45 protein-coding genes are annotated in these 53,342 nt (G+C 67.3%); 21 read left to right on the top strand and 24 right to left on the bottom strand.

Annotation, left to right across the window (positions count from 1 at the left end):
• From K7W03_RS13045 to putA, 3 genes are all read left to right on the top strand, one after another.
• Positions 1-1,471, top strand: a 1,471-nt coding sequence (locus tag K7W03_RS13045; RefSeq protein WP_222886505.1) for a heavy metal translocating P-type ATPase, incomplete at its 5' end; no start/stop codon positions are given.
• The gene (gene ccoS, locus K7W03_RS13040; protein ID WP_065847767.1) at positions 1,468-1,608 is read left to right on the top strand and encodes a cbb3-type cytochrome oxidase assembly protein CcoS; all 141 of its coding nucleotides are present in this window, start codon (positions 1,468-1,470) and stop codon (positions 1,606-1,608) included. The genes K7W03_RS13045 and ccoS, both read left to right, overlap by 4 nt.
• A gap of 139 nt (positions 1,609-1,747) precedes the next feature.
• Positions 1,748-5,350: a trifunctional transcriptional regulator/proline dehydrogenase/L-glutamate gamma-semialdehyde dehydrogenase gene (putA, locus tag K7W03_RS13035; protein ID WP_222886508.1), complete on the top strand. Its 3,603-nt coding sequence runs from the start codon at positions 1,748-1,750 to the stop codon at positions 5,348-5,350.
• A gap of 36 nt (positions 5,351-5,386) precedes the next feature.
• Here putA and K7W03_RS13030 read toward each other — a convergent pair whose 3' ends face one another.
• Positions 5,387-6,088: an arylesterase gene (locus K7W03_RS13030; RefSeq protein WP_222886504.1), complete on the bottom strand. Its 702-nt coding sequence runs from the start codon at positions 6,086-6,088 to the stop codon at positions 5,387-5,389.
• Between K7W03_RS13030 and K7W03_RS13025 the strand changes: the two genes are divergently transcribed.
• The 4 genes from K7W03_RS13025 (at position 6,087) to K7W03_RS13010 (ending at position 11,134) form a co-directional block, all read left to right on the top strand.
• A complete protein-coding gene (locus K7W03_RS13025) occupies positions 6,087-6,806 on the top strand; it encodes an ABC transporter ATP-binding protein (RefSeq protein ID WP_130030076.1) in 720 nt (239 codons plus the stop codon). The genes K7W03_RS13030 and K7W03_RS13025 overlap by 2 nt on opposite strands.
• Positions 6,803-9,331 carry an ABC transporter permease gene (locus tag K7W03_RS13020; RefSeq protein WP_222886503.1) on the top strand — a complete coding sequence of 843 codons (2,529 nt, stop codon included), beginning with the start codon at positions 6,803-6,805 and terminating at the stop codon, positions 9,329-9,331. The genes K7W03_RS13025 and K7W03_RS13020 overlap by 4 nt, the downstream gene beginning before the upstream one ends.
• 397 nt (positions 9,332-9,728) lie before the next feature.
• The gene (locus K7W03_RS13015; protein WP_025548736.1) at positions 9,729-9,944 is read left to right on the top strand and encodes a 3-keto-5-aminohexanoate cleavage protein; all 216 of its coding nucleotides are present in this window, start codon (positions 9,729-9,731) and stop codon (positions 9,942-9,944) included.
• Between the two features lie 152 nt (positions 9,945-10,096).
• On the top strand, positions 10,097-11,134 hold the full coding sequence (locus K7W03_RS13010; RefSeq protein WP_025548735.1) for a zinc-dependent alcohol dehydrogenase family protein: 1,038 nt from the start codon (positions 10,097-10,099) through the stop codon (positions 11,132-11,134).
• A gap of 290 nt (positions 11,135-11,424) precedes the next feature.
• Here the strand turns inward: K7W03_RS13010 and K7W03_RS13005 are convergent, their stop codons facing one another.
• The 9 genes from K7W03_RS13005 to K7W03_RS12965 form a co-directional block, all read right to left on the bottom strand.
• Entirely contained in the window at positions 11,425-13,143 is a 1,719-nt protein-coding gene (locus K7W03_RS13005) for an ATP-binding protein (protein WP_025548733.1), read from the bottom strand.
• On the bottom strand, positions 13,140-13,721 hold the full coding sequence (locus tag K7W03_RS13000; RefSeq protein ID WP_025548731.1) for a YfiR family protein: 582 nt from the start codon (positions 13,719-13,721) through the stop codon (positions 13,140-13,142). Before K7W03_RS13000 ends, K7W03_RS13005 begins: the two co-directional genes overlap by 4 nt.
• Positions 13,709-15,619 (bottom strand): TonB-dependent receptor plug domain-containing protein, encoded by a 1,911-nt coding sequence (locus K7W03_RS12995; protein WP_025548730.1) that lies wholly within the window; start codon positions 15,617-15,619, stop codon positions 13,709-13,711. Before K7W03_RS12995 ends, K7W03_RS13000 begins: the two co-directional genes overlap by 13 nt.
• A 171-nt stretch (positions 15,620-15,790) precedes the next feature.
• A complete protein-coding gene (locus K7W03_RS12990; protein ID WP_044660948.1) occupies positions 15,791-17,803 on the bottom strand; it encodes an ATP-binding protein in 2,013 nt (670 codons plus the stop codon).
• Complete coding sequence (locus K7W03_RS12985) at positions 17,800-19,290, bottom strand: ATPase domain-containing protein (RefSeq protein WP_044660947.1); 1,491 nt, start codon at positions 19,288-19,290, stop codon at positions 17,800-17,802. Before K7W03_RS12985 ends, K7W03_RS12990 begins: the two co-directional genes overlap by 4 nt.
• A gap of 104 nt (positions 19,291-19,394) precedes the next feature.
• The gene (locus K7W03_RS12980) at positions 19,395-19,592 is read right to left on the bottom strand and encodes a hypothetical protein (protein WP_044660946.1); all 198 of its coding nucleotides are present in this window, start codon (positions 19,590-19,592) and stop codon (positions 19,395-19,397) included.
• A gap of 56 nt (positions 19,593-19,648) precedes the next feature.
• The gene (locus K7W03_RS12975; RefSeq protein WP_025548724.1) at positions 19,649-20,359 is read right to left on the bottom strand and encodes a Crp/Fnr family transcriptional regulator; all 711 of its coding nucleotides are present in this window, start codon (positions 20,357-20,359) and stop codon (positions 19,649-19,651) included.
• A gap of 150 nt (positions 20,360-20,509) precedes the next feature.
• Positions 20,510-21,412 (bottom strand): NAD(P)H-hydrate dehydratase, encoded by a 903-nt coding sequence (locus K7W03_RS12970; protein ID WP_103001108.1) that lies wholly within the window; start codon positions 21,410-21,412, stop codon positions 20,510-20,512.
• A complete protein-coding gene (locus K7W03_RS12965) occupies positions 21,409-22,173 on the bottom strand; it encodes a histidine phosphatase family protein (RefSeq protein ID WP_222886502.1) in 765 nt (254 codons plus the stop codon). The genes K7W03_RS12970 and K7W03_RS12965 overlap by 4 nt, the downstream gene beginning before the upstream one ends.
• 135 nt (positions 22,174-22,308) lie before the next feature.
• Between K7W03_RS12965 and K7W03_RS12960 the strand changes: the two genes are divergently transcribed.
• Entirely contained in the window at positions 22,309-22,788 is a 480-nt protein-coding gene (locus tag K7W03_RS12960; RefSeq protein WP_025548719.1) for a pyridoxamine 5'-phosphate oxidase family protein, read from the top strand.
• Between the two features lie 128 nt (positions 22,789-22,916).
• Entirely contained in the window at positions 22,917-23,570 is a 654-nt protein-coding gene (locus tag K7W03_RS12955) for an HAD-IA family hydrolase (RefSeq protein WP_226870123.1), read from the top strand.
• Between the two features lie 52 nt (positions 23,571-23,622).
• On the opposite strand, the gene K7W03_RS12950 is transcribed toward K7W03_RS12955, so the two are convergent.
• From K7W03_RS12950 to K7W03_RS12935, 4 genes are all read right to left on the bottom strand, one after another.
• A complete protein-coding gene (locus tag K7W03_RS12950; protein ID WP_319024314.1) occupies positions 23,623-25,164 on the bottom strand; it encodes a carboxylesterase/lipase family protein in 1,542 nt (513 codons plus the stop codon).
• Positions 25,165-25,222: 58 nt separating this feature from the next.
• Positions 25,223-28,129 (bottom strand): TonB-dependent receptor domain-containing protein, encoded by a 2,907-nt coding sequence (locus K7W03_RS12945; RefSeq protein ID WP_222886500.1) that lies wholly within the window; start codon positions 28,127-28,129, stop codon positions 25,223-25,225.
• 321 nt (positions 28,130-28,450) lie between these two features.
• The gene (locus tag K7W03_RS12940) at positions 28,451-28,768 is read right to left on the bottom strand and encodes a hypothetical protein (RefSeq protein ID WP_044660941.1); all 318 of its coding nucleotides are present in this window, start codon (positions 28,766-28,768) and stop codon (positions 28,451-28,453) included.
• A gap of 65 nt (positions 28,769-28,833) precedes the next feature.
• Positions 28,834-29,532, bottom strand: a complete 699-nt coding sequence (locus K7W03_RS12935) for a pirin family protein (protein ID WP_140043181.1) — start codon at positions 29,530-29,532, stop codon at positions 28,834-28,836.
• 123 nt (positions 29,533-29,655) lie between these two features.
• On the opposite strand from K7W03_RS12935, the gene K7W03_RS12930 reads away from it, so the two are divergent.
• A complete protein-coding gene (locus K7W03_RS12930) occupies positions 29,656-30,585 on the top strand; it encodes a LysR family transcriptional regulator (protein WP_025548711.1) in 930 nt (309 codons plus the stop codon).
• Here the strand turns inward: K7W03_RS12930 and K7W03_RS12925 are convergent, their stop codons facing one another.
• The 5 genes from K7W03_RS12925 to K7W03_RS12905 form a co-directional block, all read right to left on the bottom strand.
• Entirely contained in the window at positions 30,586-31,281 is a 696-nt protein-coding gene (locus K7W03_RS12925; RefSeq protein WP_044660939.1) for a YoaK family protein, read from the bottom strand.
• Between the two features lie 64 nt (positions 31,282-31,345).
• The gene (locus tag K7W03_RS12920; protein WP_222886499.1) at positions 31,346-33,271 is read right to left on the bottom strand and encodes an amidohydrolase; all 1,926 of its coding nucleotides are present in this window, start codon (positions 33,269-33,271) and stop codon (positions 31,346-31,348) included.
• Positions 33,268-33,498, bottom strand: a complete 231-nt coding sequence (locus K7W03_RS12915) for a DUF1427 family protein (protein WP_083199016.1) — start codon at positions 33,496-33,498, stop codon at positions 33,268-33,270. Before K7W03_RS12915 ends, K7W03_RS12920 begins: the two co-directional genes overlap by 4 nt.
• A gap of 20 nt (positions 33,499-33,518) precedes the next feature.
• Complete coding sequence (locus K7W03_RS12910; protein ID WP_061939141.1) at positions 33,519-34,358, bottom strand: alpha/beta fold hydrolase; 840 nt, start codon at positions 34,356-34,358, stop codon at positions 33,519-33,521.
• 87 nt (positions 34,359-34,445) lie between these two features.
• Positions 34,446-35,105: a hydrolase gene (locus K7W03_RS12905; protein ID WP_222886498.1), complete on the bottom strand. Its 660-nt coding sequence runs from the start codon at positions 35,103-35,105 to the stop codon at positions 34,446-34,448.
• A 284-nt stretch (positions 35,106-35,389) separates the two neighbouring features.
• On the opposite strand from K7W03_RS12905, the gene K7W03_RS12900 reads away from it, so the two are divergent.
• From K7W03_RS12900 to K7W03_RS12865, 8 genes are all read left to right on the top strand, one after another.
• On the top strand, positions 35,390-36,115 hold the full coding sequence (locus tag K7W03_RS12900; protein ID WP_052628168.1) for a GntR family transcriptional regulator: 726 nt from the start codon (positions 35,390-35,392) through the stop codon (positions 36,113-36,115).
• 160 nt (positions 36,116-36,275) lie between these two features.
• Complete coding sequence (locus K7W03_RS12895; RefSeq protein WP_048576761.1) at positions 36,276-37,646, top strand: amidohydrolase family protein; 1,371 nt, start codon at positions 36,276-36,278, stop codon at positions 37,644-37,646.
• Positions 37,643-38,965, top strand: coding sequence for an MFS transporter (locus K7W03_RS12890; RefSeq protein WP_061939135.1), 1,323 nt, complete (start codon positions 37,643-37,645; stop codon positions 38,963-38,965). Before K7W03_RS12895 ends, K7W03_RS12890 begins: the two co-directional genes overlap by 4 nt.
• An 85-nt stretch (positions 38,966-39,050) precedes the next feature.
• Positions 39,051-39,449 carry a c-type cytochrome gene (locus K7W03_RS12885; protein ID WP_044660934.1) on the top strand — a complete coding sequence of 133 codons (399 nt, stop codon included), beginning with the start codon at positions 39,051-39,053 and terminating at the stop codon, positions 39,447-39,449.
• Positions 39,446-40,681: an iron-containing alcohol dehydrogenase gene (locus tag K7W03_RS12880; protein WP_044660933.1), complete on the top strand. Its 1,236-nt coding sequence runs from the start codon at positions 39,446-39,448 to the stop codon at positions 40,679-40,681. Before K7W03_RS12885 ends, K7W03_RS12880 begins: the two co-directional genes overlap by 4 nt.
• 20 nt (positions 40,682-40,701) lie before the next feature.
• Positions 40,702-42,186 carry an NAD-dependent succinate-semialdehyde dehydrogenase gene (locus K7W03_RS12875; RefSeq protein WP_222886497.1) on the top strand — a complete coding sequence of 495 codons (1,485 nt, stop codon included), beginning with the start codon at positions 40,702-40,704 and terminating at the stop codon, positions 42,184-42,186.
• A gap of 53 nt (positions 42,187-42,239) precedes the next feature.
• The gene (locus tag K7W03_RS12870; RefSeq protein ID WP_044660931.1) at positions 42,240-44,309 is read left to right on the top strand and encodes a PQQ-binding-like beta-propeller repeat protein; all 2,070 of its coding nucleotides are present in this window, start codon (positions 42,240-42,242) and stop codon (positions 44,307-44,309) included.
• 33 nt (positions 44,310-44,342) lie between these two features.
• Positions 44,343-44,819 (top strand): c-type cytochrome, encoded by a 477-nt coding sequence (locus tag K7W03_RS12865; RefSeq protein WP_025548698.1) that lies wholly within the window; start codon positions 44,343-44,345, stop codon positions 44,817-44,819.
• A gap of 33 nt (positions 44,820-44,852) precedes the next feature.
• On the opposite strand, the gene K7W03_RS12860 is transcribed toward K7W03_RS12865, so the two are convergent.
• Positions 44,853-45,635, bottom strand: coding sequence for an enoyl-CoA hydratase (locus K7W03_RS12860; protein WP_025548697.1), 783 nt, complete (start codon positions 45,633-45,635; stop codon positions 44,853-44,855).
• Positions 45,632-46,819: a CaiB/BaiF CoA transferase family protein gene (locus K7W03_RS12855; RefSeq protein WP_065846314.1), complete on the bottom strand. Its 1,188-nt coding sequence runs from the start codon at positions 46,817-46,819 to the stop codon at positions 45,632-45,634. Before K7W03_RS12855 ends, K7W03_RS12860 begins: the two co-directional genes overlap by 4 nt.
• Before the next feature lie 147 nt (positions 46,820-46,966).
• Here K7W03_RS12855 and K7W03_RS12850 point away from each other — a divergent pair, with 147 nt between their 5' ends.
• Positions 46,967-48,892, top strand: a complete 1,926-nt coding sequence (locus tag K7W03_RS12850) for a pyrroloquinoline quinone-dependent dehydrogenase (RefSeq protein WP_065846313.1) — start codon at positions 46,967-46,969, stop codon at positions 48,890-48,892.
• Positions 48,893-48,901: 9 nt separating this feature from the next.
• Positions 48,902-49,231, top strand: coding sequence for a c-type cytochrome (locus K7W03_RS12845; protein ID WP_065846312.1), 330 nt, complete (start codon positions 48,902-48,904; stop codon positions 49,229-49,231).
• Positions 49,232-49,276: 45 nt separating this feature from the next.
• On the opposite strand, the gene K7W03_RS12840 is transcribed toward K7W03_RS12845, so the two are convergent.
• Together K7W03_RS12840 and K7W03_RS12835 are read right to left on the bottom strand one after the other, a co-directional pair.
• On the bottom strand, positions 49,277-50,293 hold the full coding sequence (locus K7W03_RS12840) for an SMP-30/gluconolactonase/LRE family protein (protein ID WP_140043192.1): 1,017 nt from the start codon (positions 50,291-50,293) through the stop codon (positions 49,277-49,279).
• Between the two features lie 57 nt (positions 50,294-50,350).
• Positions 50,351-51,271, bottom strand: coding sequence for a cupin domain-containing protein (locus K7W03_RS12835; protein ID WP_222886496.1), 921 nt, complete (start codon positions 51,269-51,271; stop codon positions 50,351-50,353).
• 102 nt (positions 51,272-51,373) lie between these two features.
• On the opposite strand from K7W03_RS12835, the gene K7W03_RS12830 reads away from it, so the two are divergent.
• A complete protein-coding gene (locus K7W03_RS12830; protein WP_226870121.1) occupies positions 51,374-52,699 on the top strand; it encodes an MFS transporter in 1,326 nt (441 codons plus the stop codon).
• Here the strand turns inward: K7W03_RS12830 and K7W03_RS12825 are convergent.
• Complete coding sequence (locus tag K7W03_RS12825) at positions 52,677-53,138, bottom strand: hypothetical protein (RefSeq protein ID WP_048576751.1); 462 nt, start codon at positions 53,136-53,138, stop codon at positions 52,677-52,679. The two genes, K7W03_RS12830 and K7W03_RS12825, sit on opposite strands and share 23 nt — an antisense overlap.
• Positions 53,139-53,342: the final 204 nt, after the last annotated feature.

The following is a 53,342-nucleotide window of genomic DNA, read 5'->3' as shown; positions in this document are numbered from 1 at the left end:
AAGAGACAGGCTGAAGCAGACCGCGCCGGGGGCGCTGGTGCTGGAGGCGAACGGGAGCAGCCGTTGGACGCGGGCCGACGCTCTGCGCCCCGGCATGACGATATTGGTGGCGGCAGGCGAAAGGCTGGCCGCCGACGGGCGTGTCGTGGAGGGCGAAAGCGGGCTCGACATCGCCTTTCTGACCGGGGAAAGCGCGCCGGTGCGGGTGCATCCCGGCGACGATGTGCAGGCGGGCTCGCTCAACATCGACGGGCCGATCCGGGTGGAGGTGACGGCGGCGGGGGCCGACACCGTCATTGCCGACATCGCCCGGCTGATGGAGGAGGCGGGGCAGGGCAAGTCGCGCTATGTGCGGCTGGCCGACCGGGCGGCGCGGCTCTATGCGCCCTGCGTCCATCTGCTGGCGGCGCTGTCCTTCGCGGGGTGGATGATCGCCGGGGCGGGGGTGCATCAGGCGTTGCTGATCGCGGTGGCGGTGTTGCTGATCACCTGTCCTTGCGCCTTGGGGCTGGCGGTGCCCGCGGCGCAGATCGTCGCCTGCGGCGCGTTGATGCGGCGGGGCGTGCTGGTCAAGGACGGGTCGGCGCTGGAACGGCTGGCGGAGGTCAGCGAAGCGGTGTTCGACAAGACCGGCACGCTGACGCTGGGCCGTCCGGTGCCGCAGGGCTTGCGCCGTCTGTGGCGCGACGACCGGTCGATCCTGCTGTCCCTGTCGCGGGCGTCTCGCCATCCGCTGAGCGTCGCCTTGCGGCAGGCGCTGGAGGCGCGGGGGGCGACGCCCGCCGCGCTCGACAATGTACGCGAAGTGGCGGGGGAGGGCGTGTTCGCGGACTATGAAGGCGTGGCCGTGTCGCTGGCGCGTCCGCGCAGCCTGATCAACCTGTTCGGGCTGGCGGCGGAATATCGGCGCGGGGATCAGGCCTTGCTGCTGGGCTTCACCGACGCGTTGCGGCCCGATGCGGCGGAAACGCTGGACGTGCTGCGCGGCATGGGGATGAAGATATTGATCGCCAGCGGCGACCGGCCCGAAGCGCTGGAGGAGATTGCCCGCGAAACCCGCACTACCGCCATCGGCCATCTGCGCCCCGCCGACAAGCTGGCGCTGATCGACCGGCTGAAGGCCAGGGGCGAGAAGGTGCTGATGATCGGGGACGGGCTGAACGACGGCCCGGCGCTGGCGGCGGGTCATGCCAGCATGGCGCCCGCCTCCGCCAGCGATGCGAGCCAGCTTACCGCCGACGCCGTATTCCTGGGCGACAGGCTGGCGCCAGTGGCGCTGACCGTGCATGCGGCGCGGCGGACGGTCGCGGTGGTGAAGCAGAATTTCGCGCTGGCGATCGGCTATAATGTGCTGGCGGTGCCGCTGGCCATAGCGGGGAAGGTGACGCCGCTGGTCGCGGCGGTGGCGATGTCGACATCCTCGCTGATCGTCATCGCCAATGCCCTGCGTCTGAAAGGAGTCGTGAAATGACCGGTCTCAGCCTGTTGATTCCGATTGCGCTTGGGCTGGGGCTGCTGGGGCTGGCGGCCTTTTTCTGGGCGCTGGGCAATGGCCAGTTCGAGGATACGGATGGAGCGGCTGTGCGCATCCTGATCGACGCGGATTGACGGCAGGCGGATTTTCGCCCTTTTGGGGTGGATACGGTGGATGATTTGACTGGATAATCGCAATTAATAAGGCAGATTGCCTTAATATGAGCTGTTTATAAGTCGGATTGCATGCCATGATTTCCCTATCATGGCGCACATGACGAACCCGCCCCCCTTCACCGATTTCGCCCCCGCCATCCGGCCGCAATCGCCGCTCCGCCGGGCCATTACGGCCGCCTATCGCCGCGATGAAGCAGAGTGCATGGCGCCCCTGCTGGAAGCCGCCGCGCTGCCCGACGCCATGCGGCAGGGGGTGCGTGACATGGCGCGCAGGCTGGTGACGACGCTACGCGCCAACGGCAAGGGCAGCGGGGTCGAGGCGCTGGTGCAGGAATATTCGCTCTCCAGCCAGGAGGGCGTGGCGCTGATGTGCCTGGCTGAGGCGTTGCTGCGCATTCCCGACGATGCGACCCGCGACGCGCTGATCCGCGACAAGATCGCTGACGGCGACTGGGGCGGGCATCTGGGCGGCGGCAAGTCGCTGTTCGTCAATGCGGCGACCTGGGGGCTGGTGGTGACGGGCAAGCTGGTCGGCAGCGTGGACGACCGGGGTTTGGGCGCGGCGCTGACCCGGCTGGTGGCGCGGCTGGGCGAGCCGGTGATCCGGCGCGGCGTGGACCTCGCCATGCGGATGATGGGCGAGCAGTTCGTGACCGGCGAGACCATCGGGGAAGCGCTGAAGCGGGCGCGGACGGAGGAGGCAAAGGGTTTCCAGTACAGCTATGACATGCTGGGGGAGGCGGCGGCGACGGCGGCGGACGCGGCCCGCTATCTGGAGGATTACCGGCAGGCGATCCACGCCATCGGGCGGGCGTCGGATGGGCGCGGCGTCTATGCCGGGCCGGGCATCTCGATCAAGCTGTCGGCGCTGCATCCGCGCTATTCCCGCGCCCAGGCGGAGCGGGTCATGGGGGAATTGCTGCCCCGGGTGAAGGAGCTGGCGCTGCTCGCCAAAAGCTATGACATCGGCCTCAATATCGACGCGGAGGAGGCGGATCGGCTGGAATTGTCGCTCGATCTGCTGGAGAGTCTGGCGCTGGACCCGGAGCTTGCGGGGTGGAACGGGCTGGGCTTCGTGGTGCAGGCCTATGGCAAGCGCTGTCCCTTCGTCATCGACTGGATCGTCGATCTGGCCCAGCGCGCCGGGCGGCGGATCATGGTGCGGCTGGTCAAGGGCGCCTATTGGGACGCGGAGATCAAGCGGGCGCAGGTCGATGGGATGGCCGACTTCCCGGTCTATACGCGGAAGGTGCATACGGACGTCGCCTATATCGCCTGCGCGAAGAAGCTGCTGGCGGCGCGTGACCGGGTGTTCCCGCAATTCGCGACGCATAATGCGCAGACTCTGGCTACGGTCCATCATCTGGCGGAGCCGGGTTTCACGCTGGGCGACTATGAGTTTCAGTGCCTGCACGGCATGGGCGAGCCGCTCTATGAGCAGGTGGTGGGGACGGGGAATCTGGACCGTCCCTGCCGCATCTATGCGCCGGTCGGCACGCATGAGACGCTGCTCGCCTATCTGGTGCGGCGGCTGCTGGAAAATGGCGCGAACAGTTCCTTCGTGCACCGTATTGCCGATCCGGCGGTGCCGGTGGAGGAGATGATCGCGGACCCGGTCGAGCAGGTGCTGGCGATGCCGCATCCGGGCGCGCGGCATGCGGAGATCGCGCTGCCATCCGAACTGTATCCGGACCGGCGCAATTCGGACGGGATCGACCTTAGCGACGAGAATGCGCTGGCGATGCTGGCGCAGACGCTGGCGGAAAGCGCGCAAATCAATTGGACGGCGGCGCCGCAGGGCGAGGAAGGCACGGCGCGGCTGGTGCTGAACCCCGCCAATCGGCGCGATGTCGTGGGGACGGTGTTCGAGGCGTCGGCGGACCATGCGCGGGCGGCGGTCCTGCGCGCGGAGGGAAGCGGCTGGGCGCTGGTGCCGGTAGCGGAGCGCGCCGCGATGCTGGAGCGGGCCGCCGACGCGATGCAGGCGCGCATGCCGATCCTGTTGGGGCTGATCGTGCGGGAAGCGGGCAAGTCGCTGCCCAACGCCATAGCCGAAGTGCGGGAGGCGATCGATTTCCTGCGCTATTATGCGGCGCAGGCGCGGGCGGCTTTCGGCCCGGCACAGGTGGCCTTGGGGCCGGTCGTGTGCATTTCGCCCTGGAATTTCCCGCTGGCGATCTTCACCGGGCAGGTCGCGGCGGCGCTGGTCGCGGGCAATGCGGTGCTGGCCAAGCCCGCCGAGGAGACCCCGCTGATCGCGGCGGAGGCGGTGCGGTTGCTGCATGAGGCTGGGGTGCCGGGCGATGCGTTGCAGCTTGTGCCCGGCGCGGGCGAGATCGGCGCGGCGCTGGTGGCGGCGCCGCAGACCGCCGGCCCGCTGTTCACCGGATCGACCGAGGTGGCGCGGCTGATCCAGCGGCAATTGGCTTCGCGCCTCTCTGCTTCGGGCAGGCCCATTCCGCTGATCGCGGAGACGGGCGGGCAGAATGCCATGATCGTCGACAGCTCCGCGTTGGCGGAGCAGGTGGTGGCGGATGTCATCGCCTCCGCCTTCGACAGCGCGGGGCAGCGCTGTTCGGCGCTGCGCATCCTCTGCCTGCAGGAGGATGTGGCGGACCGGACGCTGGCGATGCTGAAGGGGGCGCTCAGGGAATTGCAGATCGGGCGGACCGACCGGCTGGCGGTCGACATCGGGCCGGTCATCACGGACGAGGCGAAGGAAGGGATAGAACGGCATATAGAGGCGATGCGGGCGCTGGGCTGCGCGGTGGAGCAGCAGCCGCTGCCGCAGGAAACCGCGCATGGCAGCTTCGTGCCGCCGACGATCATCGAGATCGACGACATCGCGCAATTGCGGCGCGAGGTGTTCGGGCCGGTGCTGCACGTCATCCGTTTCCCTCGCACCGGGTTGAACGCGCTGGTCGATGCGATCAACGCGACCGGCTATGGCCTGACCTTCGGTTTGCATACGCGGCTGGACGATACCGTCGCGCAGGTGACGGGGCGGGTGAAGGCGGGCAATCTCTATGTGAACCGCAATGTGATCGGCGCCATCGTGGGCGTACAGCCCTTTGGCGGGCGGGGCCTGTCGGGCACCGGGCCGAAGGCGGGCGGGCCGCTTTATCTGGGGCGGCTGGTGGCGGTGCCGCCGGTCTTTGCGGAGCGGGCCGGTTCGCTCCGGTCGCCGCTCAGCGATTTTGCCGACTGGCTGGCGGCGAAGGGCGAGGCGGAGGCTTCGGCCATGGCGCGGCGCTGTGGCGATGCCTCGGCGCTGGGCGTTGAGATGACCCTGCCCGGGCCGGTGGGGGAGCGCAACCTCTATGCGCTGCATCCGCGAGGACTGATCGGGATGCGGCCCGCGACGCGGCAGGGGTTGTTGCAGCAGATGGCGGCGGTACTGGCGACGGGCAATCGCGGGGTGCTGTGGGACATGGAACTGCCGCTGGGGTTGCCCGCGCATATTGCGGCGCATTTCACATCGCAGGCGGATGGGCTGCTTGGGGCGGTGCTGGTCGAGGGCGATGCCGCGCGGATCGGTGCGGTGGTTCGGGACGTGGCCGTCATGCCGGGGCCGGTCGTCAGCGTCCATGCGGCGGGGGCGGATGGGGGGTACCCGCTCGATTGGCTGCTGGAGGAAGTGTCGACCTCCATCAACACGACGGCTGCGGGGGGTAATGCCAGCCTGATGATGATCGGGTAAGAGGCTAAAGCGCGCCTTCGCAGGAGCAAGTCACGCTCAGCTTTTCTTCAGCAAGCCCGTCACGACCGGCGCGATCTTGCCGACGATGATGTTCACCCCGGCCGGATTGGGATGGATGGAATCGGCCTGCATCAGCCTGGGATTCCCGATCACGCCGTCGAGGAAGAAGGGGTAGAGCGGCAGGTCGTAACCCTTCGCCAGTCGGGGATAGATGGCGTCGAACTTCGCGCCATAATCCTTGCCCATATTGGGCGCGGCCATCATGCCGGTGAGCAGCACGGGGATCTGCCGCTGCCTGAGCTGGTCCAATATGGCGCGCAGATTCTTCTCGCTGTCCTCCGGCGGGAGGCCGCGCAGCATGTCGTTGCCGCCCAGGTCGAGCAACAGCAGGTCGGGCTTGCGCGGCAGGCCGTCGAGCGTGAAGGCGAGGCGCTGCATGCCGCCCAGCGAGGTTTCGCCCGAAACCCCGGCATTGCGGACCTGAACCGCCAGCCCCTTTGCCTTCAGCGCCTGTTCGAGGCGGAAGGGGAAGCTTTCATTCTGGGCCACGCCATAGCCGGCATAGAGGCTGTCCCCGAAGGCGAGGACCAGCTTGCCGTCGGCCATCGGGGCTGCGGCGTTCCGGACCTCGGCCGTCGGCGCGGCGCTATTGTTGGCGGCGGGTTCGCCCGAACAGGCGGTGAGCAATTGCACAATCGCCATGGCGCCCACATATATCGACCATCTTCCCGCCTTCATGGGGTTCCTTTCGCTGATGCACGGCTCGTCCTCCCTTGCCCATATTGCGATTGAAGCGCGCAATGTCACCCTTTCGCTTGGCACGCGCGAGGCGCCGACGCTGATTTTGAAGGGCGTCGACCTCTCCATCCCAAAGGGCGAGAGTCTGGCGATCCTCGGGCCGTCGGGATCGGGCAAGTCGTCATTGATGGCGATATTGTCGGGACTGGAGCGCGCCAGCGGCGGGGAGGTTCGGGTTGCCGGGATCGATTATGGGCCGCTGGACGAGGATGCGCTGGCGCGGGCGAGGCGCGGGCGCGTGGGCATCGTGTTGCAGAGCTTCCACCTGCTGCCGACCATGACGGCGGTGGAGAATGTCGCCGTGCCGCTGGAACTGGCGGGCTTCGGGGATGCCTTCGCGCGCGCGGCGAGCGAGCTGGAGGCGGTGGGACTTGGGCACCGGCTGCACCATTATCCGGCCCAGCTTTCGGGCGGCGAGCAGCAGCGCGTGGCCATCGCCCGCGCCGTCGCGCCGGGGCCGGACATCATCTTCGCGGACGAGCCGACGGGCAATCTGGACGGCGCGACCAGCGGGGCGATCGTCGAACTGCTGTTCGCCCGGCGGGAAGCGAATGGCGCGACATTGGTGATCATCACCCATGACCCCGGACTGGCGGAGCGGTGCGACCGCGTCGTGGAGATGCGGGATGGGCTGATTGTCGCGGACCGGAGGCTGTGACGGGGCCCGAAACTGCGCTGGGCTGGCGCGGCTGCTGGCGGATCGCCCAACGCGACCTGCATCGCGGCTTCCGGGGTTTGCGGCTGCTGTTCATCTGCCTGTTCCTGGGCGTGGCGACGCTGGCGACCATCGGCGGGCTGACCGCCGCGATCACCGGCGAGATTGCGAGCAAGGGGCAGGTGTTGCTGGGCGGCGACGTCGAGGTGGCGATGTCCCAGCGCGAGGCCAGCGCGGCGGAGAAGGCGGCCTTCCGGCGCGAGGGCGTGCTGAGCGAGACGATCAGACTGCGGGCCATGGCGCAGCGGGTGGGGGAGGGCGCCGGACCCTCCGCCGTGCTGACCGAACTCAAGGGCGTGGACGGGGCCTACCCGCTTTATGGCGCGCTGGCGCTGAAAGGCGGGCGGGCCGGGCCTATGCGCGCCGACGAGCTGGTCATCGGACAGGCGCTGGCGGACCGGCTGGACGTGAAGCCGGGCGATGGCCTGCGCTATGGCGCGGCGACCTTCCGCATCCGCGACATCATCGCGGAGGAGCCGGACCGGGTGGGGGCGGGCTTCACCCTGGGGCCGGTCGCGCTCACCTCCATAGAGGGCATCAGGCGCAGCGGCCTGATCCAGCCGGGCAGCCTGTATGAGAGCAAATATCGCATCCGCCTGGACGCAGGCAGGGATGCCGGGGCTGAGAGCGAGCGGCTGAAGCGCGCCTTCCCCTCTGCCGGTTTCGAGATCAAGGACCGCGACGGCGCGGCGCCGGGGACCAGCCGTTTCCTGGAGCGGATGGGGCAATTCCTGTCGCTGATCGGTCTCGCCGCGCTCGCTATAGCGGGGATCGGGGTCAGCAACGGGGTAGCCTCCTATCTTGCGATCAAGCGCAACGGCATTGCGACGTTGAAGATATTGGGCGCTTCCTCCGCCGACATCGCCCGCATCTATCTGATGCAGATCGGCGCGGTGGCCGTGCTGGCCATTGGCTGCGGGCTGGCGGCGGGGATCGTGCTGCCGCTGGGGCTGGTGACGGCGATGCGGGACATATTGCCGGTGCAGCCCGGTTTCGCCATCGCGCCCTGGCCGCTCGTCACCAGCGCGCTTTACGGACTGCTGATCGCCTTCATCTTCACCGTGCCGCCCTTGACGCGGGCACGGACCCTGCCCGCCGCTGCCCTGTTCCGCGAAACGGTCGACCGGCGGCGCGGGGTCGATCGGCTGAGCATGATCGCGGTGGGCGCGGCGGGGGCGGCCGCCGTGGCGCTGGCGCTGGGCTCGGCGCGGGAGCCCTGGTTCGCGGCGGCGATGCTGGGCGCGGTCGCGGCCATGCTGGCGCTGCTGACCGGCATCGGCCTATTGGTCCGGCGCGTCGCGCGTCGGCTGCCCGCGCCGCGTCGTCCGCTTGCCCGGCTGGCGGTCGCCAATCTCCATCGGCCCGGTGCGCAGACGTCGGCGCTGGTGGTGGCGCTGGGGCTGGGCCTGACGCTGTTCGTGACGCTGGCGGCGATCCAGTCGAGCCTCAGCGCCGAAATCCGCAACACCGTGCCCCGCACCGCGCCGGACCAGTTCGTGCTGGACATCCCCATCGCCGCCAGGGACAGGTTCCTTGCGCTGGTCGGCAGGGAGGCGCCGGGTGCCAAGGTCAATATGGTGCCGACCCTACGCGGGACGATCGTCGCCTATGGCGGGCAGCGGGTGGCGGACCTCAAGGAACTGCCCGAGGGCGCCTGGTTCCTGCGCGGTGAGCGGGGCGTCACCTATAGCGAGGCTCTGCCCGAGGGGTCGGAACTGGTCGAAGGGCAATGGTGGCCCCGCGACTATGCCGGGCCGCCGCTCGTCTCGCTCGACCGCGAGGCGGCGGAGGTGATGGGCGTCGGCATCGGCGACACGCTCACCGTGTCCGTGCTGGGGCGCGAGATCGAGGCGCGCATCGCCTCCCTGCGGCAGGTCAATTGGGAGACGATGGGTTTCAACTACATCATGGTCTTCTCCCCCAACACGCTGCGCAGCGCGCCGCACAGCCTGTCGGCGACGATCACGATGAAGGGCGCGTCGGAAGGGGCGATGACGCGCACGCTGCTGGCGGCCTTCCCCTCCGTCTCGATCATCGCCGTGGGCGAGGTGGTGGCGCAGGTCACGGTGCTGCTGGGGCAGATGTCCACGGCCATCGTGCTGGCGGGATCGGTCGCGATCCTGGCAGGGATCGCGGTGCTGATCGGGGCGATTGCGGCGTCGCGCCAGGCGCGGGCCTATGACAGTGTGATCCTGAAGACGCTGGGCGCGACCCGCTGGCAGATATTGGGCGCGCAGGGCATTGAATATGCGCTGCTGGCCGGTGTGCTGGCGCTGGTGGCGCTTGGCCTTGGCCTTGGCGCGGGCTGGTTCGTGATCGTGCGGATATTCGATTTCCACTGGGCGCCGGATTGGCTGCTCGTACTCTCGACCCTGGGCGCGGGGGCGGTGCTTACACTGGGGATCGGGCTGTTGGGGTCGATCCCGCTGATGTCGGTGCGGCCGGCCCGCGCCTTGCGGGCGTTGTAGGGAGCGGCCCTGTCGCGCAGGGAAGCGGCCGCTACTGCGCGAACAACCGTTTCGGCAGCACGACATGCACGCCCTTGTTGCGGTCGACGAGCCATCGCCCGCAACGCTGCCTCGCCCAGAAAGTCGATCATGTTGCGAAGCGCCTTGCGCGTGGCGTGGCTGTCCATATTACCACGATGGATGGCGGGCGGCGAGGAATCGACCCTGCCGCGTGCGGTCGGCCGCGCCACGCCCATGCTGCCGAAGAAGGGCGCTAACGGTATTTCGATGCCGAGGTTGAAAAGCCCCACCATCCGGTCGCGGTCCAGCGGCACGATCCGGATTCGGGAACAGGGGAAGTTGTCCGTCAGGAAGCGCCCGCCATAGCGGAAGATGTGATGGCGAGCGGGCGGCTCAATTGCCGTTCGTCACCATGGGGGCGCTGAACGGCGCCAATGTCCGGGTGGGGCTGGAGGATTCGCTGTTCGCAGGGAAGGGGAAATTGGCGACATCCAATGCGGAGCAGGTCGCGCTGATCCGGTCCATCCTCGAACTTCTGTCGCTGGAGGTCGCGACGGCGGAGGAGACCCGCGCCATCCTTGACCTCAAGGGCGCCGACAATGTCGCCTTCTAGGCACGGGCCGGCGGGCAAGAGGATGAGGCAAGGACCGCTTGCGCGTTCAGGCAGGCGCCGTCCGGGAATCTACGGATAGGAATGAAGGGCCGGTGAGAGGAACTTCCGGGGGATCGCCACTGAGGCGAACCATCTGGAAGGGATCGGCCATCGTGAAAGCCTTGATCTATGGAGGACCGGGCGAGAAGAGCCTGGGCGAAAGGGCCAAGCCGCAGATCGCGGAGGGCGGCGACGCGATCGTCCGCGTGACGCACACCACCATCTGCGGCACCGATCTTCATATCCTGAAGGGCGATGTGCCGGGTTGCGCGCCCGGCCGCATATTGGGGCATGAAGGCGTCGGGGTGATCGATTCCGTCGGGCCTGCCGTCACCAACTTCACGCCCGGCGACCATGTCCTCATTTCCTGCATCACTGCCTGCGGACGGTGCGACTATTGCCGGCGCGGCATCTATTCCCATTGCAGGACCGGCGGCTGGCTGCTGGGCAACGAGATCGACGGGACGCAGGCGGAATATGTCCGCATACCCCATGCCGACACCAGCCTCTATCCCATTCCGGCGGGGATGGACGAGGAAGCGCTGGTGATGCTGAGCGACATCCTGCCGACCGGCTTCGAATGCGGCGTGCTCAACGGCAAGGTCGCGCCCGGAAGCAGCGTCGCGATCGTGGGCGCGGGGCCGATCGGGCTGGCGGTGCTGCTGACCGCGCAATTCTATACTCCGGCGCAGATCATCATGATCGACATGGACGCCAACCGGCTGGCCGTGGCGCGGCGGTTCGGCGCCACACGCACCATCGACAGCCGGTCCGAAGACCCGGTGGAGATCGTCAGGGGCCTGACGGACGGACAGGGCGTCGACGCAGCCATAGAGGCCGTCGGCGTCCCTGCCACATTCGAGCTTTGCCAGGACCTTGTCGCGCCGGGCGGGGTGATCGCCAATATCGGCGTGCATGGCAGGAAGGCAGACCTGCATCTCGAACGGCTCTGGTCGCACAATATCACGGTGACGACCCGGCTGGTGGACACGGTGACCACGCCGATGCTGCTGAAGACGGTGGCTGCGGAGAAGATCGACGCCGGGCAGCTCGTCACCCACCGCTTTTCGCTGGACGCCATATTGGACGCCTATGACGTTTTCGGGCGGGCGGCGAAGACCCAGGCCTTGAAGGTCCTGATCACGCCCTGAGCCGGTCGAAGGGCGGCAACCGGCTTTCCGCCTGAAGGGATGCGGCGATAAAGATCCGGCGCGCGCGATCTTGCGTCCGGTTCACCGCGGCGCGCTCCAGAATGGCGGCGCGAAGCGGGTTTTCGATGAGGGAGAAACAAGATGTCGATGGTGGATCGGGTCAGGCAATCGCTGGATGCCGTCTTTCTGGCGACGCTGTCGTTCGGACTGGTGATCGCGATTTGCGCGATCATCCTGGCCAAGCTGCCGGGCTGAGGGGGGTGAAGGCGCGGCTTGTGGCGGGACGGCGGTCACGCCTTGCTGTGGTCCAGCGCCGCCATCAGGTGGACCGACAGGTCCTGGATGGTGAACGGCTTGGCCAGCAGCGGCACGCCCTCCTTCGCGGCGGAGGCCGCCGCGGCGCTGTAGCCCGTCATCAGCATCGTGCCCAGATGCGGCCAGTGCTTCCTGATCCGCAGCGCCAGCTCCATGCCGCCGACCTCGCCCGGCATGATCATGTCGGAAAGGATCAGGGAGAAATCGTCCGCCCGCTCCAGCCGGCGCAGCGCCGCGTCGCCATTGTCGACCCGCTCCATCTCATAGCCCAGCGTCGTCAGCATGCCGCCCACCGTGTCGGCCACCGTGTCGTCATCCTCCACCAGCAGGATGCGCTGCCTGCCGGAGGCGCCGACGGGTTCGGCCGGCCTGTCGCTTTCCCGGGGCGCGAGCAGGGATCGCGGCAGCAGCAGGGTGATGGTCGTCCCCCTGCCGACGATGCTGTCGACCAGCACCTCCCCGCCCGACGCCCGCGCGAAGCCGTAGACCTGGCTGAGGCCAAGCCCCGTGCCCTGACCGACCGCCTTGGTCGTGTAGAAGGGTTCGAAGATCTTGTTGACCAGTTCCGGCGCGATGCCGGCGCCGCTGTCCGTCACCGCGATCTGCACCCGGTCGGGCAGGTCGCCATGGACCGGGCGGTTCGCGCCTTCGATGACGATGGTGCCGCCCTTCTGCATGGCGTCCCGGGCGTTGAGGGCGATGTTGAGGATCGCCACCTCCAGTTCCGACGCATCCACCTCCACCGGCCAGAGGTCCGCGGGAAGGTGCATGGTCACCCCTATGCTTTCGCCCAGCGATCGTTCGAGCAGCGCATCCATGCCCCTGATCCGCTCCCGCAGGTCGACGACCTCCGGGTTGAGCGGGGTGCGGCGGGAGAAGGCGAGCAGTTGCCGCGTCAGTTTCGCGCCCCGGTCCAGCGCCTGGCGTATCCCGGCGCGCAGCTTTTCCAGCCTGGCCGCGTCCTGGGTGCGTTCCATGAGGTCGAGACCGCCGGAAGCGACCATCAGCAGATTGTTGAAGTCATGCGCGACGCCGCCGGTCAACTGGCCCATCGCCTCCATCTTCTGCGACTGGCGCAGCGCCTCTTCGGCCTGCTGGCGGCTGGCGATTTCCGCCTGGAGAGCCTGGTGCGCGCGGCGCAGCGAGGAATAGGAGGCGGCGAGCATCACGATCAGCACCGACGCCGCGATGACGATGACGGCGATGCCCAGATAGCGGGTCAGGCGGCGCGACAGGCTGTCCATGGTGGATTGGAGATAGACGGAGCCGAGCCGCGTGCTGCCCTGCTTCACCGGAACGGTGACGGCGAGCGCGGCGGGCGGCGCGTCCCGGCTGGCCTCCTCCGCCCGCTTGGGCAGCCGGGCGGGAGGGCGCGCGAAGCCGGCGGCGAAGGCGCCCTTGCCGTCATAGGCTGCGACCGCGACGATCTGGGGATCGGCCTTCAGCGCGTTCAGATATTCCTGGAGCGCGACATCGTCCTCGAACGCCAGCGGGGCGGCGATCCCATTGGCCAGAACCTGCGCCTGGACGGTCGTCTGCCGCAGCTTTTCGACGCGGCCGAGCTGTTCGAGCTGGATGGCGGCGGCCAGCCCGGCGGCCAGTAGCAGGAAGGCGATCAGGACGGCGGAAAGCGGCGTCGCCATCTGTCCGACGACTTTGCCCAGGCTGAGCCGGCTTGGGGTCGCTTGCTTCATTTCCGGTTCACCGCGATGGCAAGGCCCAGCAATTTGGAACTGATCTTGAGGCCGTTGGCCCGGGCCGCGCCGTCATCGATCTGGAACCGCACCCGGCCGCTCTGCCGCACGAATTCGATCATCGCGCCGCTGGGCCCCGCGCTCTTGTCCGCGACCGTCAGCACCGGCTGCCCCTCGGTCGTCGCGAAGGGCGCATAGCCGGGATCGGTCGAGTGTCCGGCGAACAGGATGTGGCAGCCGGCCGGGCCCGCTTCGCCGCCAGCACGCCGCACCACCACCGGCCGGCCGACCATCTTCTGGCCGCGCACCACCTCGTTGAGCAGGGTGCCGAACGGGTCCTCTCCGACGACGCAGATGACGAAATTCCTTTCCGTCCCGGAAAATGCCGCCGGGGGCCATTCCACGAAGGGCGCGAACTTGAACAGGAAATTCGCCTGGATTGCGCGTTCCAGCGTCGTCGGCGAATTGGCCGGCACCGGCGCCGGAACGACGATCGCGGCCGCCGCGAGACAGGACAGGGCGGCCCATCGCCGGCGTCGTGCCCGCCTGCCGCGCGGTGAAGGGTTCAGATCGTCCATTTGAGCGCCACGAACACGCTGCGGCGGAGCGGCGTCGCCTGCGAAGCGGGAAGCTCACGGTGGCGGCGGTGCAGCAGGTTGAAGCCCGATACCGACAGTTCGGCGCGCTCATCGAATTGCCAGCCCAGTCTTGCCCCCAGCTCCACATAGCCCGGCACATGGGGGTCGGGCAGGGCGGACACATAGCGCAGGTCGAAATCGACATTGACCTCCGGCCCGATGTCCATGGAGGAGCGCAGCGTCGCGCGGTGTTTGGGATCGTTGCCGACCTGCGACACGCCGAGCAGGGGCACCGAGTCCGGCTTGAAGCGGAACTTCTGGATCAGCAGGCTGTAGCCGGGCTTGAGCCGCCACCAGCTTGCCAGACGGATGTCGGCCCAGGCGTCGAAGCCATAGCTGTCGCCCTTTATCCCATTGCCCCAGCGCAGCGGCAGCAGCCCCTCCGGCGCCGGCTCCACCGTCCGCAGGTCGTCATAGACATTGTAGAAGGCCGAGACCGAAAGCGACGCGCGGGGCGAGAGCATCAGCCGCGTGCCCAGTTCGAAGGCGGTCAGCTTTTCGGAGCGGAAGCTTGGAAGGGCGGTCAGGAAGACGGTGCCTTCGATGGATTCGACCACATCCTCGTCGAAGGGGGTGGGGGAACGCACCGCGCGGGAGACCGCGCCCCAGACCAGGGTCCCGGGGTCGGGCTTCCAGGACAGGCGAACGCTGGGGAGAAAGGTGAGGTCCATGTAGCTGCGCTGCTCCAGCTTGGCCCCGACCGTGCCCGTGATGGACGGCGTCAGGGCGATGCTGTCCTGCGCGAACAGATTGCCGACGAAAAGGTTTCGCCGCTCGGGCACGAAGTCCAGGCCGGGAATGTCGCGGATCACATAGCGGCCGAGGCGCGCCCCGCCGCCCCAGACGATGCTGTGGTTGCGCCCCAGGGTGAAGCTGTGCTGCCCCTCCACATCGAAGGTGTCGAGCGCGAAGCGGCCGCCGTCATCCTCGATCTTGCGGGCGGTGTGGTCGTAATAGGCCTGGAGCTGAAGCGTCGCGCCGGACGCCGCGCCATGGCGCCAGCGGGCAAGCAGGTCGTAGCCGTGCAGGCTCTCGTCGGGCGCGGTCCCCCGCGAGCGGGAGCCGTAATAGCCGTCCCCCTGCACCATCAGCGCGTCGGCGGGGGTCGCGTTCCAGTCGAAGCGGAAGCCGCCCTGGGTCCGGCGGTTGCCGTCGTCCGCGTTCGACGCGCTTTCGAAATTCTCATGGCGCTTCACGAACAGGCGATAGCTGGCGTTGCCGCCGGCATGGCCGCCATAGCGCAGCCCCAGATCATAGGTGCTGTTGCCGACCACGCCGGTGCCGTACAGGCCCTGTGTCGCCCCTGCGTCGCGGGTGATGATGTTGATCACGCCATTGACGGCGTTCGATCCCCAGAGCGTGGCGCCGGGGCCGGAGATCACCTCTATGCGGTCGACATCCTCCGGCAATATGTCCTGCATGTCCCAATAGACGCCGGAATAAAGCGGCGAATAGACGCTGCGCCCGTCGATCAGCACGAGCAGCTTGTTGGAGAAATTCTGAGCGGCGTCGTTGCCGCCAAGCCCGCGGGCGGCGACGACCGTATCGTTGGGGCCGCCGCGCATGACCTGCAGATTGGGGGCGAGCCGGAGAATGCCGGGCAGCGTCAGCGTGCCTGAACGGACGATGTCGTCATGGGTGATGACATAGATGGATGCCGGGGAGTCGGCCAGCGAAGCCGCCGACCGGGTGACGGACGTGACGTCCAGCTTCGACAGCGCGGCGATCGGCATGTCGCGCAGTTCTTCGATGCTCTGCGCCTGGGCGGCCGTACCGTATAGGGACAGAAGGCCCACGGCCACTCCGCCGAACGCCGCGCCGCCAAAAGCCCATGCCATTTTCGTTCATCCCCCTGCGCTGCCCATTGCGCTTGCCCCCGGCGCGAGGATCGCCCGCGCATCGTGGAGTCGTTACGCAGCCGCGTCAGAAAAGTTCCACGCCAACCTCCGCAATTCCATGCATAATGTGCCTGAAACCCACGGTCGGACGCCGGCAGCCGCACGCCGCCTTCACAGGGCCGCAAGGCTCTTGGCCAGATCGATCTGCTTGAAGGGCTTGGTCAACCGTGGCAGTTCCGCCGAAATTCCGGCATTTTCGGCATAGCCGGAAATCAGCAGCGCCCTGATCTCCGGCTTCAGCGCCCTCGCCTGCTCGATCAGGTCGGTGCCGGTCGTGCCGGGCATCAGATGGTCGGTGACCAGCACGTCGATGCCCGGCTCTGCCTTCATGATCGCGAGCGCATGTTCGGCGGAGCTGGCCTCCAGCACGTCATATCCCAGTTCGCGCAGCATGTGCACGGTGCTGGCGCGCACCAGTTCCTCATCATCCACCACCAGCGCCATGCCATGGTCCAGCTTGACCGGGGCGATGTCCGGCCCGGCGGCTTCCTTCCCGGCCTCGATCTCGCTGGTCGGCAGCCAGAGGCTGATCGTCGTGCCATGGCCCACGGCGCTTTCGATGGTGAGGCCGCCGCCCAGCTGCGCGGCCAGGCCATGCACCATCGACAGGCCAAGGCCGGTCCCCTGACCCACGCCCTTGGTCGTGAAGAAGGGCTCTATCGCCTTTTCTGCGGTCTGCTGGTCCATGCCGATGCCGGTGTCGGCCACCGACAGCCTGACATATCGCCCCTCCCGCAGATGCAGCCGGTTGTCGGCCGCCATGCTGTCGCAGTTCACGCCGATGCGAAGCTGCCCGCCGTCCGGCATCGCGTCGCGCGCATTCACCGCCAGGTTCAGCAACGCCATTTCGATCTGGTTGGCGTCGGCATGAGCGGCGGGCAGGTCGTCCGCCACCGCCAGTTCGACCTGCACGCGCGGGCCCGACGTGCTGACGATCAGGTCGCGCATGTCCCGCACCAATCCCCCAATGTCGATGGCGGTGGGCTGCAGCGGTTGCCGCCGCGCGAAGGCAAGCAGCCTTTGCACCAGCATCTTCGCCCGGTCGGCCGATTGCAGGGCGCCTTCGATCAGTCGCCGTTCCCGATCGGTGCCCAGGCCGCGGCGATGGAGCAGGTCGAGGCTGCCGACGATCGGCGTCAGCAGGTTGTTGAAATCATGGGCGACGCCGCCGGTCAACTGGCCCATGGATTCCAGCTTCTGCGACTGGCGCAGCGCCTCCTGCGCCAGTTCCAGTTCATGCGAGCGCTGCTGCACTCGCTCCTCCAGCGTTTCGTTGAGCGCGCGCAGGCGCTCCTCGCTCTGGCGAAGCGCTGCCTCCATGCGGCGGCGTTCGGTGATGTCGTTGAACAGCACGGCGATCTGGGGCGCCCTGGGGTCGCCCACGCGAAAGGCATAGACGTCGTACCAATAGCCGCCCAGCGCATCGGCCGCGTCCTCGAAGCGGACGGCCTCGCCGGTGCAGGCGACCTGGCCGTAAATGTCGAACCAATGCTGTTCATGCTCCGGCACGAGCGAGCGCATCCGCTTTCCCACCGCATCGCTGAGCCCGGTATGGCGCGCAAAGGCGGGATTGGTCTCTATGAAGAGATAGTCGACCGGCTTCCCCGCTTCGTCGAAGATCATCTCTATGATGCAGAAGCCCGCCTCGATCGAATCGAACAGGGTGCGATATTTCTCCGCGCCGCGATGCAGTTCCTCCAGCCTCGCGCGGGCGTCATATTGCCGCCGGCGGCCGCGCAGCGCCGAACGGGCAAGGCTGATCAGCGTGGTGGGGTGGAAGGGCCGCTCCAGGAAATTGACGTTGCCCAGCATCTCCAGATAGCGCGACGCCGATGGGTTGCGCTCCAGCCCGCCGCCGCGGCGGGTCAACAGGATGAAGGGGAAGTCCGACCATTCCGGCTGATCCTGCAACCAACCGACCAGCGGGTGCAGGTCGCGATTGTGCAGCGCCTCCTCCGTCACCAGCGCGAAGCCGGCGCCATGGTCGATGCCGTTCAGCAGGGCGGGAAGATCCCGGCAGATCTGCGACCGCAATCCCGCCTCGGCCAGCATCGATGCCGCGATCTCCGCATCGCGCCCGACGGGAGCGAGGATCAGCGCCCGTTCGGAAAGATGCGGTATCACGCCTTCTTGTCTTCGAGCAGCGCCGGCGGGCTGCCGACGAAATGCGGAACCCCGCGCAGCACGCCCTGGAAGCCCACCAGCGGTTTGCCCAGGCGAATGCCGTAAGATCCGATGCGGAATTCGCGGATCGTGTCCTCATGCGATCCGGTCCGCTTCTTGATGATCGACATGGCGCGGCGCACCCGGCCCAGCGCTTCGAAATAGCGCAGCAGGATGACCGTGTCGGCCAGATAGGTGACATCGACCGGCGTCTTCATGTCGCCCACCAGCCCATGCTGCGCGACCGTCAGGAAGGTGGTGGCCCCCTGCCGGTTCAGATATTGCAGCAGCTCATGCATGTGCAGGACCAGCGCATTTTCTTCCGGCATGGCGGACTGATAGCCGTTCAGGCTGTCGATGACGACGGTCCTCACGCCATGCCGTTCCACGCAGTTGCGCACCCGCTGGGCAAATTCGCCGGGGGACAGTTCGGCCGCGTCCACCTGCTCGACGATCAGGTCGCCGCTCCCGGCCATGGCCTGCATGTCGATGCCAAGGCCCAGGGCGCGTTTGAAGAGCAGGCCCATCTCCTCGTCGAAGACGAACATCGCCGCCTTTTCCCCGCGCCGGATCGCCGCCGTGACGAAGGTGAGGGCGAGCAGGGATTTGCCGGTGCCCGCCGGGCCGAGGACGAGCACGCTGGAGCCCCGCTCGATCCCGCCGCCCAGCAGGGCGTCGAGTTCGCCGGAATCGCTTTTCAGCACGTCGCGAACGAAGCTGGTCTTGTGTTCGGCCGACACCAGCCGGGGAAAGACACGGACGCCGCCCTTCTCGATGACGAAATCGTGGAAGCCGCCGCGAAAATGCCGGCCGCGATATTTGATGATGCGCATCCGGCGGCGCTCCGGGCCGTAGCCGGGCGACAGTTCCTCCAGCCGGATGACGCCATGGGCGACGCTGTGCACGGTCTTGTCCGCCACCTCCGCCGTCAGGTCGTCCAGCATCAGCACCGTCGCATTCTGTTTCGAGAAGAAGTGCTTGAGCGCCAGTATCTGGCGGCGGTAGCGCAGCGAGCTTTGCGCCAGCAGGCGGATTTCAGACAGGCTGTCCAGCACCACCCGGTCCGGCCGGACCCGCTCGAACGCATCGAAGATGCGGCGGGTGGTCTCGCCTAGTTCCAGGTCGGACGAATAGAGCAGGCTTTGCTGCTGCTGCTCGTCCAGCAGGCTTTCGGGCGGCACCAGTTCGAACAGGTCCACCCCCTCCAGGGTCCAGCCATGCGATGCCGCGCTCTCGCGCATCTCGTCCTCGGTTTCGGACAGGGTGATGTAGAGGCAGCGTTCGCCGCGCCGAGCGCCCTCGATCAGGAACTGCATCGCGATGGTGGTCTTGCCCGTGCCCGGACTGCCTTCCAGCAGGAAGACCCGGCCGCGGGTGAGCCCGCCGGAGAGAATGTCGTCAAGGCCATCCACCCCCGCCAGGGCCTGTTCGGTCGAATAGGTCTCCACGTCATCTCCTTTCAGGGCAGGAGCATCGGCGATTACCATGGGAAGCGGCCGCCCTGAATGCGTCGCAGATTGATTTCGATCAAGTCAAGCCTGTCCGATGCGCGTCACGAGCCGGACGCGCCGCTCTCCCTGTCGTCGATCTGTTGCCGCGCCTCCGACGCCGCCCTGATGAGTTCGTTCGCCGTTTCTTCCGCGGCATCCGGCGTCATGCTGATGGCGACACCGTCCGGGCCGTCGAGCATCACCTGTCCTTCCTCTGCATAGGCCTTGCCGGATTCATCGAAAACGCCGTCTCGGGGCATGGACCATCCTCTTCCGTTCATGTGGGAAGGACGCTCCGCAGACGGATGCGGTTCCCTCAGCCGCCGATGAACAGGTAGGAGGGGTCGTAATCGCACAGCCGCCGCAGCGCGGCGAGATCGGAGATGGTGACCCTGCCGCGCTGAACCTGGAGCAGTTCCCGTTCCCGGAGTTCCCGCAACATGCGATTGATGTGCACCGACGTCATGCCGCACGCCTCGCCCAGATCGGCCTGGGTCAGCGGCAGCGCGAACCGGCTGCCGTCGCTCAGCCCCACGGCGCGCAGCTTCGCCTCGATCTCGCAGAAGAAATGCGCGATCCGCGCGACGGCGTCGAGCCGGCCGAGGCGGAATATCCATTCCCGGTGCATGGCGGCGTCCAGCAGCGTGCTGAACCACAGCAGCTTCGTCAGATTGGGCCGCTGGGCCAGCAGGCCGTCCAGCGCCTCATGCGGGACCATGGCGATCTTGGAAGCGCTGAGGGTCGCGACATCATGGTCCAGCCGCCCCAGCGGATAGCCGTGGAGGTCGACGAAATCGCCGGGGACGTGGACGGCGACGAGCTGGCGTAGGCCGTTGCGGTCGTCCATGTAGCGGCAGATGAACCCTTCCATCAGGTAAGTGCTGCATGCGATCGGTTCGCCCGCATGGGCGAGCAGCTGGCGCGCATGGGTCTTGCGGACTTGGCTGACGCTGGCCTCCAGCGCCGCGAGATCCTGATCCGACAATTGCTCGCGGCGACGATTGCGGAGGAAGTCGGCAAAGATCATCGGCGGCATGTCTCCCCAGGGCATGGAGGCCCGGCCAATGGCTTATCAGCAGGGCCTGCCGGCGGCCAGCCTCTTCTCTCCGGCCTTTGGTCCCATGGCCCGGCCGGGATGAGGCGGGACGAGGGCAGCGAAGCGAAGTCCGCTTCCGTCTCACCCATCCTGCGGCGGGGTCATCGTCTCATCCAGCAGGCGGGGGACGACGGCGGCGAGTTCGCGCGCCAGGAAACCGATCCTGCCGATCTCTTCCGACAGCACCCGTCCCGCCGCCCCGTGCAGCCAGCAGCCCCAGGCGGCGGCGCGGAACGGATCGGCCCCACGCGCCAGCAGGCCGCCGATGATGCCCGCCAGAACATCGCCCGATCCCGCCGTGGCCAGGCCTACGCAGCCCCCGTCGAAGCGGAGCAGCCGGCCGGACGGATCGGCCAATATGCTTTCCTGCCCCTTGAGCAGGATGACCGACCGGAAGCGGCCGGCCATGTCGGCTGCGACGCCTTCGGGATCGGCGGCGACGGCGGCTTCATCCATCCCCGCGAAGATCGCCATCTCCCCGCGATGGGGCGTCATGATCACGCGGCCCTCATGGCTGGCGATGACGGGGGCCAGGTCGCGGGCGGAGGTCAGCGCCGCCGCATCCAGCACGACGCCAAGGCCCTGGCGCGGGGACGCGAGCAGGCGCGCCACCAGCGTGTCGGTGCGGTCGCTGACGCTCATCCCCGGTCCCAGGACCATGGCGTCGCATCGTCCGACATGCGCCTCCAGCATGGCCACGGCCTGGGCGGCGATCTCGCCATTGCGGTCGGACGGCAGCGCCAGCATCGACGCCTCGGGCACCAGCACGCCCAGCGCGGTCGCGACCGACTGGACCGTCGCCAGCTGCACCTTGCCGGCCCCCGCCCTGAGCGCCGCCTCGCCCGTCAGGCGCAGGGCGCCGGGGACGAATTCGGCGCCGCCGATCACAACCACGCGGCCGCGCTCATTCTTGTCCGATGCGTCCGCGAGCCCCGGCAGCGGATGGTCGTACAGCCAGCGGCGGTCGATCCGTGGCGGGCTCATCCGCGCGCTCCCGCAATGGCGTCGGGCGCCTTGGTGACGGGCGTGCGGTCCTCCTCCATCGGCGCGGTGACATTGTAGCGCTGAAGGACCAGCCGGCCGTCGCGGCCCGCATCCGCCTCCAGCCGATAATCGGTCACGGCGCAGTTCGCGACGTCCCCCTTCGCGTCGATGGCGAGAATCTCGGTTTCCGTGAGGCTCTCCAATATATAGCGCATGCACAGCACCACGACCTGATGGCTGAAGATCATCACCCGCCGCCCGGCATAGTGGAGCGAGATGGTGTCCATCACCGACCGCAGGCGAAGGATGACGTCGCACCAGCTCTCCCCGCCGGGCGGGCGATGATAGAATTTTCCCAGCAGGCGGCGGAATTCGGCCTGGTCGGGGAAGATGTTGCGGATGCCGCCGGTGGTGAGGCCGTCCAATATGCCGAACTCCTTTTCGCGAAGCCGCTCGTCGAAGCAGATCGGCTCCTCCCCCGCCGCGCCGCCATGGTCGCGGAAGAGCCGGGCGGTCTGGCAGGCGCGCAAATAGGGGGAGGACAGCAGCACATCCGGACGGCAATCCTCTGGCTGGCGCGCGAACCAGCGGCCGAGCGAAGCGGCCTGTTCCCGCCCCAGATCGCTCAGCGGCACGTCGGCATCGCGGATGGACAGGGCGATGCGGTCGGCCGTCGCTTCATGAGCGGCGTCCCGCGCAACATTGCCAGCGCTCTGGCCATGGCGCGCGATGATCAATTGGGCGGGCCAGCGGATCGTCATCTGACTTCTTCTCCTTCCCTTCTTCCCTGCATTGGGGGGACAACGCCTGGGCGGCGGATCGGCTTCATCCCGCCGCGCGGGCGGACCCTTCGCGCCCGCCATTCGTATAGTCCGTTCCATAATCGGGAGATGATCATGAGCGATGCGCATAAGCTGAAGGAACATCTGTGGGATCGCATGTCGGACAGCCCCTTCATGATGCTGGGCCTGACCGGCAGCGGGCAGCATAGCGAGCCGCTGACCGTCCAGTTGGACAAGGACCAGGTGGATACGCTGTGGTTCTTCGTGGGCAAGGACAACCGTCTGGCCGGCGGCGGCGCGGCGATGGGCCAGTTCGTTTCCAAGGGGCACGATTTCTTCGCCTGTTTCGCCGGTCGCGCGCGCATCGACAATGATCCGGCGATGATCGACAAGCTGTGGTCGACGACGGTCGAAGCGTGGTTTCCGGGCGGCAGGTCGGACCCCAATCTGGCCCTGCTGCGCTTCGACATCGACGAGGCGGAGTTGTGGGAGGCGGACGTGTCGCTGACCGGAAAGCTCAAGATGCTGTTCGGCGGCAGGATACGCCCGAGCGAGGAGGGCAGCCACGCCAGGGTCGAGACGACGGCGAAGTGACCTGGCGATCCGGCGGCGAGCCGCCGGATCGAAACGGGCGTGCGTTTCGCGGCGGTCCTGTGTAGGAGGCGGTCGGGGGGCGGATGCCGGTCCGCCCGCATGGTCTTTTCGCAAGGATGGCGGTGCCGATGGAACACAGGTCCGTGGATGCGGTGCTGCTCGACATGGACGGCACGATCCTGAACTCCATCAAGGTGGCGGAACGGGTCTGGGGCGAATGGGCGCTGCGCCATGGACTGGATGTCGAGGCTTTCCTGCCGACCGTCCATGGCGTGCAGTCGGTGGAGACGATCAGGCGGCTGGGCCTGCCCGGCGTCGATCCGGTGGCGGAGGCGGCGCTCGTCACCCAGGCGGAGATCGATACGGTCGACGGGATCGAGGCGATCGAGGGCGCGGCGGCGTTTCTCGCGGCGCTGGCCGATTGCCGCTGGGCCGTCGTCACCTCAGCCCCGCGGCAGCTTGCGCTGCGCCGCATCCAGGCCGCTGGGTTGCCCGTTCCGCCGCTGCTGGTCGCGGCGGAGGATGTGGAACGCGGCAAGCCCGCGCCGGACTGCTTCCATCTGGCCGCCGAGCGTCTGGGAACGACGGCGGACCGCTGTCTGGTGATCGAGGATTCGGTGGCGGGGATCATGGCGGCGGAGCGTGCGGGCGCAAGCATCCTGGTCGTCACCGCGACCCATCCCCGGCCGATGGAGACCCCGCATCCCGCCATTGTCGACTATCGCGGCCTTGGCGCGGTTCCTGCCACCGGCGGGTCCGTCCGCATCGGACCCATTGGCTGAGGCCAGGAGGACGCTGCGTCAGATCGGACGACGCGCCATCGTCTTCCTTCGCTCAGGGCAGGGTCTGGCCGGTGCGGTCGGCCCAGAGTCGCCACCAATAGGCGATCTGCCCGGCCCGGAAATCGGGCGCGACGGCGGTCCTGCGGTCGATCAGCAGCGGGCCGCGATGAGGGCCTTCATATTCCGTCCAGCGCGGCAGAGTCCTGTTGCCCGATCCAAGGCCGTTGGGGTCGCCGTCCTTGATGAAATTCGCCCAATAATCCTGCATCATCGCGGCCAGTCGCGCATTTTCGGCGCCCTGCGACGCCTTGGCCGCGCCCAGCGTATAGCCGAAATCGGCGCAATGCGGCGCGCCCGCCGCCTTGCCGCGCTCGGCGGGCGGGACATAGGCGAAATGATAGGACCAGCTTGGCTGCCAGCGCGCCGCGAGAGCCGCCGTCGCGGTCGCCGCCGCGGTGAAGATGAAGTCGGTCTGCACCTGCCGCAGCAGTTCCGCCGGGGGCAGCCTGCCCTGCGGATCATAGACCTTCCGCACCGCCGCCATGTCGATGCCGAAGCGGTCCTTCAGCACCCTTTCGTCAAAGCCCATCAGGCCGAAGATGCTCGCTTCATTGCTGGTGGAGCCGGCGATATAGGGGACGCGGGCGATATGCCCCCTGGCGAAGGCGATGGCGGTTTCCTCCGGGATCATCTCGCCGTCGACCACCGCGCCGAAATTGGGGGGGCCGGGATCGGCCGCCATGACCGCCGCCGGATCGAGCCTGCGCAGGGCGGCGATGGCCTCCTTGCCCTCGCCGGTCACGCCCGCGCGCGCGGCGAAGGCGACCCCCTCCCGCTCCGCCTGCGCCTGCGGACGGGTCGCATTGTTGATGCCGCCGCCGCTATGCGCGCTGGCGCGGGCGAACAGGCCGCGCGATCGGGGCGAGGCGACCAGCGCGTTGATGCTGGAGCCGCCCGCCGAGCAGCCCATGATCGTGACCTTGTCCGGATCGCCGCCGAAGCGCGCGATATTGTCGCGCACCCAGTTCAGACCGGCGACCTGGTCCATCAGCCAGTAATTGCCGGTCGGCGCCCCCGGCTGCTCCGCGCGCAGGCCGGGGTGCGAGAAGAAGCCGAGCCGCCCCAGCCGATAGTTGAGCGACACCACCAATATGCCGCGCCGGTTATGGACCCGGGCGGCATCGTCGAACAGTTCCGCGCCCGAACCCACGAAGAAGGCGCCGCCATGGATCAGCACCAGAACCGGCATCCTGCCGTCGAACGAGGGGGTGGCGACATTGATCGACAGGCAGTCCTCGCTTTGCGGAGCGCCGCGTTCATGGGGGGTCTCGGGCTGCGGGCAGATCGGGCCGAAGCGGGAGGCGTCGCGAGGGGTGGTCCAGGGGGCGGCCGGGCGCGGCGGCGTCCAGCGATGGTAGCCGCCGGTCGTCTGTGCGAAGGGGATGCCCTTGAAGACGCCGCCTTCGCCCTGCGCCACGCCGCGCACGGGTCCGGATGCGGTCGCCACCACCGGACCTGCCGGAGCGGCCGCGACCAGGCTGCCGCCGACCAACGAAAGGCAGGCGGCGCCCGCCAGAAATGCTGCTGCCTTCACCCCATCTCTCCCCATGAAGGGCGGGCTGCGTCCCTTCGGTGCGCCGCCTGCCCCGTGATCAGAATTTGAACCGGACGCCGGCGGCGAACGCCCGTCCCACCGTGTCATAGGTGGAGATGATCGTCGGCAGGTTCACGCCCGGAATATCGGCGGCCACCAGCGGCGGATCGCGGTCGAACAGATTGTTGATCGTGATGAACGGTTCCAGGCTGCCGCCCCAGCCCTCGATCTTCTGGCTGATGGTGAGGTCGGTGTACCAGACCGAAGGCGCCTTCGCCCCCGAATAATTGTTGTTCGGTTCGCGCGATCCCACCTTCACCGGACCGGTATATTGTTCGGAGACGAAGATGGTGAGCCCGCCGTCGCTGACATAGTTGAGGTTCAGCGTGCCGCGCCATTTCGGCCGGGCGATGGGACCATTGTTGATGCCGTAGCCCGCGGAGTCATAGGCGGGCACCGCCGCGCTCTGCCGCGTCACATATTTGTCGAGCCAGCTCACATAGGCGCGGGCGCTGAAATTGCCGTTGCCAAGGCGCGTCGCATAGCTGGCGTCGATGTCGACGCCCGCCGTTTCCAGCCTGGCGATATTGGCGGCCGCGATGCGGACCAGGCTGGGGAAGGCGGTCGGGCTTGGCCGGGTGATCAGCGCGCATTCGGGCGCAGAGGCATTGGCGACGCAGTTCTGCACGATCCGCGTGGTGTCGAGCGTGCCGATGGCGCCGTCGATCTTCAGGTTGAAATAGTCTGCCGACAGGCTGAAGCCGGGCAGGAAGCGCGGCGTCAGCACGAAACCGAAGGTTCTGGTCTTCGCCTTTTCCGGATCGAGCAGGCGGTTGCCGCCCGACACGGTGGAGACGTTCCCGCTCTGGCCCGACACCGGATCGGTCAGCAGCCCGATGCCGCTCTGGTCGCCCGCGAACAGGTCGAACAAGGTGGGCGCGCGGATGTCGCGGGAGATGGTGCCGCGCAGCAATATGTCCTGTACCGGCTTCCAGGTGAGGCCGACCTTCCACGTTTCGACCTGGCCCGACGTGCTGTAGTCGGTGATGCGGCCCGCGCCGTTCAGTTCCAGCGAGTTGAGGAACGGCATGTCCCTGACGATCGGCAGGTTGATTTCACCGAAGGCTTCCTTGACCGTCACGCTGCCCTGCGCCTGGCCCACATTGGTCAGCCAGTAGAAGAGGGAGGTCGAGGACACGCCGCGCAGGCCGGCGAAATATTCGCTGCGTTCAGCGGCGGTGTCGAGCCGCGAGGGGTCGCTGTTGCTGGTGAGGTCCAGCGACTGCTTGCGCCATTCGCCGCCGACCACGATGTCTACCGGACCGCCCGGCAGTTCGAAGGGCGAACCCTGGAACTGCAGCGCGGCGGCGTCATGCTTGATCCGCGCGTCATAGGACATGGTGCCGGTCGCATAATCATAGCCCGGCTGGTTGGTATAGGCGTCGCCGGTCAGGAAGATGTTGAGCGGCTGGCATCCGGCGAAGCGCGCCCGGATGACGGGATCGGCGCTCAGCGTCGGGCGGCAGACGATATTGCCGCTGGTGTCGCGCACGGCGTCCAGCGCGGCATAGGCCTTCTGATAGTCGTAGAGGCCATGCTGGTCGACGCTGTGCCTGGAACTGCCATGGGTATAGTTGACCGACCATTTCCAGCCGTCGCCCAGATTGCCTTCGAGGCCCGCCGTCGCCATCCAGAAATCGGTGCGTTCCTGGGTGAAGGGCTTTTTCGCGCTGTCGCCCGAATATTTGCCGATGTTGAACTGCTGGCCGGGGGTCAGCGCCGCCTCGATCTGGGCGGGGATGAAGGGGTTGCCCTGGAAGACGGGGGCGCTCTGCGTACCGACCCAGGCATTGGACTGGCTGATATAGCTGAGTTCGCTGCGGGTGAAATTGCCCTGCACGAAGACATTGATGTCGTCCGTCACATCGTAGCTGAACCGGCCGAAGGTCTGGTAGGTGCGCAGCGGCGCGACCGCATGGACGTCCGACGGGATGACGAAGCCGTCGCCGCCGATGTTGAACGCCGCCGTTCCGGTCGGCGTGCCGTTGTCGAAGGGCCGGATCGTGCCGTCGCCGTTGATCTGGTAATTGGCGAAGGGGCCGTCCAGTATCTTGCCGTTGTCGCTGGCGAAGATCAGGTGGATATTGTCCTGAAGGATGCGTGGATTGGCGTTGGAGCCCGGCGCCGCTGTGCTGCCCGGAACGCTGCCGACATAGACGTAATTGGCGTTGCCGCCCTTGCGGTCGGACCGCAGCATGCCGTCATTATTATAATATTCGCCCGACAGAAGCAGATGGCCGCGCCCGCCGAACAGGTCCATGCCGCCGGCCAGGCTGATGCGCTGATTGCCATTGTCCCCGCGCTGCGACACGCCGGCCTGGACGCTGCCGGTGAGGCCGGTGAACTTGCGGTTGAGGACGAAGTTGACGACGCCCGCCACGGCGTCCGACCCATAAGCGGCCGATGCGCCCGCCGTCACGATGTCGACGCGCTGGAGCAGGGCGTTGGGGATGACATTGGTGTCGACCGTGCCCTGATAGGTGGTGGGCGGCACGCGCATGCCGTCGAACAGGATCAGCGTGCGGTTGCCGCCGACGCCGCGCAGGTTGAGGACATTGCCATGGCTGGCGCTGTTGGCGAAGTTGTGGGAACTGCGCGAGGGGCTGGAACTGTTCTGGAACTGCGGCAGCTTGTTGAGCGCATCGGGCACGTTGGTGGGCGTCGCCTTGACCAGATCCTCCGTCGTGGCGACCGTCACGGGAGTGGGCGCGGTATAGCCGTCGCGCACGATGCGCGATCCGGTGACGATGATGTCGCTGGCGCCGGCGTCCGTGCCGGCGTCGGCCGGGTCTTCCGACCGGAGCTGGGCGCCGTCGACCTGGGGAGCGGTCTGCGCCATGGCCGGAGCGACAAGTGCCAGCAAGCTCACACCGACGCATGTGGCGGACGCAACGGACAGCTTCATCCCAAGTCTCCTCTCGCTGGAAGGGTTTGTTATTCAAATATATACTGTGGTGCATAATTCGCTAGAAGCATAAAAAGTGCATGTCAATGCATTTTTCGCAAGCGGTCGCGCCGGGTGTCCGCCGCCATGCGGGCGGCGCCGTCGCGGCGTGACAGGGCAGGGCGTTTCGCCGGTGCATCGCAGGATCGGCTTGAAGGGCAGCCGCAACGGCTTCGTCACGGCCACCCCTTTCATCTGGGGGCCGCGTTGTGTCTCTATCGCTCGGACGCGCTTTTCATCGCCGGTTCGCCCGCGCTCCCGCGGTGGGCCGTCGCGACGAAATCAGGCGCCCAGGAGCGCCAGCGCATCGATCTGCCGCCGGGAAAAGCCTCTTTCGTAAAGGGCGGGCATGTGCCGTTCGGCAATCTGCCGCGTGCGGCCGGTCTCGCACAGGAAATCGCGCAGGGGCAGAAGATCGGCGGGCGGCGTGCGGGCGGTCCGGGGCGCGCCGATGATCGCGTTCAGCGCATGGGAAAGGCGCGCGCGCAGCGGTCCGGCGGGCGCCGGATCACCGCAGCCGCAATCGGCCACCGCGATCAGGGCAGCCTTCACATCGTGCCATTCTGCGGGGCTGAGCTCGGGCGGGGCGATATTCAGCATGGTCGTCCTCCTCTTGCGCAGGGTGAAGGGACGCGGCCCAAGGGCCGCGTCCGCTCCTGCTTTCGTTATGCCGCGTCCACCAGGACGATCTCGCTGTCCTCGATCGCGGTGACGCGGATCACGTCCATGTCGCTGATCGCCGCGCCGTCGCGGGCGTTGATGCGCACGTCGTCGATCCGGATCGCGCCGGTCGCCGGCACCAGATAGGCCTTGCGGTCGCGGCCGATCGGATATTCCGCGCTCTCCCCGGCCTTCAGCGTCGCCGCCACCACCCGCGCATCGGTGCGGATCGGCAGGGCGTCATTGTCATTGTCGTAGCCGGAGGCAAGGGTGACGAACTGACCGGCGCGGTCGCCCTTGGGGAAGGGCCGGGCGCCCCAGCTTGGCGCTTCGCCGTCGCGGGTGGGCAGAATCCAGATCTGGAAGATCCGGGTCGTCACATCCTCCAGATTATATTCCGAATGGCGGATGCCGGTGCCCGCGCTCATCACCTGGACGTCGCCGGCCTCTGTCCGGCCCTTGTTGCCCAGGCTGTCCTGATGCGTGATCGCGCCTTCGCGGACATAGGTGATGATTTCCATGTCGCGGTGCGGGTGCGGCGGAAAGCCCGTCTGGGGCGCGATGGTGTCGTCGTTCCAGACGCGCAGATTGCCCCAGTGCATGCGGGCGGGATCGTGATAGCCGGCGAAGGAAAAATGATGCTTGGCATCGAGCCAGCCGTGATTGGCGCCGCCGAGGCTGTCGAAGGGACGCAGTTCGATCATGTCTTGTCTCCTCATCGGGCGGGGGCCGGAAATGGCCTTGCCCTGTTGAACATCTCTTTACAGGCGTGCGGCTTTCCCGTTCAGTGGGATAAATTGCATCGAACCGTTCGAGGAAATGGAACAGTGAACAATCCGGGCATGCCGACCTTCGACCAGCTCCGCATCTTCCTGACGATCGTGGACAGCGGCAGTTTCGCGGCGGCGGGGCGCAGGCTGAACCGCGCCGTGTCCGTCATCAGCTATGGCATCGCCAATCTGGAGGCGCAGCTTGGCCTGACGCTGTTCGACCGGGAGGGGACGCGCAAACCGCAACTCACCGTCGCCGGCCGCGCCCTGCTGGCGGAGGCGCGCAGCATCGCCGACGGCGTCGACGGCCTGCGCGCGAAGGTGAAGGGGCTGCTCGACGGGCTGGAGGCGGAGGTCGACCTGGCGGTCGACGTGATGCTGCCGTCGGAGCGCCTGGGCCGCGTGCTGCGCGCCTTCGCCCGCGAATTCCCGACGGTCCAGCTTCGCCTGCATGCCGAGGCGCTGGGCGCGATCACCGCCATGGTGCTGGACCGCGCGGCGGTGGTCGGCATATCCGGGCCGTTGTCCGCAGGGGTCGAGGGGATCGAGAGCCGGACGGCGGGAGCAGTGGCGATGGTGCCGGTCGCCGCGCCCGATCATCCGCTGGGACGGATGGAGGCCATCGCGCCGGGCGCGGGGCGCGACCATATACAGCTGGTGCTGACGGACCGTTCGCGATTCACGGAGGGGCGGGATTATTCGGTGCGCAGTCCCAAGACCTGGCGCCTCGCCGACCTCAGCGCCAAGCATGCGCTGCTGCGGGAAGGCATCGGATGGGGCAATATGCCGCTGCCGATGATCGAGCCGGATCTGGTCGCGGGGACGTTGGTGCGGCTCGCCATGCCCGACCATGACGGGGGCATGTACCGTTTCTCCGCCATCTGGCGGCGCGACACGCCGCCGGGGCCGGCCGCCTCCTGGCTGCTCGATCAGTTCGTGGCGCTGGGCGCGCTGGACCGGGATGTGGAGGGCATGGGCGACATCTGATCAGGCGGGTGCCTTGGCGTCCGGGTGCAGCGCGCAGGCGGCGGTGCCGAAGAGGACCAGCGCGCCCGAGAGGATCAGCGGCGCGACGAGACCGGCGCGATTGACCAGCAAGGCCCCGATGGCCGCGCCCAGCAGGATGGCGGCGACCCCGCCGATGCGGCGGCCGCGATTGGGGCTGCTGCCGCCCGCCAGCGCCGAATCCGCCGCCAGCCCGGTGAGCGTGAGGGTGAGAACCGTGGTGGTGAGGTCCGGCACCTTGAGCTGGCGGACGGTCGCGTTGCGGAAGCCCATGGCAAGACCGGTCAGCGCGATGATCGCATAGAGCGCGCTGCCGGGCGACTGGCTGGCGATGTCGAAGCCGGTGGCGACGCCCGCCGCGATCCAGAGCAGCACAGCCTCTACCAGCGCGGCCACCATCAGCCAACGGCGCAGCGGCAGCCCGACATGATGCCTGCCCACGCGCCCCGCCACCAGCGCCCCGATCAGGAAGGCGGCGATGGCGGCCAGATAGGAGAGCGCGTGGAACCCCGGCGTACCCACGGCGGCGAAGCCCAGGAAGACGATATTGCCGGTCATATTGGCGGTGAACACCTTGCCCAGGCCCAGCACGCTGATCGCGTCGACCAGGCCTGTGGTGACGGAGAGCAGGAGGAGCAGCCAGGGCAGCGGCGCGGCGGGGCCGTTGGGAGCGGTCATGATGTCCTCGAATCGCTTGGCTGTTAAAGGGGGCTGGGCGCGTTTATCCGGTCGGCAGGCGAAATCACACTGCCCAGCAGCCGCAGCCGAGCGCGCCCCAGAAGCTCTGGACATCGGCGGCGGGAGCCGATGCGCCCAGCGCCGCTGCATGGTCATGACCGTGGACGGCGCAGGCGGAATGGCAACCGCAGGCCGACGCCATCTTCCTGGCCGTCGCATCCTTCCGATAATGGCCGCCGAAGGTCGCGACCGGCGACCAGTCGGGCATCGCTTTGGGCGCGGCCGGGGCGAGCGGGCCATAATCGCCCTCGCCATAGACGATCCTGCCGCCCACCACGGTCAGCACCGACCGCAGATGGGCGATCTCATCCTCCGGCACGGTGAAATAATCGTCGGACAGCAGCGCCAGGTCGGCCAGTTGCCCAGCCTTTATCTGCCCCTTCTTGCCGACTTCATTGGAAAACCATGTGTTCTTCTCCGTCCACAGCCGTAACGCCGTTTCGCGGTCCAGCCGGTTGCGCACCGGATAAAGCGCCAGCCCGCCGACCGTCTTCGACGTCACCAGCCAAGACAGGGACACCCAGGGATTGTAGCTGGCGACGCGGGTCGCGTCGGTGCCCGCGCCGACCGGCAGGCCCGCCGCCATCATGCGCTTGATCGGCGGCGTGGCCTCTGCGGCTTTCGCGCCGTAGCGGTCCACGAAATATTCGCCCTGGAACGCCATGCGGTGCTGCACGGCGATGCCGCCGCCCAGCGCCGCGATCCGGTCTATATTGCGGTCGCCGATCGTTTCGGCATGGTCGAAGAACCAGTTGAGGCCCTGCAGCGGAATGTCCCTGTTCACCTTCTCGAACACGTCGAGCGCGCGGCCGATGGTCTGGTCGTAGGTGGCGTGCAGGCGCCAGGGCCAGCGGCGTTCGGCCAGCAGGCGGATGACAGGTTCCAGATCGCCTTCCATTTCCGGCGGCATGTCCGGGCGGGCGACGCGGAAATCCTCGAAATCCGCGGCCGAATAGACCAGCATCTCGCCCGCGCCGTTGTGGCGGTAGCTGTCGTCGCCGTCGCCGGGCCTGATCTTCGTCGACCAGTTGGCGAAGTCCCTGAGCTCCTCCTTCGGTTTCTGGGTGAAGAGATTATAGCCGATGCGCAGGGTGAGATCGCCGTCCCTGTGCAGCTTCTCCACGATCTCATAATCGTCGGGATAGTTTTGTGAGCCGCCGCCTGCGTCTATCACGCTGGTGACGCCCAGCGAATTCAGTTCCCGCATGAAATGCCGGGTCGAATTGAGCTGATATTCGGGCGGCAGCTTCGGACCCTTCGCCAGCGTCGCGTAGAGGATGGTCGCATTGGGCTGCGCCAGCAAAAGGCCGGTCGGATTGCCCTGCGCGTCGCGGACGATCTCGCCGCCCGGCGGGTTGGGCGTATCCTTCGCATAGCCCACCGCCCGCAGCGCCGCCGCGTTCAGCAACGCGCGGTCATAGAGATGGAGGATGAAGACCGGCGTGTCGGGCGCCGCGGCGTTGATCTCTTCAAGGGTCGGCAGGCGCTTTTCCGCGAACTGATGCTCGGTGAAGCCGCCGACGACGCGCACCCATTGCGGCGGCGGCGTGATTTCCGCCTGGCGCTTCAGCATCGCCATGGCGTCGGCCAATGTCGGAACGCCTTCCCAGCGCAATTCCATATTATAGTTGAGGCCGCCCCGTATGACATGGATGTGGCTGTCGATCAGGCCGGGGATGAGGCGGCGGCCCCCGGCGTCGATGACCTGCGCGTCGGGGGAGGCGGCGGCGCGGACTTTGCCTTCGCCGCCGACGGACAGGAATGTGCCGTCGCGGATCGCCACGGCCTGCGCGACCGGATTTTCCCGGTCCAGCGTCGTGACCCTGGCATTGATGATGATGACGTCCCTGGCGGTCATGGCGAAGCTTTCCGTGGCGGTGAACAGGGTGGTGGCGCTGGCGCCGGCAAGCGCCCGGCGGCGGGTGATCACTGCTCCTGCTCCGGCTTTGGCGGCAGGGCGGCGGCGCTTTGTTGCGCGGGGGTGAAAGGCTTGCCGCGCAACAGGCTGCCGGCGACGGGCACGACCCGTTCGCCGGCGAGGATGCCTGCCAGCCCGACCAGCGCGATGACCGGCGGGGCTGGGGAACGGAACCCAAGCAGGCTGTAGACGATGCCGACCAGCAGCCCGGCGCCCAGCGAGAATATATAGGCTTTCATGGGTCCGTTCCTTCGCTGCGTCAGGCCTTGATGAACGCCAGAATGTCGGCGTTGAGGACATCGGCGTTCACCGTCAGCATGCCGTGCGAATAGCCCTCATAGATTTTCAGCGTGGCGTTCGGCAGGATTTCGGCCTGGAGCAGGCCTGCATTCCTGTAGGGCACGACCTGATCGTCGTCGCCGTGCAGGACGAGCGTGGGGACGGTGATCGCCTTCAGATCGTCGGTCTGGTCGGTTTCGGAAAAGGCCTTGATCCCTTCATAATGGGCGAGTGCGCTGCCCATCATCCCCTGCCGCCACCAATTGTCGACGACGGCGGGCTTCACCTCCGCCCCTTCGCGGTTGAAGCCGTAGAAGGGGCCGGCCGCAACCTCATGGAAGAATTGCGCGCGGTTGGCGGCAAGGCCCGCGCGCAGCCCGTCGAACACATCGATCGGCAGGCCGCCGGGATAGCGGTCCGTCTTCACCATGATCGGCGGCACGGCGCTGACCAGCACCGCCCTGGCGACGCGCCCTTCGGGCAGGCCGTGACGGGCGACATAGGCGGCCACTTCGCCGCCGCCGGTCGAATGGCCGATGTGGATGGCGTCGCGCAGATCGAGATGCCGGGCCACGGCGGCCGCGTCGGCGGCATAATGGGCCATGTCATGGCCGGAATCGACCTGTTGCGAGCGGCCATGGCCACGCCGGTCATGGGCGATGACGCGATAGCCCCGGGCAAGGAAGAACAGCATCTGCGTGTCCCAGTCGTCGGCGGAAAGCGGCCAGCCATGATGGAACATGATCGGCTGGGCGTCCTTGCTGCCCCAATCCTTGTAGAAGATGTCGACGCCGTCCGGGGTGGTGACGAAATTGCTCATCGGGAAATCCTTTCATCGCTCTGGCTTGGGGGTGCGGGAGAAGGGGCAGCCGGGCCAAAAGGGCGGCCGGCTGTAGGGAAGGGGGGATCAGTGGCCGCCTTCGGAGGCGCCGAACATGGTGCTGGCATAAGTGATGCCCAGTCCATAGGCGCCGCCCCACTGGCGGGCGATGCCGGTGGTAAGCGCATAGGTTTCGGCGCGCGCCCAGTCGCGTTGCAGTTCGAGCAGATATTGCAGCGCCGTGATCGGGCGCGCGCCCGCCTGGATCATGCGTTCCACGGCGCGGTCATGGGCTTCCTCGGAAATGTCGCCGCTGGCGTCGGTGATGACATAGACCTCGAAACCCTGTTCGAGCGCGGAGAGCACCGGGCCGACGATGCAGACGCTGGTCCACAGTCCGGCGATGACCAGGCGGTCCTTGCCGATGCGGTTCACCTCCTCGATCACGGCGGCGTCTTCCCAACTGTTCATGCTGGTGCGGTCGATCATCGGCTGGTCGCCAAAGGCGTCGGCGATCTCGCTGAACATCGGGCCGGAAAAGCTCTTCTCCGCAACGGTGGTGAGGATGGTGGGGACGTGGAATCCGGCCGCGGCATTGGAGACCAGGGCGGCATTGTTGCGCAATATTTCGGGCGCGATCGACTTGGTGGCGAAGGCCATCTGCGACTGGAAGTCGATCAGGATCAGGGCGTGGTCGTCGGGCGACAGCAGCGCATCGGCGGGGGTGGGAATGGCGGTGATCGACATGGCGGGTCTCCTTCCTTGAAAGTGCAGGGGCCCGTCGTTCGGGCAGATGTCGGTCTACTTTCCCTCGCTTCTGCGAAACAGGCGTATAAAATCTACCTATTCGTTCCAAATTCTGGAAAAGCCGAAGCGGTCGGCTGGCCTAATGGAGCATAATCGATATTGCACCTTCATTGTAGCAGGACGGTTACGGATCGTCGCGCCAGCCCTGTCTCCTGCAAGATCGCCATCGCCATTGCGACGAAAATATCCTATATGTTCCGCATCTGACCTTATAAGCGGCCTCCATGTCCGACCTTCACAACATGTCACAGCCCGCGGGCGCCCTTGGTTCCCCGGCACGCGCCGCCTCCGGACCGACGCTGGTGGAGCGTGCCTATGAGCATCTTCTCTCCATGCTGATGACGGTGAAGATCGCGCCGGGGGAACGCATTCCCATCGATACCGTCGCGCGCCAGCTCGGCATCTCGCAGACGCCGATTCGCGAGGCGCTGAGCCAGCTGGAGGCGGAGAAGCTGGTCTACAAGACCACCAATGTCGGCTACCGCGCCAGCCCGCAGATGACGCCGGAGGAGGTGCACGACCTTTATACGCTGCGCCTGCTGATCGAACCCTATGCCGCCGCCCGGGCAGCCGAGCAGATCGACGATGAGACGCTTTCCGTCCTGCAGTCGATCCAGGCCGACATGGACGCCGTGGTCGAGCGCGACGAGCAGGCCTATGCCCGTTTCGCGGAAGCGGATGCGCAGCTCCACCGGCTGATCGCGAAGGGCAGCGGGAACCGCCTGATCGAGGAGACGATCGAGCGGCTGCACGCGCATCTCCAGATCTTCCGATCGCTCTACCAGAACAGCGCCCAGCCCAATGCGCCCGAAGTGGCGGCGCGGGAGCATCAGGCGATCATCGCCGCCCTGCTGGCGCATGATCCCGTCGCGGCCGAGCAGTCGGTGCGCGACCATCTCACCTGTTCGCAACAGCGGATGGACCGGGCGAACGGCACGTCTCGACGCTGATCGCGCGACCCCCGGAAGGGGGGAGGCATCACCTGTCGGCCGAACGTTCAACGACGTGGGAAAGCCCCTTGACGGGCCCGCGGCAACCACCTACCACGGGCGCACAGGATCATATAGGATATGAAATAGATCCTGGAGAGGATGGGTAATGCGGTCAGCCATGAAAGCCGGTTTTTCACTTGTCAGCCTGACGGTCGCGATGCTTGCCGGACTTCCGGCGGCGGCGCTGGCCGAAACCAGGGTGCTGCGCGACTTCACGCTGATCGACGGCACCGGCAAGGCGCCGGCGGCGAACCAGGCGCTGGTCATGACGGATGGGCGGATCGACTGGGTCGGGCCGTCCGCGAAGCTGAAGGCGCCGGCCGGGGCGAAGGTCGAAAGGCTGAAGGGCAAATATCTGATGCCCGGCCTGATCGACAGCCATGTCCATCTGGGGCTGGTCGACGGCATCACCCAGAACCTGCAATATCAGACGGCTGAGAATATCGAGAAGCAGCTTCGCATCTACGCCGCCTATGGCGTCACCACCGTCCAGACGCTGGGGACGGAGAAGGACCTGATCTTCCCGATCCAGCAGAGGCGCAAGGGGCCCACGGCGATGTCGCGGGTCTATACCGTCGGGCAGGGCGTGGTCTTCAAGGGCAGCTATGGCGGCGTCCCCGGCCTCGACCAGTCGGTCGCCACGCCGGAAGAGGCGCGGGCGATGGTGGACAAGGAGGCGTCGAAGGGCGCAGACCTCATCAAGCTGTGGGTCGACGACGAATTCGGCATGCTGGAGGAACGCATGCCGCCCCGGATCAGCAGCGCCGTGATCGACCAGGCGCACAAGGACGGGAAGAAGACCGTCGCCCACATCTTCTATTATTCCAACGCCGCCGAACTGACGCGGGAAGGGGTGGACGCCTTCGCCCATTCCGTGCGCGACCGCGCCGTGGACGACGCGCTGCTCGGCCAGATGAAGGCGAAGGGCGTGTGGCAGATGGCCGCGACGCTGAGCCGGGAGGCGTCCTTCACCTACAGGACGCTGCCCTTCCTGGACGATCCCTTCTTCGCGCGGGGGGTGACGCCCGCCGTGCTGAAGGAACTGGCCAGTCCGGAGCGGGCGGCGAAGCTGGGCGCGGCGCCCAATTTCCCCAAATATGCGCCGACGCTGCAATATGCGATGGACAATTTCGCGCGGGAGGCGAAGGCGGGCATCCGCTACGGCATGGGCACGGACAGCGGCCCGACGGCGCGCTTCCCCGGCTATTTCGCGCATTGGGAACTGGAACTGATGGTGAAGGCCGGGGTGACGCCGATGCAGGCGATCACGGCCGCGACCAGCGCCAATGCGGAGTTCATGGGCGCCAGGGACATCGGCACCGTCGCGCCGGGCAAATGGGCCGACCTGCTGGTGCTGGACCGCGATCCCACGGCGGACATCCGCAACACCCGCGCCATCGACGCCGTCTATATCGCCGGCAACAAGGTGCCGACCATCTGGCAGACCTGCACCGGCCGCGCGGCCGATGCCTGCGGGCCCCGCCCGTGACCGGCGAGGCAAGCGTCGCAGAACCGCGCGACGCGGCCGCCGGAGCCGGGGCGGCGCGCCCGACGCGGGCGCGCCATGTCGTGCTCTGGCTGACGGTGCTCGCCTATCTCATCACCTATATGGATCGCGTCGTGATCGCCACGGCGGCCCCGGTGATCGAGAAGGAATATGGCTTCTCGCCGGTGACGATGGGCTGGATCTTCGCGTCCTTCTCCATCGCCTATGCGCTGTTCCAGATTCCGGGGGGCTGGCTGGGCGACCGGTTCGGGCCGCGCCGGGCGCTGACCGGCGTGGTGCTCTGGTGGTCGACCTTCACCGCCGCGACGGCGCTGACCTGGTCGGCCGGGTCGATGATGGTGTGCCGCTTCCTCTTCGGCATGGGGGAGGCGGGGGCCTTTCCCATCGCCACCCGGTCGCTCTCGCGCTGGATGCTGCCGTCGGAACGGGGCTGGGCGCAGGGCCTCACCCATGCGGGGGCGCGGCTGGGCGGGGCGGTGACGCCGGTGTTCGTCGCGCTGCTCATCGTCCAGTTCGGCTGGCGCATGCCCTTCATGGCCTTCGCGCTGGTCGGCATCGGCTGGGCGGCCCTGTGGTTCTTCTACTATCGCGACACGCCGCGCGAGCATCCTTCGGTCAACAGCGCCGAACTGGCGATGATCGAGGGCGCGCTGGGCGCGGGCCGGGCGCGGGTGAGCGTGCCATGGCGGCACCTGCTGGCCAATTCGCAGCTATGGGTGCTGTCGGCCATGTATTTCTGCTACGCCTATTGCATCAACATCTTCCTGACCTGGTTCCCCAAATATCTGCACGATGCGCGCGGGTTCGACATCGCCATGATGGGCCTGTTCGCCAGCCTGCCGCTGATGGCGGGCGTGGTGGGCGACCTGATGGGCGGATGGGCGTCCGACCTGTTGGTGAAGCGCGGCGCGGGGCTGAAGATGGCGCGCCGCTCGGTCGCGGTGGTCGGCTTCCTGACGGCCGCAGCGATGATCCCGCTGGCGGCCGCCATGGACGGGCATGTGGCGAGCATCCTCTGCTTCTGCATCGCGCTGTTCGGGCTGGAGTTGACGGTCGGCGTATCCTGGGCGGTGACGCTCGACATTGGCGGCGAATATGCGGGCTCGGTATCGGCGGTCATGAACACGCTCGGCAACAGCGGCGCGGCGGTCGCGGCGGCGGTCACCGGCTATATCGTCAGCATGAGCGGCTGGTTCGCCGCCTTCGCGGTCCTCTCCGTCCTCTGCCTGATCGCGGCGGCGCTGTTCCTGCGCATCGACGCCTCGCGCAAGCTGCGTGACGGGCAGGGGGCCCAGGCGTGATGCCATCGCCGGAAATCATCCGCAGCGCCCCGGCGCTTCGGTTCGGACATCGCGCGCATGGCGCGCACGACAGGAGGTTGTTTAGGTGAAGACTTGGATATTCGCTGTGGGCATCGGCGCGGTCATCGCCGGCACGGCGGTCGCCGCCCCCGTGCCGAAGGGAAATGCCGCGCATGGGCAGCAGCTTTTCGCGCGCTGCGCCGCGTGCCACAAGGTCGGGCCGAACCCGGCGCGCTCCATGGGGCCTTCGCTGAACGGCGTCGTCGGCCGCGTGGCGGGCAGTCAAGGCGGCTATGGCTATTCGCCCGCGATGAAGGCGTCGGGCATCAGATGGGACGAGGCCAGCATCGACAAGCTGCTGCAAGGTCCGTCGAAGCTGGTTCCGGGCACCAAGATGATCTTCCCCGGCATGGCCGCCGCGCAGGATCGCGCCGACATCATCGCCTATCTGAAACAATATGGCGCGGATGGTGGCAAGAAGTGAGCGACCTCCCTCCCGCCTTCGGCGCGCTGCGCCTGCCCCGCTCCGTCCTGTTCGGACGCGGGCAGCGCCACGCGCTCGGCTCCGCCGCCGGCAAGCTGGGCAAGCGCGCCCTGCTCTGCACCGACGAACGGCAGGCCGCCCAGCCTGAATTCCACGCCATGGTCGCGGACCTCCAGGCCCATGGGCTGGAGGTCCGGGTCTTCGACCGGACGATCCCCGACCTGCCGATCGGATCGATCAACGCCTGTGTCGAGGAGATGCGCGGCTTCGCCCCCAATCTGGTGGTCGGCATCGGCGGCGGCAGTTCGATGGACATGGCCAAGGTCGTCGCCGTGCTGCTGACCCATGGCGGCGACATCCGGTCCTATTATGGCGAATTCGCCGTGCCCGGCCCGGTCATGCCGCTGATCGCCATGCCGACGACGGCGGGCACCGGATCGGAAGTGACGCCGGTCGCGGTGGTGTCCGACGACGAGCGCGGGGTGAAGGTCGGCATCGCCAGCCCGCATCTGATCCCGCTGGTCGCGATCTGCGATCCGGAACTTACCGCCACCTGCCCGCCCGCCCTGACCGCCTGTTCCGGCGCCGATGCGCTGACCCATGCGGTGGAGGCCTATACGACGCTGGCGCGCCCCGCCGACCCGATGCTGACGCAGGATCATGTGTTCGTGGGCAAGAACCTGCTGTCGGATCATTTCGCGCGGCTGGCGGTCGACAACATCTTCCGCTTCCTGGAGCGGGCCTATCGCGACGGCAGCGACATGGAGGCGCGCGAAGGGCTGATGCTGGCGGCGCTGGCGGCGGGCTGCGCCTTCGGCACGGCGGGCACGGCCGCGGCGCACGCGCTGCAATATCCGGTCGGCAACCTGACGCACACCGCGCATGGCGACGGGGTGGCGACGCTGCTGCCCTATGTCATGCAGTTCAACCGGCCCTTCTGCGCCCCCGCCTTCGCCGAACTGGCGCGGACGGTGGGGCTGTCCGATGCGGCAGAAGAGGACATGTCGCAGGCGTTCATCGATGCGGTCGCGGACCTGCTTGGCCGCGTCAACATTCCACCCTCGCTCGCGGCGCTGGGGCTGAAGGCAGACCAGCAGGACTTCGTGGCGGAAAACGCCCTGAACGCCGCCCGGCTGGTCAAGAACAATCCCCGTCCCCTCGATCTCCCGGCGATGCAGAGCATCACCCGCGCCGCCTTTTCCGGCGAGCGGGCGGCGCTCAAGTCCGCCTGACTTCTCGAACAAGGTTTCCCATGACGACGCAAAGCTATAGCTGCACGACGACCGACGGCCATGCCGGTCCCTTCGCCATCCCGACCGACCTGCTGATCGGGGAGGCATGGGTGCCCGCCGCCAGCGGCAAGCGCATCGACATCCTCAATCCCGCGACGGAGGCGGTGTTGACCTCCGTCGCGGATGCAAGCCCGGCCGAGGGCATCGCCGCTGTCGACGCCGCCGCCGCCGCAGCGGCGGACTGGGCCGCGACCCCGCCGCGCAAGCGCGCCGACATATTGCTCGCCTGCTTCCATGCGATGATGGCGGAGCAGGAATGGCTGGCGCAGCTCATATCGCTGGAAAATGGCAAGGCGCTGCCCGACGCGCGGGGGGAGGTGGCCTATGCCGCCGAATTCTTCCGCTGGTATGCGGAGGAAGCGGTGCGCATCAACGGGGAGCTGGCCGTCTCGCCCTCCGGCGGGAACCGCATAATGGTGCAATATCAGCCCATCGGCATCGCCCTGCTGATCACGCCCTGGAACTTCCCGGCGGCGATGGCGACGCGCAAGATCGCCCCGGCGCTGGCGGCGGGATGCACCTGCATCCTGAAACCGGCCGAGGAAACGCCGCTGACGGCGCTCGCCGTGGCGGAGATCATGCGCCGGGCGGGCGTGCCCGCGGGCGTGGTCAATGTCGTCAACAGCAGCGATCCGGGCCCGCTGTGCAGCGGCATCCTGCGCGACCCGCGCGTGCGCAAGCTGTCCTTCACCGGATCGACCGAGGTCGGCCGCATCCTGCTGCGCCAGGCGGCGGACCAGGTCATCAGCTCCTCCATGGAACTGGGCGGCAACGCGCCCTTCCTGGTGCTGGACGATGCCGACGTCGAAGAGGCGATCGAGGGCGCGATGGTCGCCAAGATGCGCAATGCGGGGGAAGCGTGCACGGCGGCCAACCGCTTCTATGTCCAGCGCGGCATCCATGACGCCTTCGTCGCGAAGCTGGCAGAGCGCATGGGCGCGATGAAGATGGGCCCCGGCCTGGAGAGCGCGACCCAGTGCGGCGCGATGATCAACCGGCAGGCGATCGACAAGATCGAGCATCTGGTGGCGGATGCCGTGGCACGTGGCGCAAAGGTCAGGCTGGGCGGCAGGACGCCGGAGGGCGCGGGCTTCTTCTACCCGCCCTCGGTGATCGCGAATATCCAGCCGGGGTCGGAGATATTGACGACGGAAGTGTTCGGCCCGGTCGCGGCGGTGATCCCGTTCGACGATCCGGCGGAGGCGGTGGCGCTGGCCAATGCGACCGAATATGGCCTTGCCGCCTATGTCTATACCGCCGACCTCAAGCGCGGGCTGCAACTGGCCGAGCGGATCGAGGCCGGCATGGTGGCGGTCAATCGCGGCCTGGTGTCGGACGCCGCAGCGCCCTTCGGCGGCGTCAAGCAGAGCGGTCTCGGGCGGGAGGGCGGACATCACGGCCTGCTCGAATATTGCGAGGCGAAATATATCGCGGTGAGCTGGTAAGCCGCAGCCGGTCGACGGCACGGAAAAGAGAGAGGGAAGGGGCCGAAAGCGCGATGTTCAAGATGACCCGACGCAGGCTGTTGGGCGGGACGGTCGCCGTCGCCGCAAGCATCGGCACGGCCCCGATGCGGCGCGCCATGGCGCAGGATCTGCCCGGCGGGCCGGACACCGAATGGCGCCATTATGCCGCCGACCAGGCCAATACGCGCTATTCGCCGCTCGACCAGATCAACGCCGATAATTTCAGCGATCTTCAGGTGGCCTGGAGCTTCAAGACGGACATATTGGGGGCGCGCAAGGAATATCAGTTCGAACCGACGCCCCTGCTGGTCAAGGGGCGGCTGTTCCTGACCGCCGGGTCGCGCCGCGACTGCGTCTGCATCGACGCGGCGACGGGCGAACTGCTCTGGATGTTCCGCAAGGACGAGGGGCAGCGCGCGCTCAATTCCCCGCGCCAGCTTTCGGGCCATGGTTGCTCCTACTGGACCGACGGCAAGCAGGAGCGCATCCTGTTCGTGACCATCGGTTATCAGCTCGTCTCGCTGGATGCGGCGACCGGCATCCCCGATCCGGCCTTTGGCGTGAACGGCGTGGTCGACCTCAAGAAGGATTTCGATCAGGAGATCGATCCGGAAACCGCCGATGTCGGGCTGCACGCGACGCCGCTCGTCGCCCGCGACACGGTGGTGGTGGGGGCGGCGCATACGGCGGGCGACGTGCCGGCGGTGCGCAAGAATGTGAAGGGCTATGTGCGCGGCTTCGACGTGCGCACCGGCAAGCGCAAGTGGATATTCCACACCATCCCGAAAAAGGGCGAATATGGCTATGACAGCTGGCTGAACGGCGACGCCGACGAAGCCGGCAATGGCGGCGTCTGGGCGGAAATGTCCGCCGACGAGGAACTGGGGCTGGTCTATGTGCCGGTGGAGCTGCCCACCGGCGACGAGATGGGCATGTTCCGCCGCGGCAACGCCCTGTTCGGGGAGTCGCTGGTCGCGCTGGACCTGGAGACGGGCGTGCGGCGCTGGCATTATCAGCTCGTCCATCACGGCCTGTGGGACCGCGACATCCCCTGCGCGCCGATCCTGTGCGACATTCCGGTGAACGGCAGGACGGTGAAGGCGCTGGCGCAGCCGACCAAGCAATGCTTCCTCTATGTGCTGGACCGCACCAACGGCCAGCCGATCTGGCCCATTGTCGAGCGGCCGGTGGAGGCAGGCGACGTGCCGGGCGAATGGTATGCCAAGACCCAGCCATTCCCGACCAAGCCCCCCGCCTATGACGTGCAGGGCGTCGGCATCGACGACCTCATCGACTTCACGCCGGAACTGCGCGCGCAGGCGGTGGAACTGGTGAAGCAGTACAAGATCGGGCCGCTCTACACGCCGCCCGTGGTCAGCAAGCCCGGCCGCTGGGGCACCATATCCGCGCCCGGCATCCAGGGCGGGACCAACTGGCCGGGCGGCTGCTACGATCCGGAAAGCCATACCGTCTTCGTCTATTCGAAGACCCAGCCCTCCGTGATCGGCATCATCCCGAACGAAGACCCCAGCGTCTCCGAATTTCCGCATGTGCACGGCATTGCCGGGTCCGAAGTGCGACCGCAGGTGGCGATGGGCGCGGCGGCGCCGACGCCCTTCATGCGGCCCCCGGCGGCGAAGCCCGGTTCGGGGCCGCCGCCCGGTTTCCTGACCGTGCAGGGCCTGCCGCTGCTCAAGCCCCCCTATGGCCGCATCACCGCCATCGACCTTGGCAAGGGCGACCTCAAATGGCAGGTCGCCCATGGCGAGACGCCGGACAATGTCCGCAACCACCCGGCGCTCAAGGGCCTGAAGATTCCCCGCACCGGCCGGGCAGGCAATCTGGGGCCTCTGTGCACCAAGAGCCTGGTGATCTGCGGCGAGGCGGGCTTCTACACCAATGAATATGGCATCAGGGGCGCGATGCTGCGCGCCTATGACAAGGCCACGGGCGAGGAGAAGGGCGCGGTCTACATGCCTGCCCCGCAGAGCGGATCGCCCATGACCTATATGCTGAACAACCGCCAATATATCGTCGTCGCCATTGGCGGCGGCAATTACAGCGCCGAACTGGTGGCGTTCCGACTTCCAGGAATGGCTTGATGGCAGGAGTGGCTTAATGGCGGGAGTGGCTCGATGGGCAAGGTGACGCGGGGATATTGGCTGGCGGGCGCGCTGCTGCTTGCGGGCGGCGCGGTCGTGACGCGCGCGCAGGCGCCCGAGCGCCATGTCTGGACCGGGGTCTATACGAAGGATCAGGCCGAGCGCGGCAAGGCCGCCTATGCGGAGAATTGCGCGGCCTGCCATGGCGAAACGCTGGCCGGGATCGACGTCGCGCCCGCTCTGGTCGGGCCGACCTTCCTCAACAACTGGAACAACACGTCCGCCGGCGATCTGTTCGCGCGCATCCAGACGACCATGCCGCTCAACGCGCCGGGCAGCCTGGGCGGGCGGAAGGTCGCGGACATCGAAGCCTATATGTTCGAAGCCAACGGCTTTCCCGCCGGCGACCTGGCGCTGCCGCCCAATGCGGCGCTGATGCCCAATGTCAGGATCGTGGCGCAAAGGCCCGAACCGGCCAAGCCCGCGCCGGAATGCAAATGCGGTAAATGAGGGCCGGGCGGCGTCCCGCCGCCCGCTTCCCCATCAGGCGCCGGTCCAGTCCGGCACCTTCTTCGTGCGCGCCAGGAAATCGGACACGCCCCGCCGGAAATCGGCGCTGCCATAGACCTCCGCAATCAGATCCTCGACATCGGGCAAAGCCCCGAAGGCCATGCGCCGGATCGTCTCCTTCGTCGCGCGGGTGGTGAGCGGCGCATTTTCGGCGGCCCGCCGCGCCAGCGCGTCGGCCTCCGCATCCAGCGTCTCCCGCTCCACGATCCGCAGCAGGAAACCGCTGGCGAGCAGCTCCTCCGCCGTCAGCATCTCGCCCAGCAGCACCATGCGCTTCGCCCGTTGCACGCCGACCGCCGCGCCGATCCGAGCGACGCTGGCGGCGGAGAGGCAGTTGCCTATGGTGCGGCCAATGGGAGAGCCGAAGCGCGCATCGCGGGTCGCGATCCGGAAATCGCAGGCGGAGGAGATGTTGATGCCGCCGCCCACGGCCCAACCCTCCACGACCGCGATGGTGGTGCAGGGGATGGCGTCGACCGCGCCCATGCATTCGTCGATGTCGCGCTCATAATCGACGCCCTGCCGGCCGGTCGTATAATCCGCGAATTTGGAAATGTCGGTGCCGGATATGAACGCCTTCCCCCCGACGCCGCGGAACACCGCGACGCGGATGGAGGGGTCGGCCGCTATGTCCCGCGCCGCGTCGCGCAGGTCGTGCCACATCGCGCCGGTCAGCGCATTATGGGCGGCGGGATTGTCGAAGCGGATATGGGCCTGATTGCCCCGCTTCTCGTAAATGAGGCGCGCCTCGCTCATTTCGCGGCTTCCCGCTGCGGGGCGAGCAGGCCCTTTTCCACCAGTTCCTGCCGGATCAGGTCGCTATGTTCGTTGAGCAGCGGCGGGGGCAGGCGGACCTCCTGCGGCGTGCCCCGCATCTTCACCGGGAAGCCCAGCGCCTTGAATTCGCCTTCCACCGGATGGGGCACCTGCATCACCATCTCCCGCGCGACGGCCTGTTCGCTGGTCACCGCCTCGCCATAGTCGAGGATCGGCGCGGCGGGAACGCCCGCCGCCAGCAGGGCGTCGATCCATTCCTGCCGCGTGCGGGTGAGGAAGGTGGGCGCTAGATCATCGATCAGCGCGAGCCGGTTGACGACGCGGGCGGCGTTGCTGGAATAGCGCGGATCGTGCTGAAGCTCCGGACGCCCGAGGACGTCGAGGAAGGTCAGCCACAATCCCTGATTGGCCGCGCCGATGACGAACCAGCCGTCCGACGCCTGCATCGCCTGATAGGGGGCGGACATGCGGTTCGCCGAACCGATGGGCGTGGGCGACTTGCCCGTGCCCCAAAGCTCCGTCGTCTCCCAGATCGAAAGGCCCAGCGCCGCTTCCAGCAGGGAGGCGTCGATATATTGGCCCTGCCCGCTCTTTTCCCGGCCGATAATGGCGGAGAGGATGGCATAGGCCGAGAAAAGACCGGCCCCCAGATCGGCCACGGCGATGCTGTTCTTCGCCGGTTCCATGCCGGGAAAGCCGTTGGAGCTCAAAATCCCCGACATCGCCTGCGCGATCAGGTCGAAGCCGGGGCGCTGCGCCCATGGGCCGGTCTGGCCGAAGCCGGAAATGCTGGCGTAGACGAGGCGCGGATTGATCTTCGCCAGCGTGTCATAGTCGATGCCCAGCCGCGCCGCGACGCCGGGGCGGGCATTTTCCACCAGCACGTCGGCGCTCTTCACCAGCGCATAGAGCACTTCGCGATCGGCATCGTCCTTCAGGTTGAGGGCGATGCTGCGCTTGTTGCGGTTGAGCGCGAGGAAACCGGGGCTGTCATCCCCCTTCAGGCGGAAGCCCATCGAATGCCGGGTCGAATCGCCCGTAACCGGCGGTTCGATCTTGATGACGTCGGCGCCCATGTCGCCCAGCAGCATGCAGCAGAACGGGCCTGCCATGACCTGCGAAATGTCGAGTACCCTGATGCCCGCCAATGGCAGCGTCGCCATATTCCTTCTCCCTTATGCGCCATATGGGGGCGCCGATTTTCGGTCACAGATCATATTGTATATGATTTGACCCTCTGCTAGCATTCCCCTGACAAAAGAACAACCGGGCTTGTCGACCAAAGGTCAAACCCCGCCTTCAGGAGAGGCATGTCGTTGAAAATCACATCTTCGTTCCGCCGGTCCATCGCGCTGGCTTCCCTGATTTCCGTTGCCGCCGGCGCTTTGCACGGCGCAGCCACGGCGGCGCCGTCGGCAGATGCCGACTGGGCCGCCTATGGCCGCGATCCCGGCGGCGCGCGCCATTCGCCGCTCAGGCAGATCACGACCGCCAATGTGGGCACGCTGCGGCAGGCCTGGGTATATCATATGCGCCCGCCCGGCGTGACCGCCGATGTGGGACCGATGCCGGACGGCATGCGCGCCAAGTTCGCCACCGGATTCTCAGCGTCGGAGGCGACGCCGCTGGTGGTCGACGGCGTCATGTATCTCGCCACGCCCTATAATCGCGTCGTCGCGCTGGATGCCGCCACGGGGAAGGAACGCTGGGCCTATACGCTCGCGAACAAGGACCAGCCCTCGACTCGCGGCGTCGCCTATTGGCCCGGAGCCAGGGGGAAGGGCGCGCGCATCTTCTTCGGCACCCGGTCCGGCAAGCTGATCGCGCTCGATGCCGCGACCGGCCAGCCTGCCGCCGCTTTCGGGGAGGCGGGAATCGTCAACATGAAGACGCCCGAGGTGATGAACGGCCTGCGCGCCGCGCCGCTGGGCATGAGCAGCCCGCCCGCCATCTACAAGGACCTGGTCATCACCGGATCGCGGGTGCAGGAGATGCCGGTCAAGGGCGCGGCGGGCGATGTGCGGGCCTGGGACGCGCGCACGGGCAAGCTGGTCTGGACCTTCCACACCATCCCGCAGGCGGGGGAGAAGGGCGCGGACAGTTGGGAGGGCGACAGCGCGAAGGCGCGATCGGGCACCAATGTCTGGACCTTCGTGCAGGTCGATGAAAAGCGCGGCATCGCCTATCTGCCGGTCGGCGCGCCGACCTTCGACCGCTGGGGCGCTGACCGAAAGGGCGCCAATCTCTATTCCAACTCGGTGGTCGCGGTGGACGCGGCGACCGGCAAATATCTCTGGCATTTCCAGACCGTGCATCACGACATCTGGGACCTCGACCTGCCGACGCTGACGCTGGTCGACATCAAGCGCGGCGGGCGGGTCACGCCCGCGCTGGTGGCGATGAACAAGACGGCGATCATGTTCATCCTCGACCGCGTGACCGGCAAGCCGCTGTTCGACGTGCGCGAAGTGCCGGTTCCGACCGAGACCGACGTGCCGGGCGAGCAGCCCTGGCCGACCCAGCCCATGCCGGTCGCGCCGCCGCCGCTCACCCGCCTGTCCTATAATGCCGAGGACATATTGGATGTCACGCCGGAGCTGAAGGCCCGGTGCGAGGCGCTGGTCAAGAAGCTGAACATCACCCCCAGCAAGCCGTTCCAGCCGCTGCGCGCCGACAGCGCGATCAATTTCTTTCCCGGCAGCCTGGGAGGCGTGGACTGGGGCGGGGGCGCGTTCGACCCCGATCTGGGCCTCTACGTCATCAACCTCAACGAACTCGCCAGCCCACAGCAGTTGGAGCAGCAGCCCGACGGAAGCTGGGGCATGAAGGGCGGCTACGCCTATTTCGCGGACATGGAAACCGGCTTCCCCTGTCACAAGCCGCCATGGGGCGAGCTGGTGGCCGTAGATGTCGCCAAGGGCACGGTGGCGTGGCGCCGGCCCTTGGGCGACACCGGCCATCCCGCGCTCAAGGATGCGGGGATCACCAGCGCGGGCGGGCCATTCACGACATCGGGCGGGCTGACCTTCATCGGCGCGACCAAGGACCAGCGCTTCCGCGCGTTCGAAACGAAGACGGGCAAGCTGCTCTGGACGGCGGAACTGCCCGGTTCCAGCTACGGAACGCCGATGACCTATGCCGTGGGGAAACGGCAGATGGTCGCCGTCGTGGCGACAGGGGGCTTCGCCTTTTCACCGGCCACCAGCGACGAGGTGGTGGCCTATGCGCTTCCTTGAGGACATGACATGCGTAAAGTCGGACTGATGATCATGGCCCTGACCCTGCCCCTGATCGGGGCGGGGGCATTGGCCCAGCAGGCGCCTGCGACCGTAGCCGTGGCGCCGCCGCCGCCCGGCCCTGGCCTGGACCTGATCAACGAACGCTGCGGTTTCTGCCACACGACCGGGCAGGTTTTCCAGAAGCGGCGGAGCGAGGCGGAATGGGCGGCGACCGTGCAGGGCATGGCGGATCGCGGGGCCGAGGTCTCGCCGGAGGAGGTCAAGACGATCACGGCCTATCTGGCGAAAAATTACGCCCCCGCGCCCGGTGCCGGGCCGGGCGCGGGCGGCCGTTAAACGCGGTTCGGCCAAAGCGGGCGGCGCGTCGCCGCCCGCTGCCCTTCATTGACCCCCGGCGTAGAGCGGCAGCATTCCCTTCACCTTGCTGCGCAGGCGATAGATGCTGGTGCTGCCGGTGATATAGACCATGTGCCCATCCTCCGCGAAGGCCAGATTGGCCGCGGTTTCCGGCAGCCTGATCTGCCCCAGCACCTTGCCCTGCGGCGTGACGATGCGGATGCCGCCCGGGCCCGTCATCCAGATATTGCCGGCCGTGTCGACCTTCAGCCCGTCCGGACCGCCGCGACCGCCGGGGAAGCGGATCAGCTCGCGCGGCGCGGACAGGCTGCCGTCCGGGCGCACATCATAGGCGCGGATATACATTTCGGGGCCGTAATTGCCGACATAGAGGGTCTTGAAATCGGGGGAGAAACCGATGCCGTTGGGCAGCGTCATGTCGGTGATGACCGGCGTCAGCCTGCCGTCGGCATAGCGGAATACGGCGTTGAAGGGCAGTTCCTTGGCCGGGTCCTTGTCCATGCCGTTGAACAGGCCGAAGGGCGGATCGGTGAACCAGAGCGCGCCGCTCTTGTCGTAGACGAGATCGTTGGGGCTGTTCAACCGCTTGCCCTGATAATCCGATAGGAAGGGTTGCAGGCTGCCGTCCTTGCCGACCCTGACGATGCGGCGAGCGCCCATCTGCGTCATCAGCACCGTGCCGTCGGGGGCGGGGGCCATGCCGTTGGAGCCGATGCTGGCGCCCGCCGGGGGATTGGGCAGGCCGCCTGAATTGGCCACCAGTTCCTCCACCTTTCCATCCGGGCTGACGGCCCGCATCCTGTCCCCGGTGACGTCGGAGAACCAGAGCCGGCCCTCATGCCATAGCGGCCCCTCCGTAAAGCCGAAGCCGGTCGCCACCCGCTCGATCGGCGTGCCCGGCGCTATGATCGCGTCGAGCGCCGGGTCCAGCCGCTCGAAGGATGGCGCGGCGGCCGGTGCGGCGGGTTCCTGCGCCAGCAATGGCGCGGTCAGGGGGCAGAGCGCTGCGGCAAGCAGGGCGGCGCGAAGGCGGGATGACATGGCTTTGGTTCCTTCTTGGATGATCGAAAGGAGGGACGCGAGAGGATCGGCGCGATGTTACCGCCGCGGTTGCATGCGCGCTTCGGCTTCGGCGCGGTAGCGGGCCTTCGCCGACAGATCGCGCGCCACGCCGATCACCATCAGTTCGAGCGGCTGCGCGCCCGTCTGGCGGATCGCCCGCGCCTCGCCAAGGTCGACGGGCACGGCGTCGCCCGCGCTGATCGGTGCGGTTTCCCCGTCCAGCGACACTTCGCCCGTGCCGGAGATCACATAATAGACCTCGCTCATATCCGCCTGCATCCGGCGGCCGAGCGCCGCATTTGCGGGCAGCAGGACATGATCGACATAGGACCAGGGCGTCGAAAAGACCGCCGGTCCCAGCGCGCGGCGAAAGAGGACGCCGCCGGTCGCATCGGGCAGGGCGGCCGCCGCCGGCTTCAGGAGGGCGCGGTCCAGCCGCATGCTGATGAACTGCGGCACGGGATCGAGCGTCGCATCGGTGCGCGGGTCGCCCAGATCGAAATTGTCATAGCTCTTGGTCATGCCGACATTGATGTTCAGCCATTGCAGCGGCCTGTCGGTCGGATTGTAGATGCCATGGGCGTGCCCCTTGCGGTCGGGCACGCCGGCAGGCCCGGCCAGGCGCGAGGTGCGGCCGTCGATGGTGAACTCCGCCTCGCCGTCGAGGATGATGAACATCTCCTCGCAATCATTGTGGAAATGCTGGCCGATGCCGCTTTTCGGCGCGATCGTCCCGCGATGGACGAAGATGAGGTTGGTGCTGAGCGCATTGGCGCCGAGCAGCGGCCCGAACTTCATCGATCCCGCACCGCCATGGACGCCGTTCGCACCCCGCATTTTGTCCGGATCGCTGTGGCCGATACGTTGCGCCAGCGGCGGCGCGGCCTGCGCCATGGCCGTTCCGCCAAAAGCCATCAGCGCTGCGACCAGCGCCATGCGCGGCGTGCCCATGCCCATCTTCCCCTCTCCAATGCTTGCTCTTGCCTGCTGATGCCGACATACATCATCTTATCACGAATCATATAGTATATTGTTTGGCGCAGAAGCCAAGCGGGAGGGATGGTTATGAATGGAGCCGCGCGGTCCAGGGTCAGGCTGGGCCTGATCTTCCTGTTGTTCATCATCAGCGCGATCGCTTTTCTCGACCGCACCAACATCTCCGTCGCGGGGGTGGAGATGCGGAAGGAATATGCCATCGACCAGGTGCAGCTGGGCTGGGTCTTCAGCGCCTTCCTGATCGGCTATGCGCTGTTCCAAGTGCCGGCGGGCTGGCTCGCCGCGCGCTACGGTCCCCGCATCGTGCTGACCGGCGCGCTGCTCTGGTGGGGCGTGTTCACCGCGGCGACGGCGCTCATCCATCCGGAGGGCAGCGCCGCGCTGCTGCTGCTGGCGCTGACCCGCTTCGCGCTCGGCATCGGCGAGTCGGTCGTCTATCCGTGCGGTAACCAGTTCCTGTCGCGCTGGATACCGGCGCAGGAGCGCGGCAAGGCGAACGGGTGGATCTTCGCCGGGGTGGGCGCCGGCTCCGGCATCACGCCGCCGCTGATCACCGCGATCATCCTGTGGGGCGGCTGGCGCGCATCCTTCTATGCCTGCGCGGCAATGGGCCTTGCCGCCGCCGCCGTCTGGTTCTGGCTCGCGCGGGACCGGCCGCAGGAGCATCCGTCGGTGAACGCGGCCGAACTCGCGCATATCGAGGCGGGCCTGCCCCCGGCCAAAACGGCGTCGGCCGGACCCATTCCCTGGGGCGCCATATTTTCCAGCCGCAATGTCTGGGGCCTGTTCGTCAGCTATTTCGCCTTTGGCTATGTGATCTGGATCTTCTTCAGCTGGTTCTTCATCTATCTTGCCGAAGCGCGGCATCTGGATGTCAAATCCAGCGCAGTCTTCTCCATGCTGCCCTTCCTGTGCATGACCTTCGGCTGCCTGCTGGGCGGGGTCATCAACGACCGGGTGTCGGCGCGCTACGGCCTTTATTGGGGACGCTCCGGGCTGGGCGTGCTCTCCTTCGTGCTGACCGGCCTGTTCCTCGCCAGCGGATCGATGGTGGACAATGCGCCTCTCGCGGTGCTGATCCTGGCCGGGGGGGCGGGGGCGATCTACCTCTCGCAAAGCTCCTTCTGGTCGGTGACGGCGGACATAGCGGGCCCGCATAGCGGCGTCGTGTCCGGCTTCATGAACATGGGGTGCCAGATCGGCGGGGCGCTGACCTCCACCCTGACGCCGATGATCGCCGCGCAATTCGGCTGGACCGCCGCCTTCATTGCGGGGGCCGCCGTGGTGCTGGCGGGCGTGCTCGCCTGGGTGATCGTGGACCCGAACCGGCTGCTGGAGCAGCCGGCCGGGGAGGGCGCCCGGGCGCCTATTGGCGGCGCGACAGCCTGACGGTGAAGGGCTTGCGCCCTTCCATGTCGAAGAAGGTGGTGCCGAACGGCGTGCGGCGGACATGGATCACCGTCCCGACCGGCGGCGGGGGCGCGACGGTCGTCGTGTCGTAGGCGGTGCCGTCCTCCAGCTCCAGCCGGTGATAGCCGTGCCGCAGCGGGATCGCCGCCTTCAAGCGGCTGTCGAAATCCGTGCGGCTCTTGAGGGCGTCGCGACGGTCCTGATAGCTGTTGATCGCAGCCGCCGATGCCGCAGCGGGGGGCGCGGGAACGGGAATCGGGCGGCTGTCCTGGGCGGCCCGGCCAGACCGGCGATCGTAGCAGGCCAGGCGTTCCGACGGGTCGTCCAGACGCGCGCAGCCATCTTCCTGCGCCAGCGCGACACATTGCGGAAACAACGCAATCCCGCCGATCACGGCCAGTTTCCAGATGTGTTTCACGCCCTTCTCCTCTTTTCATGTCATAATTTGTTTGACTAATGCTCTAACATCATATCCTATATGATCAAATGCAAGACGCAAAAGTCTGCTCAAGGGGAGGATTGATGGCAATCATAAAGGCCGCATTCTATCTGTGTTCGCCCGCCCTGCTCATCCTGGGGGCGTCGGCCCAGACACCTGCGCCGGCACCGTCTGCGCCTGTCT

Origin of the sequence: Sphingobium sp. PNB (assembly GCF_019873065.1) — a bacterium.
GTDB lineage: Bacteria > Pseudomonadota > Alphaproteobacteria > Sphingomonadales > Sphingomonadaceae > Sphingobium > Sphingobium fuliginis.
Note: the sequence above shows the minus strand (reverse complement) of the source record. Positions and strands in the feature narration are given on the sequence as shown.

Excerpts from the sequence above, each read along its gene's own strand:
- ccoS (WP_065847767.1), top strand. The coding sequence starts at position 1,468 with ATGACCGGTCTCAGCCTGTTGATTCCGATTGCGCTTGGGCTGGGGCTG.
- putA (WP_222886508.1), top strand. The coding sequence starts at position 1,748 with ATGACGAACCCGCCCCCCTTCACCGATTTCGCCCCCGCCATCCGGCCG.
- K7W03_RS13025 (WP_130030076.1), top strand. The coding sequence starts at position 6,087 with ATGGGGTTCCTTTCGCTGATGCACGGCTCGTCCTCCCTTGCCCATATT.
- K7W03_RS13030 (WP_222886504.1), bottom strand. The coding sequence starts at position 6,088 with ATGAAGGCGGGAAGATGGTCGATATATGTGGGCGCCATGGCGATTGTG.
- K7W03_RS13005 (WP_025548733.1), bottom strand. The coding sequence starts at position 13,143 with ATGAAGCAAGCGACCCCAAGCCGGCTCAGCCTGGGCAAAGTCGTCGGA.
- K7W03_RS13000 (WP_025548731.1), bottom strand. The coding sequence starts at position 13,721 with ATGGACGATCTGAACCCTTCACCGCGCGGCAGGCGGGCACGACGCCGG.
- K7W03_RS12995 (WP_025548730.1), bottom strand. The coding sequence starts at position 15,619 with ATGGCATGGGCTTTTGGCGGCGCGGCGTTCGGCGGAGTGGCCGTGGGC.
- K7W03_RS12980 (WP_044660946.1), bottom strand. The coding sequence starts at position 19,592 with ATGCCCCGAGACGGCGTTTTCGATGAATCCGGCAAGGCCTATGCAGAG.
- K7W03_RS12975 (WP_025548724.1), bottom strand. The coding sequence starts at position 20,359 with ATGATCTTTGCCGACTTCCTCCGCAATCGTCGCCGCGAGCAATTGTCG.
- K7W03_RS12970 (WP_103001108.1), bottom strand. The coding sequence starts at position 21,412 with ATGAGCCCGCCACGGATCGACCGCCGCTGGCTGTACGACCATCCGCTG.
- K7W03_RS12965 (WP_222886502.1), bottom strand. The coding sequence starts at position 22,173 with ATGACGATCCGCTGGCCCGCCCAATTGATCATCGCGCGCCATGGCCAG.
- K7W03_RS12960 (WP_025548719.1), top strand. The coding sequence starts at position 22,309 with ATGAGCGATGCGCATAAGCTGAAGGAACATCTGTGGGATCGCATGTCG.
- K7W03_RS12955 (WP_226870123.1), top strand. The coding sequence starts at position 22,917 with ATGGAACACAGGTCCGTGGATGCGGTGCTGCTCGACATGGACGGCACG.
- K7W03_RS12945 (WP_222886500.1), bottom strand. The coding sequence starts at position 28,129 with ATGAAGCTGTCCGTTGCGTCCGCCACATGCGTCGGTGTGAGCTTGCTG.
- K7W03_RS12940 (WP_044660941.1), bottom strand. The coding sequence starts at position 28,768 with ATGCTGAATATCGCCCCGCCCGAGCTCAGCCCCGCAGAATGGCACGAT.
- K7W03_RS12935 (WP_140043181.1), bottom strand. The coding sequence starts at position 29,532 with ATGATCGAACTGCGTCCCTTCGACAGCCTCGGCGGCGCCAATCACGGC.
- K7W03_RS12925 (WP_044660939.1), bottom strand. The coding sequence starts at position 31,281 with ATGACCGCTCCCAACGGCCCCGCCGCGCCGCTGCCCTGGCTGCTCCTC.
- K7W03_RS12915 (WP_083199016.1), bottom strand. The coding sequence starts at position 33,498 with ATGAAAGCCTATATATTCTCGCTGGGCGCCGGGCTGCTGGTCGGCATC.
- K7W03_RS12910 (WP_061939141.1), bottom strand. The coding sequence starts at position 34,358 with ATGAGCAATTTCGTCACCACCCCGGACGGCGTCGACATCTTCTACAAG.
- K7W03_RS12905 (WP_222886498.1), bottom strand. The coding sequence starts at position 35,105 with ATGTCGATCACCGCCATTCCCACCCCCGCCGATGCGCTGCTGTCGCCC.
- K7W03_RS12900 (WP_052628168.1), top strand. The coding sequence starts at position 35,390 with ATGTCCGACCTTCACAACATGTCACAGCCCGCGGGCGCCCTTGGTTCC.
- K7W03_RS12895 (WP_048576761.1), top strand. The coding sequence starts at position 36,276 with ATGAAAGCCGGTTTTTCACTTGTCAGCCTGACGGTCGCGATGCTTGCC.
- K7W03_RS12875 (WP_222886497.1), top strand. The coding sequence starts at position 40,702 with ATGACGACGCAAAGCTATAGCTGCACGACGACCGACGGCCATGCCGGT.
- K7W03_RS12870 (WP_044660931.1), top strand. The coding sequence starts at position 42,240 with ATGTTCAAGATGACCCGACGCAGGCTGTTGGGCGGGACGGTCGCCGTC.
- K7W03_RS12865 (WP_025548698.1), top strand. The coding sequence starts at position 44,343 with ATGGGCAAGGTGACGCGGGGATATTGGCTGGCGGGCGCGCTGCTGCTT.
- K7W03_RS12860 (WP_025548697.1), bottom strand. The coding sequence starts at position 45,635 with ATGAGCGAGGCGCGCCTCATTTACGAGAAGCGGGGCAATCAGGCCCAT.
- K7W03_RS12855 (WP_065846314.1), bottom strand. The coding sequence starts at position 46,819 with ATGGCGACGCTGCCATTGGCGGGCATCAGGGTACTCGACATTTCGCAG.
- K7W03_RS12850 (WP_065846313.1), top strand. The coding sequence starts at position 46,967 with ATGTCGTTGAAAATCACATCTTCGTTCCGCCGGTCCATCGCGCTGGCT.
- K7W03_RS12845 (WP_065846312.1), top strand. The coding sequence starts at position 48,902 with ATGCGTAAAGTCGGACTGATGATCATGGCCCTGACCCTGCCCCTGATC.
- K7W03_RS12840 (WP_140043192.1), bottom strand. The coding sequence starts at position 50,293 with ATGTCATCCCGCCTTCGCGCCGCCCTGCTTGCCGCAGCGCTCTGCCCC.
- K7W03_RS12835 (WP_222886496.1), bottom strand. The coding sequence starts at position 51,271 with ATGGGCATGGGCACGCCGCGCATGGCGCTGGTCGCAGCGCTGATGGCT.
- K7W03_RS12830 (WP_226870121.1), top strand. The coding sequence starts at position 51,374 with ATGGTTATGAATGGAGCCGCGCGGTCCAGGGTCAGGCTGGGCCTGATC.